Origin of the sequence: Pseudomonas sp. B21-009 (genome assembly GCF_024749345.1) — a bacterium.
Lineage (GTDB): Bacteria > Pseudomonadota > Gammaproteobacteria > Pseudomonadales > Pseudomonadaceae > Aquipseudomonas.
In genome coordinates this window covers 5,427,632-5,484,524 of the sequence record NZ_CP087199.1, presented here as the reverse complement: position 1 = coordinate 5,484,524, position 56,893 = coordinate 5,427,632, and the positions used below count along the sequence as shown (strand labels likewise).

Genomic DNA, 56,893 nt, shown 5'->3' with positions numbered 1-56,893 from the left:
CCGCTGTTACCCCCGTGCCTGGCGCCTTGGGTGACAGTTGCCGATGTCGTTTCTGGGCATCCTTCACACAAGTGCTACCGAATTGCTCACGCGTCCTACAGACCGGCGCTAGGCCGCTGGTTTGCGTTTATAACCGCGCCCGGCAACAAGGGCCATATAGACGCCGCGCGACGTCGTTTTTGGGTTTTGTTGAATGGCCATTCAATTTCAGGCATGGCATTTGCGTTGTGATTGGCAAAGCCCCTGCATCCGAATCGGGGCCGTGACAAAAAAAGCCCGTGCCTGCCTGAGGCACAACCTGCATTGTGTGAGGAGATACCGCGATGACGTCGTACAACTCCGGGACCCCAACCCAGAACCGCACGCCCCAATCCATCGGCTTCCTGCTGCTGGACAATTTCACGCTGATTTCCCTGGCTTCCGCTGTTGAGCCGCTGCGCATGGCCAACCAGCTGTCCGGTCGCGAGCTGTATCGCTGGAGCACCCTGAGCGTGGATGGCGGCCAGGTGTGGGCCAGCGACGGCTTGCAGATCACTCCCGATGCGGCAATGCACAAGGCACCGGCTATGGACACCGTGATTGTCTGTGGCGGTATTGGTATCCAGCGCACCGTTACCCGCGAGCACGTCACCTGGCTGCAGAGCCAGGCGCGCCAGTCGCGACGCCTGGGTGCGGTGTGCACCGGCAGCTGGGCCCTGGCGTGTGCCGGCCTGCTCGATGGTTTTGACTGCAGCGTGCACTGGGAATGCCTGGCGGCGATGCAGGAAGCCTTCCCGCGGGTGAGCATGAGCACCCGTTTATTCACCCTCGACCGCAACCGCTTCACCAGCTCCGGCGGCACGGCGCCGCTGGACATGATGCTGCACCTGATCAGCCGTGATCATGGTCGCGAGCTGTCGGCGGCGATCTCGGAGATGTTTGTCTACGAGCGCATCCGCAACGAACAGGACCACCAGCGCGTGCCGCTCAAGCACATGCTCGGCACCAACCAGCCGAAACTGCAGGAAATCGTCGCGTTGATGGAAGCCAACCTCGAAGAGCCGATCGACCTGGATGAACTGGCCGTTTATGTGTCGGTGTCGCGGCGCCAGCTTGAGCGCCTGTTCCAGAAGTACCTGCACTGCTCGCCGTCACGCTACTACCTGAAGCTGCGCCTGATCCGCGCCCGGCAACTGCTCAAGCAGACGCCGATGTCGATCATCGAAGTGGCTTCGGTGTGCGGCTTTGTCTCGACCCCGCATTTCTCCAAGTGCTATCGCGAGTACTTTGGCATTCCGCCGCGTGACGAGCGCGTGGGCTCTAATACTGCCCAGCAGGTGGCGATGATGCCGATTCCGCAGGCGCTGGTGCTGTCGCCGCTGGCCGGGCCGATGTCGGCGTTGAGCCAGGCGCGCAATGAGTCGACTTTTGCCAGTGTGAGGCTCTGATTCCGAGCTGAATTCATCGCGGGTCGAGCCCGCTCCCACAGGAGTTAGGTGATCTCTGTGGGAGCGGGCTTGACCCGCGATGCTTTTAGCGATTCTGGAATTGTGCCAATGCCGGCAACAGCTGTTTGTCGATGGCTTTACGAACGTCCGGCAGAATAGTCGCACTACTGGTGTACATCTGCTCGACCATGACCTTCAAGGCTTTGGCCCGCGGCTCACTCAAACCGCGTACCGCACACTCGCAGGCCTGTTCGGCACTGGCCCCGGCCGGCGTCTCGAAACCCAGCGCGCGCAGCTGGCCCAGCAGGTCGTCCTGATCAATCAAATCCGCATGCATCATGGTTGTTGTCCTTGTTTGCAGGTGTGATCGTCAGTCGATTCTGTGGGCCCGGGCGCACTGCGGCAAGGGCAGATTGTCGCAATGGCCGCTTTACCTAAGCACAGGTCGTTTTCGGGTAAATCGGCGGGGGAGGGAGGCTGCACACTGGGGCCATGCACAGAAAAGGAAGGTTTGGTCACCATCCGCTTGAAGCATGTTCATGCTCGCTCTTGGCCCCGGTTGCTTCACGGCTTGTCGGGGTTATTTTTTTGCTTTTGAATCATTGGCAACCCGATCACCCGGCCAACAAACTCGGCCGCCGGCAGATCAACCTGCTCATTCACGACCCCCTGCAAGCGCTCAAGCACCGCTGGTGCAAACGGTGTTGACCTCGGTCCGGCAAGGTCGACATGCAACAGCATCTGTTCACTGGCCGCCAGCGCTTCATCAAACCCCTCGCGATGCAGGCTGTGGTACAGGTGCAGGCGCTTGTGGTCAAAACCGATAACCTGGCTCTGCACCCACACCTGGGTGCCGAGCTTTACCTCATGCAAGTAGTTCAGGTGGCACTCCAGGGTGAACAGCGAGTGGCCGCTGGCGCTGCGGTTGTCGCTGTCCTGGCCGATGCGGTCCATAAACGCATCGGTGGCATAGCTGAAGATCAGCAGGTAGAAGGCATCGCGCAGATGCCCGTTGTAGTCGACCCAGTCTGCCTGGACCTGGGTCTGGTAGGTGATCAATGCGGGCATCGCTGCACTCCGGTCAGTCGCTGAAGGCCATGCCGTGCTTGGCCTTGGTGGTTTTTACCGCAGCCAGCACGGCCAGCAGGCAATCATCACGATAGCGCTCCAGCGCGCTGATGCTGCGCTCGCCCAGTTGTTCGCCGGTGCCTTCGACCACGGCGTCGATCAGGCCGTCGGTCAGTTCGGGCGCGGGCAGGTAGGTCCAGGGCAGTTGCAACGCCGGGCCGAACTGGGCCATGAAGTGGCGCATGCCGGCGTCGCCTCCGGCCAGGGTATAGGTGAGGAAGGTGCCCATGAACGACCAGCGCAAACCGGCGCCAAAGCGAATTGCGTCGTCGATCTCACCGGTGGTCGCCACGCCATCGTTGACCAGGTGCAGAGCCTCGCGCCACAGCGCTTCGAGCAGGCGGTCGGCGATAAAACCGGGCACTTCCTTGCGCACATGCAGCGGGCGCATGCCGAGGCGGGTGTAGACGGTTTTTGCCGCTTCGATGGCCTCGGGCGCGGTTTTGTTGCTGCCGACGATTTCTACCAGCGGCAGCAGGTACACCGGGTTGAACGGATGGCCGACCACGCAGCGCTCGGGGTGGGTCGAAGACTCGTAGAACTCGCTGGGCAATAGCCCTGAAGTACTGGAGCCGATCAGCGCATTGGGCTTGGCTGCGGCGCTGATCTTGCTGTGCAGGTCGAGCTTGAGGTCGAGGCGCTCGGGGGCGCTTTCCTGGATGAAATCGGCATCGCGCACGCATTCCTCGATAGTCGCCACAAAGCGCAGGCGCTGCTGCGAGGCGCCGGGCGTCAGGCCTTGTTGCTCCAGGGCCGGCCAGGCATTGGCGATGCGCTTGCGCAAGGCCGCCTCTGCTCCCGGCGCCGGGTCCCAGGCGACTACATCCAGGCCGTGGGCCAGGGCGCGGGCCACCCAGCCGCTGCCGATTACGCCGCTGCCCAGGGCTGCAAAAGTCTTGATCTCGGTGATAAAGCTCATCGGTTTCTCCAGCAGTCAGCGACGGGTCAGGTTCATTTTGGCGCGGCCTTCGGCAGGGCTCAGTACCCGTGCGCCAAGGCGGCTGAGAATCTCGCTGGCGCGTTCCACCAGTTGGCCGTTGCTGGCCAGCACGCCCTTGTCCAGGTACAGGTTGTCTTCCAGGCCGACCCGCACGTTGCCGCCCAGCAGCACTGCTTGCGCGGCCATCGGCATCTGCATGCGGCCAATGCCGAAGCCGGCCCAGGTCACGCCTGGCGGCAGGTTGTCGACCATGGCTTTCATGGTGGCGGTGTCGGCCGGCGCGCCCCAGGGGATGCCCAGGCACAGCTGGAACAACGGGTCGTCGAGCAGGCCTTCCTTGATCATCTGCTTGGCGAACCACAGGTGGCCGGTGTCGAAAATCTCAAGCTCTGCTTTGACGCCCAGTTCAGTGATGCGCCTGGCCCCAGCGCGCAGTTGCGCCGGGGTCGAGACGTAGATGCTGTTGCCGTCGCCAAAGTTGAGGGTGCCGCAGTCCAGGGTGCAGATTTCCGGCAGCAGCGCCTCGACGTGGGCCAGGCGCTCCAGCGGGCCGATCAGGTCGGTGCCGGCGCCGAACTCCAGCGGAGTTTCGCCCGGGCCGATCTCCAGGTCGCCACCCATGCCGGCGGTGAGGTTGACGATGATGTCGACGTCGGATTCGCGGATGCGCTCCATCACCTCGCGGTACAAGTTGACGTCGCGGCTGAAACGGCCGGTTTGCGGATCGCGAACGTGGCAGTGGACCACCGTGGCACCGGCTTTGGCGGCTTCTACGGCGGCTGCGGCGATCTGTTTCGGGGTGACCGGGACCAGGTGGCTTTTGCTGGCGGTGTCGCCGGCGCCGGTCAGGGCGCAGGTGATGATGACGTCGTGGTTCATGTGCGGTTTCCTTCGGGCGAGTTGGGGCCATCGCGGGTCAAGCCCGCTCCCACAGGGTCTGTCAGTTAGCGGTCAGTTGCAGGTTTTCGGCGGCCGGTTTGCCGTCAAACGTGGTCACCCCTTCAAGCCAGCGCTTCTGGTCTTGCGGGTGATCCTTGAGCCACTGGCGGGCGGACTCCAGCGCATCCTTGTGCTCGAGCAGCGGCTGCATCATGCGGCTCTCGTCTTCGGCGGTGAATTTCAGGTTGCTCAGCAGGCGATGGGCGTTCGGGCAGCGCTGGGCGTAGTCGGGGGCGGTAACGGTCCACACCGTGGCGCGGCCTTCGTCCGGGCCCAGGGCGTCTTCGCTGCCGCTGAGGTAGGCCATGTCGATGTTGACGTTCATCGGGTGCGGTGCCCAGCCGAAGAACACCACCGCCTCCTTGCGCCGTACCGCGCGGTCGACGGCGGCGAGCATGCCGGCCTCGCTGGACTCGACCAGCTGGAACTTGCCGAGGCCGAACTGGTTCTTGCTGATCATCGCCTTGATCTGGGTGTTGGCGCCGGAGCCTGGCTCGATGCCGTAGATCTTGCCGCCCAGCTCCTTCTCGAACCTGGCAATGTCGGCGAAGGTTTTCAGGCCCTTGTCGGCCAGGTAGCTTGGCACCGCGAGGGTGGCGCGGGCGTCATCCAGGCTCGGCTGGTCGAGGACCTTGACCTGCTTGGCGTCGATGAACGGGGTGATGGTCTGGGTCATGATCGGGTTCCAGTAGCCAAGGAACATGTCCAGGCGCTGGTCGCGAATGCCGGCGAAAATGATCTGTTGCGAGGCGCTGGTCTGCTTGGTCTTGTAGCCCAGGCCATCGAGCAGCACCTGGGTCATGGCGCTGGTGGCCATCACGTCGGTCCAGTTCACCACGCCAAGGCGCACGTTCTTGCAGGCGGCCGGTTCTGCGGCCATCACGTTGGTGCTGAGGATTGCGGTACCGACGAGCATCAGCAGGCTACGGCTGATCATTCTGTTCATGGTGGCTCCTCCAACGGCAGTTCTAATTGTTATAGGGGCGGCCTCTGCGTGCCGTGTGATCAAACTACGCGGCTGCCGTGGGTAAAAATCGCACTGTGGCGACCGGCACTTGCACAGTGGCGACCAGCGCGCTATTAACCCTGGATCCGTGGCCGTCGAGTCGTCGCTATGCCCCAGGATTTCCATTTCTTGCTGTTGCCGGGTTTCTCCGCGATCGGCTTCATTTCTGCGGTAGAGCCGCTGCGGGTGGCCAACCGCTTTCGCGGCGAGCTGTACCGCTGGCAGGTGCTGAGCATAGATGGCGGCGCGGTGCAGGCCAGCAACGGCATGTCGGTGAATGCCGACGCCGCGCTGCAGCCGTTGGGTAAGGGCGCTACCCTGCTGGTGGTGGCCGGTTTCGAGCCGCTGCGCAGCTTCGGCCCGGCCCTGCAGCACTGGTTGCGCAAGCTTGATCACGAAGGCGTGGTATTGGGCGGCATCGATACCGGCAGCGTGGTGCTGGCCGAGGCCGGTTTGCTTGAGGGTTACCGGGTGACCCTGCACTGGGAAGCGCTGGAGGCCTTCAAGGAAAGTTACCCGCAGTTGCAGGCGACCCAGGAGCTGTTCGAAGTCGATCGCCGGCGCATTACCTCTGCGGGAGGCACCGCTTCGATCGACCTGATGCTCGACCTGATCGCCCAGGCTCATGGCCCGGAGCTGGCGATCCAGGTGTCGGAGCAGTTCGTGCTCGGCCGGATTCGCCCGCGCCAGGATCACCAGCGCATGCAGATCGCCTCACGCTACGGGATCAGCAACAAGAAGCTGGTGCAGGTGATCGGTGAGATGGAGCGCAACACCGAGCAACCGCTCAACACCTTGGTGCTCGCCGAGTCGGTGCAGGTTACCCGGCGCCAGCTGGAGCGCCTGTTCAAGCTCTACCTGCACGACACCCCCAGCGGCTTCTACCTGCGCCTGCGCCTGGACAAGGCCCGGCAGTTGCTGCGCCAGACCGACCTCAGCGTGCTGGAGGTGGGCATCGCTTGCGGGTTCGAGTCGGCGTCGTATTTCACCCGTTGTTACCGCGGGCGCTTCCAGCGTTGCCCGCGCGAAGACCGCAAGGCCGCGGCGGTCAGCCTCAGCGGCGCTTGAGCAACAGCGCGCAGGCGCTCTTGTAGGCTTCGTGCTGGTACTTGTTCAGCGACGCCGGCAGTTCAAGGTCGTGTTTCTTCGCTTGGGCGCTGACGGTCTGCGGTGACACCAGCTCCACCTCGCAATTGTCCAGCAACTGCAGCACGCCCTCGATCTTGAAGGTGGTCGGGCCGCCGGCGAAATCGCCTTTCTTGCTGCGCTTTTTGATCGCCAGGTGGCTGATGCCCTGCTCGGCGATAAAGGCCCGGGCCTGGCGGGCAAAGGCTTTGACGCTATCTGCCAGTTCGTCGTCTTCCAGGGCGATTTTTTTCGTCGCCACGGCAAGGTGCACAGGGCTGGCGCCGTCCAGGGTGGCAACGGCAAGCAGCGCTTCGCTGCCTTTGATTTCAATTCCGCAGATTTTCATGCTGGTCTCAATCGGAGTTTGGCAGACCCAGGGACTGCAGGTATTCAGAGCGATCGTCGCTACGTTGGGCCAGGCAGGTATTCAGGGCCGCGTCGAAGGTCTTGCCCGGTTTTTCGTCGAAGGTTTCCACCTTGCAATCGGTATCGCGCAGTTGTTTCCACAAGGTTTCGGCGGCGTGCAAACGCTTGCTGACCTCACTGATCTTCGCGTCCTGCCCGGCATACTGTTCCTTGATGCGATCCAGCAGGTCGCTAAACGCGGCGTTGAGCTCACGTTCGGCGGTGGTGCGGCTGAACAGCGCGCAGTCGTAGTTCTGCTGGTCGGTCTCGACGTTGTCGCACGGCGTACTGTCTTCCTCACTGGCGTGGGCACCAACGGCTAGGGCCGCCAGGACCAGCCATACCATCGTTCTCATGCAGTCATCCTCTCCAGGGAACATGGGTGCCGATTCTCGCTCAGCGCCATAACCTTGAACAGCGTTACTCGACATTTGTCATGAAGCCTCACGGGTGCCACGCCCGCTTGCGTCAGTCTCTGTCCGGCAACAGCAGGTTGTCAGGTTCCTCCGGTGCAGCAAGCACTGGAACTGTCATTTTTTCCGGCCAATGTCCCAGCGTGTTCTGCACCTTTGTTCTGACTTTGGCGTAATCGGTTTTGAGCTGGAATCCGTTGGTCTGGACAAGATAGTTTTCAGCCATTCCAGGGCTGTTCAGCTTGTGGTTCAACCAGTCCTCACCTGACGGACATTCGATGTTCTCAAGTGTCAGATTGCGGGCAAACAGGTTGGTGGCACTTCGCACCACGACGAGCTCAATCCACACGCCTTTTCGCTGTGCAGCATCGGTGGTTTTGCCGACGGCAGCCTGCAGTGCCAACCTGGCGCTTTCGTTCAGCGACTTGGTGAGCCGGTTGAAGGCGGCAAGCACCTCATTCTTGTATGGCGGCACTGCCAAGGTGTTGCGCAGCAATTCGAGCAGTGTAAACGTCTTGTTTGGCAAGGGGAGGTCCTCAGTGGACGTCGCAGTGCGCAGCCACTGCATATGTGAAAGTCCGATGCCGTATTCGTGTCGCCATTCACCCACCGTGGCGTGTGGGGCTTTGTTTGAGATCAACTGAGCCAACAGTCCGGACTGCAGGATGTCCTGCTTCTCGCCCGTTGGAAGGCGTGTGTCGATCAGTACGAGTTGCGCCCCATTGATGTAAATGTCGTAGGAACTGTGCATTCTGTTCTATCCTCAACAATCAATACGTCGGCCGCCACGCGGCCGGCGCTGGTCCTCTTCAGAGCTCAATGCCGGCGAAGTAATCGTCTGCGCCTTTACCCAGGATTTCTTCAATCCGATTGCGTTGTTGGGCGTAATGAGCCACGTTCAGCTCAAACTTCGCCGCCGCGCGATAGATATCTACCTGGGATTTTTTAAACGTCCAGAACAGCACTTTTCTGGTCCTTACGGCTTTCTTGAAATCGATGCTCATCAAGATCATCGAAGGCTTGCCGCCGCCCGTTTCGGTGCAGGGCAGCGTCTGGAAAGTTGCATAACTTTCGGAAGCGCTGTTGTTTTCCAGAAGACTAAGAGCTTCGCCATTTTCGTTTGTGGCGATCAGTGCTTTTTCTGCGATTGTGACGAACTCCTGGGCACCGCCGGCGGCTGCGCGAATGATGTCCAGTGCGACTTTTTCCATGGAAAACGAGGTGGCGGAAGGCGAATACTGTTGCCGGGCATAGTTGATCGTGTTCCAGCCCATCATCTTCAGTGCTTTGTAGTATTCGTCGGTCCAGCCGCGCAAATTGGTCTCTTTCTGGAATCGTTTATCCGCAATCTGTTGGGCCAATGAAACACAGTTCATGACGTCAGTTGCATTTTGGGGGGACAGGCGGTCGGTCATGCCTACAACCGCCTCACCGACGACTGCACCGTTTTCCTTGCCGGGTTCGATGATGTCACCAGGCAACGAGGCGAACGAGCTGATCGCGGAGCGCGTGCGGCTCTGCGGTCGCAGGATGACTTCGGAAAAGTATTGATTTGCTTCAGATTGGTACATGGTAATTCCCTGGGTTATCCGTTCGTTGTGGGAGGGTCAACGATGGCAGGCAGCTGACAGCCAATCGAGCAGGAGTGAGTTCCTCCAAGGGAAGCGTTTGAAAGCGACTGCTAGTGAAGCCTTTGACGCTTTCGGTAAACCCCCTGTCGTTTTTGCATCTGGTTCACCTGTCGAGCAGGCATATGCTGGCCCCAAAGCGCCGGCAGACGATTCGGCGCAGGTAATGCCAATAAAGGGGACAGCCTGATGAGCCCAGCCGAATTACACGCCGACAGCATCGTTATCGACGGGCTGATCATTGCCAAATGGAACCGCGAGCTGTTCGAGGACATGCGCAAGGGCGGCCTGACCGCAGCCAACTGCACAGTGTCGGTCTGGGAAGGCTTCCAGGCCACGGTCAACAACATCGCCGCCAGCCAGAAGCTGATTCGTGACAACAGCGACCTGGTGATGCCGGTGCGCACCACCGCCGACATCCGCAAGGCCAAGGAACTGGGCAAGACCGGCATCCTCTTCGGCTTCCAGAACGCCCATGCCTTCGAAGACCAGATCGGCTACGTGGAGGTGTTCAAGCAGTTGGGCGTGGGTATCGTGCAGATGTGCTACAACACCCAGAACCTGGTCGGTACCGGTTGCTATGAGCGTGACGGCGGGCTATCGGGCTTTGGCCGCGAGATTGTCGCCGAGATGAACCGCGTCGGGGTCATGTGCGACCTCTCCCATGTCGGTTCCAAGACCTCCGAAGAAGTCATCCTCGAATCGAAAAAGCCGGTGTGCTACTCCCACTGCCTGCCTTCCGGGCTCAAGGAGCACCCGCGCAACAAGTCCGATGAAGAGCTCAAGTTCATTGCCGATCACGGCGGTTTCGTCGGCGTTACCATGTTCGCGCCGTTCTTGGCCAAGGGTATCGATTCGACCATCGACGACTACGCCGAAGCCATCGAATACACCATGAACATTGTTGGTGAAGACTCCATCGGCATCGGTACCGACTTCACCCAAGGCCACGGCCAGGATTTTTTCGAGTACCTGACCCACGACAAGGGCTACGCCCGGCGCCTGACCAACTTCGGCAAGATCATCAACCCGCTGGGCATCCGCACCGTGGGCGAGTTCCCCAACCTCACCGAGACCCTGCTCAAACGCGGCCACTCCGAGCGCGTGGTGCGCAAGATCATGGGCGAGAACTGGGTCAACGTGCTCAAAGACGTTTGGGGCGAATAAGCCGCCAGTAGCCGTCTTCCGACCCCTGCCACCGGCGCAGGGGCAGCCAACCAAATTTTCTGGAGTTCAGTTTCCATGGCCAAGATCGCCCCGCAATTGCCTATCGAAGTCGACAGCGAAACCGGTGTCTGGACCAGCGACGCCCTGCCGATGCTGTACGTGCCGCGGCATTTCTTCGTCAACAACCATATGGGCATCGAGGACGTACTGGGCGCCGAGGCCTATGCCGAGATCCTCTACAAGGCCGGCTACAAGTCTGCCTGGCACTGGTGCGAGAAAGAGGCCGAATGCCACGGCCTGCAAGGCGTGGCGGTGTTCGAGCACTACATGAAGCGCCTGTCCCAGCGCGGCTGGGGCCTGTTCAAGATCCAGGACATCGACCTCGACAAGGGCACCGCCAGCGTCAAGCTCGAGCATTCGGCGTTCGTGTATGTGTACGGCAAGGTCGGGCGCAAGGTCGACTACATGTTCACCGGCTGGTTCGCCGGGGCCATGGACCAGATCCTGGCCGCGCGCGGCAGCAACATTCGCACGGTCGCCGAGCAGGTCTACGGCGGTTCGCAAGAAGGCCACGACGACGGCCTGTTCATCGTCAAGCCGTTGTAAGTCGAGGATCCCGCCATGGCTTTCGAAGCAATGTTCCAGCCGATCCAGATCGGCAAACTGACCATCCGCAACCGGGTACTGAGCACTGCGCACGCCGAGGTCTACGCCACCGATGGCGGCATGACCACCGAGCGCTACGTGAAGTACTACGAAGAGAAAGCCAAGGGCGGCATCGGCCTGGCGATTTGCGGCGGCTCCTCGGTGGTGGCCATCGACAGCCCGCAGGAATGGTGGGCGTCGGTGAACCTCTCGACCGACCGCATCATTCCGCACTTCCAGAACCTGGCCGACGCCATGCACAAGCATGGCGCCAAGATCATGATCCAGATTACCCACATGGGCCGTCGCTCGCGCTGGGACGGCTTCAACTGGCCGACCCTGATGTCGCCATCGGGGGTGCGCGAGCCGGTGCACCGGGCCACCTGCAAGACCATCGAGCCAGAAGAAATCTGGCGGGTGATCGGCAACTACGCGCAGGCCGCGCGCCGGGCCAAGGAAGGTGGCCTGGACGGCGTCGAGCTGTCGGCGGTGCACCAGCACATGATCGACCAGTTCTGGAGCCCGCGGGTCAACAAGCGCACCGACGAATGGGGCGGCACCTTTGAAGGGCGGATGAAGTTCGGCCTGGAAGTGCTCAAGGCCGTGCGTGCCGAAGTGGGCCCGGACTTTTGCGTGGGCATGCGCATCTGCGGTGACGAGTTCCACCCCGATGGCCTCAGTCATGAGGACATGAAGGAAATCGCCAAGTACTACGACGCCACCGGCATGCTGGATTTTTTCGGCGTGATCGGTTCGGGCTGCGACACCCACAACACCCTGGCCAACGTCATTCCCAACATGAGCTTCCCGCCCGAGCCGTTCCTGCACCTGGCAGCCGGCATCAAGGAAGTGGTCAAGGTGCCGGTGCTTCACGCGCAGAACATCAAGGACCCGAACCAGGCTACGCGCATCCTCGAAGGCGGTTATGTCGACATGGTCGGCATGACCCGTGCGCACATCGCCGACCCGCACCTGATCGCCAAGATCAAGATGGGCCAGATCGACCAGATCAAGCAGTGCGTGGGTGCCAACTACTGCATCGACCGCCAGTACCAGGGCCTGGACGTGCTGTGCATCCAGAACGCCGCGACCTCCCGTGAATACATGGGCGTGCCGCACATCATCGAGAAAAGCACCGGACCCAAGCGCAAGGTGGTGGTGGTTGGCGCCGGGCCTGCGGGCATGGAAGCCGCGCGCGTGGCAGCAGAGCGTGGCCATGACGTCACCCTGTTCGAGAAGAAGGACGCCATCGGCGGGCAGATCAGCATTGCCGCCAAGGCGCCGCAGCGCGACCAGATCGCCGGTATCACCCGCTGGTACCAGCTGGAGCTGGCGCGCCTGAAGGTCGACTTGCGCCTGGGTACTGCCGCCGATATCGACACCATTCAAGACCTGCGCCCGGAGATCATCGTGCTGGCGGTGGGCGGCCATCCATTCATCGAGCAGAACGAACACTGGGGCGCCGCCGAAGGGCTGGTGGTCAGCAGCTGGGACGTGCTCGACGGCAAGGTGGCGCCGGGCAAGAACGTGCTGGTGTACGACACCATCTGCGAATTCACCGGCATGTCGGTGGCCGACTACATTGCCGACAAAGGCAGCCAGGTCGAGATTGTCACCGACGACATCAAGCCGGGCGTGGCCATTGGTGGCACGTCGTTCCCGACCTACTACCGCAGCATGTACCCCAAAGAAGTGATCATGACTGGCGACCTGATGCTGGAAAAGGTCTACCGCGAGGGTGACAAACTGGTGGCGGTGCTGGAGAACGAATACACCGGCGCCAAAGAGGAGCGGGTGGTCGACCAGGTGGTGATCGAGAACGGCGTACGGCCGGACGAGGCGCTGTACTACGGCCTCAAGGAAGGCTCGCGCAACAAGGGCCAGATCGACATCGAAGCGTTGTTCGCGATCAAGCCGCAGCCGATTCTCAGCCAGCCGGGCGAAGGCTACTTGCTGTATCGCATCGGCGACTGCGTGGCGCAGCGCAATACCCATGCCGCTATCTACGATGCACTCCGGCTTTGTAAGGATTTCTAAGGCAGCTGCAAGCGGCAAGCTTCAAGCGGTAAGCAAGAGCAGCGCGGTGTTGCCCTGGCTTGCGGCTTGAGGCTTGAGGCTTGCACCTGAAAGGTGCCTCTAAATGTTGAACACCCTAATCCCCATCCTCCTGTTCGCCGCCCTGGGCCTTGCTGTCCTGGGCGCGCTGCGGCGCGTGCGGATGTGGCGCCAGGGTCGGCCTTCGAAGGTCGATCTGCTCGGCGGCCTGCTGGCCATGCCCCGGCGCTATATGGTTGACCTGCACCACGTGGTCGCCCGCGACAAGTACATGGCCAACACCCACGTGGCCACCGCTGGCGGCTTTGTCCTGGCGGCGGTGCTGGCGATCCTGGTGCATGGCTTCGGTCTGCATAACAAGATTCTCGGCTACGCCTTGCTGTTCGCTACTGTGCTGATGTTTGCCGGTGCGCTGTTCGTTTACAAACGCCGGCTCAATCCGCCGTCGCGGCTGTCAAAAGGCCCATGGATGCGCTTGCCGAAAAGCCTGCTGGTGTTCGCCGCAAGCTTCTTCATCGCCACCTTGCCGGTCGCCGGGATCCTCCCCGAAGGCTTCGGCGGCTGGCTGCTGGTGGCGCTGCTGGGGCTTGGCGTGCTGTGGGGCGTGTCCGAGCTGTTCTTCGGCATGACCTGGGGCGGGCCGATGAAGCATGCCTTCGCCGGTGCCCTGCACCTGGCCTGGCACCGGCGTGCCGAGCGCTTTGGCGGTGGCCGTTCGACCGGGCTCAAGCCCATCGACCTGGAAGACCCGCAAGCGTTGCTGGGGGTAGAAAAGCCCAAGGATTTCACCTGGAACCAATTGCTCGGTTTTGACGCCTGCGTGCAGTGCGGCAAGTGCGAGGCCGTGTGCCCGGCGTTTGCCGCCGGCCAGCCGCTGAACCCGAAAAAACTCATCCAGGACATGGTCGTTGGCCTGGCCGGTGGTACCGATGCCAAGTTTGCCGGCAGCCCCTATCCTGGCAAAGCCATTGGCGAGCATGGCGGCAACCCGCACCAGCCGATCGTCAACGGCCTGGTCGATGCCCAGACCCTGTGGTCGTGCACCACCTGCCGCGCCTGCGTCGAGGAATGCCCGATGATGATCGAGCACGTCGATGCCATCGTCGACATGCGCCGCCACCTGACCCTGGAAAAAGGCGCGACACCGAACAAGGGCGCCGAGGTGCTGGACAACCTGATCGCCACCGACAACCCCGGCGGCTTCGCCCCGGGCGGGCGGATGAACTGGGCGGCGGACCTCAACCTCAACCTGCTCGGCGACATCAAGACCGCCGAGGTGCTGTTCTGGGTCGGCGATGGTGCCTTCGACATGCGCAACCAGCGCACCCTGCGCGCTTTCGTCAAAGTGCTCAAAGCCGCGCAAGTGGACTTCGCCGTGCTCGGCCTGGAAGAGCGTGACAGCGGTGACGTGGCCCGGCGCCTGGGCGATGAAGCGACCTTCCAGCAACTGGCCCGGCGCAATATCCAGACCCTGGCCAAGTACAGCTTCAAGCGCATCGTCACCTGCGATCCACACAGCTTCCACGTGCTCAAGAACGAATACGGGGCCTTCGGCGGCAACTACCTGGTGCAGCACCACAGCACTTACATCGCCGAGCTGATTGGCGCAGGCGCGCTCAACCTGGGCCAGCACAAGGGCGGCAGCGTGACCTACCACGACCCGTGCTACCTGGGCCGCTACAACGGTGAGTACGAGGCGCCGCGCGAGGTATTGCGCGCTCTGGGCATCGAGGTCAGGGAGATGCAGCGGTCGGGCTTGCGTTCGCGCTGCTGCGGCGGTGGCGGCGGAGCGCCGATTACCGATATTCCGGGCAAACAACGGATCCCCGACATGCGTATGGATGACATCCGCGAAACCGCCGCCGAGCTGGTGGCCGTGGGTTGTCCACAGTGCACGGCGATGCTTGAGGGCGTAGTCGAGCCCCGTCCGCTGATCAAGGACCTGGCGGAACTGGTTGCCGACGCCATTCTCGAAGAACCGGCGGCGGCGAGCAAACCCGCTCCGGCACAGCGTGAACCTGCGGAGGTGCACTGATGAGCGACATTATTCGCCGTGATCCGCGCGCCGAGTGGATCGCCCGCAACCGCCTGCACCCGCTGCACGCGGCCATGCAGCAGGGCCAGCAACACAGCTGGATGGGGCCTAACGGCATCATTCGCAAGAACCCGCACGGGGTCGGCTTCATCGGTCCCAATGGCCTCAAGCGCATCGACCGCAGCGGCGCCCAGCAGGGTGGCAGCAGCAAGCGCACGGCTGCGGCCGTGGTGCAATTGCCGCTGCACCAGGTGGCACAGCCGGCGTTCTACATCGCCGTGGTTCCAGACATGGTCGGCGGTCGCCTGGGCAGCCACGACCGCGACCTGCTGGGCCTGGCCCACAGCCTGGCCGGTAGCGACGGCGCGGTGCTGGCAGTGGTGTTTGGCGAACACAAGGAAAGCAACTTTTCCACAGCCGGCGTTGATCGCCTGCTGGTCATCGAAGGTGACGAGTTCGCAGGTTACGCACCGGAGCAGTTGGTGCAGGGCCTGCGCGCTGTGGATAACCAGTACAGCCCACGCCATTGGCTGCTGCCAGACAGCCGTACGGGTGGCGGCGAGCTGGGCCGGCGCTTTGCTGCGGCCATTGGCGAACGCCCGGCGACTCGGGTCTGGCAGGTCAAGGACGGGCAGTGCAGCGGCCGCGCCGGCGCTGGCCAGCAAGACCTGGTCCGCGGCTTACCGCGCTTGATCCTGGCAGCCGCCGAATGTGCGGAACCGGTCAGTGAAACCCGTCATGAAGCCTTGCCGGTGCAGTTATCCACAAGCACGGCGCGCAGCCTGTCGCGCATCGAGGACCTGGGCCCGGTCGCCGTTGACCCGGCAGCCATCGCCATGGCCGAGGCCGAGTTCATTGTCTCAGGTGGCAATGGCGTCAAGGACTGGGAGTTGTTCCACCGCGCCACCGTGGCCCTCGGCGCGACCGAAGGGGCCTCGCGGGTGGCTGTGGACGACGGCTTTATGCCACGCAACCGCCAGGTCGGTGCCACCGGTACCTGGGTGACCGCGCGGGTTTACCTGGCTGTGGGTATCTCCGGGGCGATCCAGCACCTGCAGGGCATCGGCGCCTGCGACAAGGTGGTGGCGATCAACATGGACCCCGGCTGCGACATGATCAAGCGTGCCGACCTGTCGGTGATCGGCGACAGCGCGGCGATTCTCCAGGCGCTGATCGAGGCTGTGGAAAACTACCGCAACGACGTCAAGCGCGATGCGGCCTGAGGGCAGGGGATAACTATGCACACCAAGGTCATCAGTCTGGTTTCAATCGGTGCCCACCCAAGCTCTGGCCGTACTCGGCGTGCCGAGCAGGATGCCCGGGCGGTAGAGCTGGGCCTGCAGCTGGCTGGGGATAACTTGCAGGTGCTGCACGCCGGCGACCCGCAGGAGCCGGCCTTGCGCGCTTACCTGGGTATGGGCCTGGAGCACATCGACGTGCTCGAACAGCCACATGGCGCCGATGCCCTGGGCGTACTCGGCGATTACCTGCGCGACGCTGGTGCTCAATTGGTGCTGACCGGCAGCCAGGCGGAAACCGGCGAAGGTTCGGGGATGCTGCCGTTCCTGCTGGCCGAGCGTCTGGGCTGGCCGCTGGTGGTGGGCCTGGCCGAAGTTGAATCTATCCACAATGGCGTCGCCCAAGTGCTGCAGGCTTTGCCACGCGGTCAGCGGCGGCGTCTGAAGGTACGCCTGCCGCTGCTGGCGACTGTGGATAACGCCGCGCCCACGCCGCGCCAGAGCGCCTTTGGCCCGGCCCGGCGCGGGGTGTTGGCAGCGCGCCAGGTGGATGTCGTCGAAGACGAGTTATTCACAAGCGCCGAGCTGCAGCCGGCCAAGCCACGGCCCAAGCGCCTGAAAGTGATCAAGGCCAAGAGCGGCGCCGACCGCATGAAAGCTGCTACCGCCAAGGCCAGTGGCGGTGGTGGGCAAGTACTCAAGGACCTCTGCCCCGCAGACGGCGCGCAAGCCATCCTCAAGCTGCTGGTGGAAGAGGGCGTATTACGCTGACAGTTGCTCACAAAGTCTGTTGGCCGATCTGTGGATAAAGTGTTCGTGTATGGCTGCAGGGCACGCATTGCGTGCCCTTCGGCGTTATGGTCAAAAAATGATCAAGCTAAGTTGTGGATTTTTCGAGGTTTTCTCCCTCTGGCTCGGCTGAGTTTGCCCACAATCGCTGTTGGCGGGTCTGTGGATAATATGTTCGCCCATGGCTGAGAGGCCCGTGTGGCAAGGGCTGCGAACGGTTGATCAAAAACTAGCCAATTGCCGTGTTTATGCCTGCCCACGCCCGTTTTTTCAGTTGTTCAGGGCGTTATCCACAACGCTTTTTCACCGCTGCGACTTTTGCACACAAAGTCTGTTGGCGTCTCTGTGGATAAGGTGTTCGCCTTCCGCTGTGAGCCTTTTATTTAAAGGCGTGCAGAGATTTGATCAAATATTGATCAATAAAATTTAGTGGGAAAAACAACGACTTGCCCACATTAGCTGTGGGCTGTCCTGTGGATAAAGTGTTTGTTCTATCGAGGGCCCCAGTAAGGCCGGGGTGTTGCGGGGTATGGTCAAAATTTGATCAGCTCCCACAGGATTCACAGGTACCTACAAATCCGGTGGGAGCGGCGGTGCGACGCCTCGACTTGCCCCGCGATAAGGTTACTGCGCAGCCACACCCTTCAGATAAGGCGCCGGCGCCGCCCCCAGGTTGCTCAGCATCCGCTCGCTGTACCAATCAACGAAATTAACCACGCCAAACTCATAGGTCTTCGAATAAGGCCCGGGCTGATACGCCGTGGAGTTGATCCCACGCTGGTTCTCTTCAGCCAGGCGCCGGTCTTGGTCGTTGGTGGCGTCCCACACCTGGCGCATGCGCGCCGGGTCGTAGTCCACACCTTCAACCGCATCCTTGTGCACCAGCCACTTGGTGGTGACCATGGTCTCCTGGGCGCTGATCGGCCACACAGTGAAGACGATGATGTGATCGCCCATGCAGTGGTTCCACGAGTGCGGCAGGTGCAGGATGCGCATCGAGCCGAGATCCGGGTTCTTGATCCGGCCCATGAGCTTCTGGCAGCCCTGCTTGCCATCCAGGGTCATCGACACCGTGCCCTTGAGCAGCGGCATGCGCACGATACGGTTACGCAGGCCGAAGCTTGCGTGGGCGTAGGGGATCTTCTCGGCATCCCAGGCGGCAGCCGAGGCGGCGACGTGGTCCTTGAACGCCTGGTCGGCGCGTGGGTCGGTGACGTCGTCCCATTCCAGCAGGGTTTTCAGCAGTTCAGGGTGCGAGCCGCTGCAGTGGTAGCACTCGCGGTTGTTTTCCAGCACCAGCTTCCAGTTGGCCTTCTCCATCAAGGTGGTTTGCACCGCCACCTTGGTGTTCTCCATGTCGTAGGGTTCCATGTAGTGGGTCAGGGTGGCGAGGAAGTCGTCAATCGCCGGCGGGTTCTCGGCCAGGCTGATGAAGATGTAGCCACCGGCGGTCTTGACGTTCACAGGCTTGAGGCCGTACTGCTTCATGTCGAAATCGGCGCCCATTTCGGTGCCGGCAAACAGCAGGCGGCCGTCCAGCTCGTAGGTCCACTGGTGGTAATGGCAGACCAGCTTGGCGACCTTGCCCTTGTCGCTGGTGCACAGGCGCGAACCGCGATGGCGGCAGACGTTGTGGAAGGCGTGCACCTGGCCTTCGGCACCGCGCACCACCAGGATCGGGTTCTTGCCGATCTGCAGGGTGATGAAGTTGCCCTTGGTCGGGATTTCACAGGTCATCCCGGCGATCAGCCATTCCTTCTGGAAGATTTCTTCCATGTCGATCTGGAACAGGCGCTCGTCGCAGTAGAACGGCTGTGGCAGCGAGAAGGTCCGCTCGCGGCTCTGCAGCATCTCGGCGGTGGCCTTGCGTGCAGGTTCCAGTGGATCGCCCAGACTCAAAGTTGCGGTGACGTCCATCGTGTAGGTCCTCATGGCCAGTGCTTGTGGCCGGTGAAAGTGGCTAATCGTTGTTATGGCGACGCAAGGCTCAAGTACAGCAGGATCATGTGCGTTGGAGTGTGCGTTCGAAGGGCGCAGGAACCATATCCATGGACGACATGATCAGATCCGTTTCCGACGCGTGAGCCCCCGTGGCTGGGGGCTGGTCGCGATAAGCACGCCAATGTCGCGGATAGGTAAGTGTCGCCTGCGCGGCTTAAGCAGAATCGCAGCCATCAGGCCGCAGTCGGCCGTGGAGACGAGCATGTCCAACAGCTTCCTCAATCCGGTCAGCACCCAGACCTGGGCCAACGGCCGCCACATCGTCCGTTGCGTCAAGGTGATCCAGGAAACCTGGGACGTGCGCACCTTCTGTTTCATGGCCGACCAGCCGATCATGTTCTTCTTCAAGCCCGGGCAGTTCGTCACCCTGGAGCTTGAGATCGATGGCGAGCCGATCATGCGCTCGTACACCATCTCAAGCTCGCCGTCGGTGCCCTACAGTTTCTCGGTGACCATCAAGCGCGTGCCCGGCGGCAAGGTCTCCAACTGGCTGCACGACACATTGCACGAAGGCCAGGAGCTGGCGGTGCACGGCCCGGTCGGGCTGTTCAATGCCATGGATTTCCCCAGCCCCAAGGTGCTGTACCTCAGCGGCGGCGTCGGTATCACCCCGGTGATGTCCATGGCCCGCTGGTTCTATGACACCAACGGCAATGTCGACATGGTTTTCGTTCATAGCGCGCGCTCACCGAAAGACATCATCTATCACCGCGAGCTGGAGCACATGGCCTCGCGGATCGACAACTTCAGCCTTCATATCATTTGCGAGAAGCACGGCTTGGGCGAGCCCTGGGCGGGCTATCGCGGCTACCTGAACCAGAAGCTGATGGAGTTGATCGCCCCGGACTACCTGGAACGGGAGATTTTCTGCTGCGGCCCGACGCCCTACATGAACGCGGTCAAGCGCCTGCTGGAAAGTAGCGGCTACGACATGAGCCGCTACCATGAAGAGTCGTTCGGCGCGACCCCGGCCGAGGTAAAGGCCGATGCCGTGGAACACGCCGAACAAGCCGCCGAAGCTGCTGAGGTGGACGCCGGCGACCTGCACCAGGTCGAATTCACCGCCACCGGCAAGAGCATCCGCGTGGCCCCGGGCGAGACCGTGCACGCGGCGGCGGCCAAGCTCGGGCTGATGATCCCCAAGGCCTGCGGCATGGGCATCTGCGGCACCTGCAAGGTGCTCAAGCTGGGCGGCGAAGTGGAGATGGAACACAACGGCGGGATCACTGATGACGATGTGGCGGAGGGTTATATTTTGTCCTGCTGCAGTGTGCCGAAGGGTGACGTGCGGATTGAGTACTAGTGTTGCAGACACCGCCGTAAAGCTGCGGCTGGCGATCTTCATGGACATGGTTGTGGTCGCTGATCCACTTGTAGTCGGCGTCGCTCAGCTCCAGGTCGGCCAGCAGCAGTTGCGCTTCGGGCAGGCTGCTGGCGCCAGCCAGGGGAAAGCCGTCGGCATCGACAATGGTTGAACCGCCCACCCAGTCGACCCCGCGTTCGCTGCCATGGCGATCACAAACCGCGATGAACATGCGATTCACTGCTGCCCCCGCCTGAACCCGGACGATTTCTGCCGGGCGCTCCTCGGGAGGGCGGGGGAATTCTGGCCAGTTGGCGGGCGCACACAACAGCTGTGCACCACCCAGCGCAGCCAGGCGTACCCACTCCGGGAGCTCCAGGTCATAACAGATCATCAGTGCTATTCGCCCTTTGGCCGTTCGCACAACCGGTGGCGGTTGTTCGCCCGGTGTGAAGATGAGTTTTTTCCCGGTCCCACAGGTGCACCTTGCGATAGCAGGTGATCCAGCCCTGAGGCTCGATCAGCACTACGCTGTTGGCGACTTCGGTTGCCGACAGGCGTTCGCACAGGCCGGCCACCACCATGATCTCGTGTTGCCGGGCGAGGGCGAACCAACCCTTGACCGTGGCGTCGTATAAACCCTCGGCAACGCTCAAGGCTTCGTCGCGGTCTTCAAACACGTAGCCGCTCTGCATAAGCTCCGGCAGCACGACCAGTTCCGCGCCTTCCCGGGCGGCCTCGATGATCGCTGCATTGGAAACTTCGCGGTTATGGATTACATCGGCAACTTTCGGTGCAACTTGGGCGCAAGCAATGCGCAGCGGCAGTGATGATGTGTTCATGTGTGCTCTCCTGAAAATAATGATCAGGCGATATAAAATAGTTAGCGTCAACTGGCATTTTTGCTAGTTCAAGTGCCGTGTTTTTGATTGCCAATCAATATAACTATTGAACACCCCCGGCTCTATGCTGTGAGTTCTTCATCACTGCCTTCGGACGGAGCCTGATATGTCCTCGATCCCTTCACGAATTCTTTCCGCCAAGCGTGTTCTGGATAATCAGGTTCGGGCGCTGATTCCAGACTTTCCTTTCGACTATGGGCAGTACCTGGCTGACAAGGGGCCGGCGCCGCTTGGCCGAATCCAGCCACAGCATCATGGCCAGCAAGTGCTGGTGGTGGGGGCCGGCGTGGCCGGGCTGGTTGCCGCATATGAAGCAATGCGCATGGGCCTGCATCCGGTTTTGGTGGAGGCCAGCGGGCGCATAGGCGGGCGCCTGTATTCGACTGCGGTCAACGATAGCGTGCCGTTTGAGCGCGGTGCCATGCGCTTTCCGTTGTCGGGCCAGGCGCTGATGCACTACTTCAGCAAAGTGCGCATGCTGGATAACACTGAAGACTTCCCCAATCCCGGAAGTGCCGCCGCCGTTAGTACCGTCGTTGATTATGCCGACGAAAAATATTACTACGAAGTCGGCAATGACAACTTTCCCCGGCCGCCGGCGTTCGAGAATATTGAAATCAAGTTTTTCGATGAGTTTCTCGAGCAGGCGCCTATCCATTTCAAGGAAATGGAACACGCCATGTCTGCCGGGACAATAGACCAGGCGAAAATCAAACTGTTGTGGAATGCAATTTTGCGCGAAGGCTGGGACAACCTCAGCTTTCATGCCGCGATGGTCGAGCAGGCGCGTTGGCCTGCCGACGAGATTAACCTGTTCGGCCAGATCGGTTTTGGTACGGGTGGCTGGAACACCGACTTTCCCAATTGCTTTCTGGAAGTACTGCGGGTGCTGTATACCGGGCTGGACATCAACCACCTGTTGATGCGCGACGGTGCCGACCAGTTGCCCCTACGGCTTTGGCAGCAACCTGCAGCGGCCTTTGGTGATGACAGCGTGTTCTGGCCGCAGAACATGACCCTGGAAGAACTGGCGAGCGCGTTTCCGGGCGACCCGCTGCGCCAGGAAGTTCGGCAGATCAAGCGCCTGACAGCGGGCGAAGGTGGCGGTTTCGAAGTGCTCTGCCATGACCTGCAGAGCGGACGCGACCAACGCCTGCGCTACGCCAGTGTGGTCTACACCCCGCATGTGCGGATACTCGACAAGTTCCGCTACATGAACGGCGCCGAAGGCCTTGAGGCCAGCCGTTCGCTGCTGACGCAGCAGCAATGGGAAGCAGTGATGTATACCCACTACATGCAGTCGGCCAAGGTATTTGCCGCTACTCGCGAGCCGTTCTGGACCCAGCGCGGGCCGGACGGCAAGCAACTGATGAGTATTACCCTGTCTGACCGCCTGACCCGTGGCACCTACCTGGTGGACTACAGCCGAAACCCGGGAGCCTACAAAGGTAGTGGGGTTTTCTTGTCATATACCTGGAACGACGACAGCCTGAAGTTTCTCGGTGACCGTCAGGGCGACCTGCCGCAGCATGGTGAGTTGTGCACCGCCTTGCTCGATCAGGTTTATCCCGGCCTGGACCTGGCTTCGCATTTCCCTGCGGCAGACCCCTTTGTCGAGATCAACTGGGAGAACGAGCCTTTCTATCTTGGGGCTTTCAAGATGAACCTGCCGGGCCAGTACGAGTACCAGCGGCTGTTGTTCAGCCAGTTCAAGGAGGGCAGTGACGGTAGCGCGGTGGATGGCTTCATCCTGGCCGGCGACGATGTGTCCTGGACCGGCGGTTGGGCTGAAGGGGCGGTGACCACGGCACTTAATGCCGTGGACAAACTGGCCACGCGCTACAACAACGGCTTCAGCCCCGAGGGCGGTCCCATTGCGCAGTGGGACCCCCTCAAGCCGGCTGCGCTGGCCGATCTGCAGGTCAAACGCTAAAGCGCGACACCAGCCCGCTCAGGTCCACCGCCAGGCGCGACAGCTCGGCACTGGCGGCGCTGGTCTGGTGGGCGCCGGTGGCCGACTGCACCGAAAGATCGTTGATGTTGACCAGGTTGCGGTCGACTTCGCGGGCAACCTGGGCCTGCTCTTCGGCGGCGCTGGCGATCACCAGGTTGCGTTCGTTGATCTCGGCCACCGCGCCGGTGATGGTTTCCAGCGCCAGGCCGGCGCCACGGGCGATGTTCAGGGTCGACTCGGCGCGTTCGGTGCTGTTGCGCATGGAGTTGACCGCCTGCTCGGTGCCGCCCTGGATACTGCCGATCATCCGTTCGATTTCGCTGGTCGACTGCTGGGTGCGGTGGGCCAGGGCGCGCACTTCATCAGCCACTACGGCAAAGCCGCGGCCGGCTTCCCCGGCACGCGCCGCTTCGATGGCGGCGTTGAGTGCCAGCAGGTTGGTCTGGTCGGCCAGGCCGCGAATCACATCGAGCACCTTGCCAATATCACGCGACTCTTCCGCCAGGTTGCCGATCAGTTCGGCAGTGCCTTGCACGTCGGTGCTCATGCGCTCGATGGCGCTGACGGTTTCCATGACCAGGTCACGGCCGTCACCGGCCGAACGGGTGGCTTCCTTGGAGGCTTCCGAGGTGCTCACGGCATTGCGCGCGACTTCTTCGACGGCGCTGGTCATCTCGGTGACGGCGGTGGCGGCCTGTTCGATTTCGTTGTTCTGTTGCTGCAGGCCACGGGCGCTTTCGTCGGTGACGCTGTTGAGCTCTTCGGCCGCCGATGCCAGCTGGGTGGCCGAGCCGGAAATCTGCTGCAGGGTGTCGCGCAGCTTGTTCTGCATCTTGGCCATGGCCTTGAGCAGACGCGCTGCTTCGTCCTGGCCTTCGGCGTGGATGCTGCGGGTCAGGTCGCCTTCGGCAATCCGCTCGGCGGCCTGCAGGGCTTCGTCGATCGGCTTGACGATGCTGCGGGTCAGCAGCAGGGCGCAGATCAGGGTCAGGGCGGTGGCGGCCAGCAGCAGGCCGATCACCAGAGTCACGGCATTGGAATATTGTTCGGCGGCGGTGCGGTTGATCTCGCTGGTTTGTTCGGTGTTGATGCTGACCAGTTGATCCATGACGCTGTTGATCTGCTCGGAGCTGTCGAGCATGTCGCGGTTGATCAGGTTGCGCAGGGTGTCCAGGTCATTGTTCTGCGAGGCCAGGCGCATGCGGTTTTCCAGTTGGCGGTACTGGCCCAGCAACTGCACGTACTGGTTGTAGGCCGAGCGTTCCTGGTTGCCGAAGATCAACGGCTCGTAGTTGCGGCGCGCGTCGTCGATCTGCTGGTTGCGCTGGTCGATCAGCTTGAGGGTGGCCTGCAGGGTGTCGGCTTCGCGGTTGAGCAGCAGGCGGTACGACAGGGTGCGCAGGCGCAGGGTCAGCTGGGTCAGTTGGTCGAGGTTGGTCAGGCTTGGCACCGTCGAGGTCTCGATGGTTTCGCCGGCCTGGCGAATCTTGCTCATCTGGTTCAGGGCGAACAGACCCAGGGCCAGCATCAGCGCACCGATCAGAGCAAAGCCCAGAAGCGCGCGCGGGGCGATATTCATGTTGCGTAGGGACATGGTGGTATCCAGGAGGGAAAAGGGCACGCGAACCGTGCGCAGGAGTCAGGACTGCCATGCCTATCGGTCGGCGGGGTAAAGACTTGAGCGGGCGAAGATGAAATTGTGAGGCAGCTATCTTTTTTCCTGACCGGTGGTAGGCAAAACGGGGAACCGGACCCGGATCGGCGGGTCAATCTGCACCAGGCCGAAGCGTCTAAACCCGATATCCCTGGCTAGCACGCGGACTTTTCTTTATCGTGTGCGCCCCCTGAAACACCCCGAGAAGGCAATCATGTTGGAAACTTCCCTTAGTCAACTGGAGCAACTGGTCAGCGACCTGGTGCAGAAGAATCAGGAACTGACCGAGCGCAACGCGCAAATCAGTGCCGAACTGGCCCAGGCCAAAGATGAAAACGACAGCCTGCAACTGAGCCTGCTGGAGCAGGAAGAAAAGCAGGGCGCTACCGCCGCACGCATCCAGGCCCTGGTTGAGCGTGCCAGCGTTGGTGCCGTGAACGCATGAAAACCTCAGCGCAGCCGATCAATGTCGTGTCGATCCTCGGCAGCGATTATTCGATCAAGGCCCCCGAAGGCCAGGAGCAGGCGCTGGCGCAAGCGGTGCAGATGCTCAATGCCTCATTGGCCGATACCAAGCGTAAATACCCGACTCTGATCGGTGACAAGCTGCTGGTACTGGCAGCCCTCAACCTGTGCTCGCAGCAGATCGAACTGCAACAGCAGCACCAGCAGGCCCTCGACCGTTACCAAGAGCAAGTCAACGCCACGGTCGATGTGATTGCGCGGACCATCAGCAACAGCTGATCGCCTCCAAAGCCCCAAGCTAAACCTTTTTGCCAGCTCACCGCCTTCGGGAGGGTGGGCCGGCATTGCTGTGGATCACTGTCATTATTGTATTTCCTGTTGTATACAATTGGCCTATCTCTTGCACTACAGGGCTTATTTACCCAGGGGAAATACATGCAGTTCTGGCGGCGCAGTATCCAGTGGCAATTGATCGCAAGCATGGGCGCAGCGCTGTTGCTGAGCATTCTGGTGGTGGTCGGCATCTACAGCGTTGCGGTCAATCGGCTGACCGAGCGTTACCTGGTCGACACTGCCTTGCCGGCGAGCATTGAGGCGATTCGTAACGACATCGAGCGCATGCTTGGCCGGCCGCTGACGGCGGCGGCCGACATCGCCAACAACACCCTGCTGCGCGACTGGCTGGCGGCGGGTGAAGACAGTGCCCAGGCGCCGCAATTCATCGAGTACCTCGAAGCCCTGCGCAAGCACAACCAGGCCTTTACCGCGCTGTTTGCCGCGACCGCGAGCAACCACTACTACAACGAGAAAGGCCTGGACCGCACCCTGAGCCGCAGCAACCCGGCGGACAAATGGTTCTTCGGCTTCATCGACAGCGGCAACCCGCGCCTGCTGAACATCGATACCGATGGCAGCACCGGCGAACTGGCGCTGTTCATCGATTATCGGGTGGAAAAAGCCGGGCAACTGGTGGGCATCGCCGGGCTTGGCCTGCGCATGACCGAACTGTCCGAGCTGATTCACAACTTCAGTTTTGGCGAGCACGGGCGAGTCATGCTGGTGCGCGGCGACGGTTTGATCCAGGTGCATCCGCAGGCGCAGTTCAGCGGCAAGCGGCAGTTGGCCGAACAGATTGGTGGCGAGGCTGCCAAAGTTGTTTTGAGCCGTGAGCAGGGCCTGCACAGCAGCCGCTTCGAGCGCGATGGCGAGGGCTACCTGGCCCTCAGCCTGCCGCTGCGTGACCTCAACTGGACGCTGGTCGCCGAAGTGCCAGAAGCGCAGATCTACGCCCAGGTACGCGAGACCGTCTGGCTGACCAGCCTGATTGGCGGCGCAGTGGCGTTGGTGTCGCTGTTGCTGGTGGTGCTGCTGGCGCGCGGTATCGTCCGGCCGATCCGCCGCGTGACCGGGGCCCTGATGGCTATCGGCAATGGTGGCGGCGACCTGACCCAGCGCCTGGACGAGAACCGTGCAGACGAACTCGGCGACCTGGCCCGTGGCTTCAACCGCTTTCTGGACAGCCAGCGTGACCTGATCGGCGAGGTGCTGAGCACCAGCGAGCGCCTGCGGACGTCGGTGGCGCAAGTGACGCAAGTGGTGGACAACACCGCCGAGCGTTCCGGCCGCCAACAGGAAATGACCGAGATGGTCGCCACCGCCGTCCATGAGATGGGCCTGACCGTGCAGGACATTGCCCAGAATGCCGGCAATGCCGCGCACGCCTCGCAAACCGCGCGCAGCGAAGCGCTACAGGCCCGCGACGTAGTGCGCCGCTCGATTGCCCATATCGAGGGCATGTCCGAGGAGATTGGCCAGGCGGCCAGTGCAGTGGGGGAGCTGGCTACGGAGGTGGCGTCGATCGACGAAGTGCTGGCGGTGATCCGCAGCATCTCCGAGCAGACCAACCTGCTGGCGCTCAACGCTGCCATCGAAGCGGCGCGGGCCGGTGAGATGGGCCGCGGCTTTGCCGTGGTCGCCGATGAGGTGCGAACCCTAGCGCGGCGCACTCAGGTGTCCACCGATGAAGTGCAGCAAATGATTCTGCGCCTCAAGCAGGGTGCCGGCAGTGCGGTGGCGTCGATGCAGGCCGGGCAGGCGGCAACCGGCACGGGCGTGGAGTCGAGCCAGCAGACCGGTGCTTCGCTGGGGACCATCACCGAGCAGGTCGAGCACATCAGTGACATGAACCATCAGGTGGCGACAGCGACTGAAGAGCAGTCGGCGGTGACCGAGGAGATCAACCGCACGGTGCAGGGGATTTCCGACCTGGCGCGGGAAACGGCGGTGGATGTGCAGGGTTGCCGGGAGGAGTGCCAGGCGCTGCGCGGGCTGGCCGATGACCTGGCGCGGCAGATGGGTGGGTTTCGCCTTTGAAATTATCGCGGGGCAAGCCCGCTCCCACCGGATTTCATTGATCTTCGGTGGGAGCGGGCTTGCCCCGCGATAAGGCCCTCAAGCCCCCATCACCGCCCGGATATCCGCCGCCAGCTCACGTACCCGCGCCTCTTCGGTATCCCACGAGCACATGAAGCGTGCGCCGCCGCTGCCGATGAAGGTGTAAAAGCGCCAGCCCTTGTTGCGCAAGGCTTCCAGCGCCGGCTCCGACATTTGCAGGAACACCCCGTTGGCTTCCACCGGGAACATCAGCTCAACGCCCGGCACATCGCGAACCAGTTCGCTGAGTAACTGCGCGCAGTGGTTGGCATGCACAGCGTGGCGCTGCCAGGCGCCGTCTTCCAGCAAACCGACCCAGGGTGCCGACAAAAAGCGCATCTTCGACGCCAGTTGCCCGGCCTGTTTGCAGCGGTAATCGAAGTCTTCGGCCAGCTCGCGGTTGAAGAACAGGATCGCTTCACCCACCGCCATGCCGTTCTTGGTGCCGCCAAAGCACAGCACATCGACACCGGCCTTCCAGGTTAGCTCCGCCGGGCTGCAGCCAAGGAACGCGCAGGCGTTGCTGAAGCGGGCGCCGTCCATGTGCAGGTTCAGGCCCAGCTCCTTGCAGGTGGCGCTGATGGCCTTGAGCTCGTCCGGGCGGTAAACGCTGCCGACCTCGGTGGCCTGGGTGATGGTCACCACCCGTGGCTTGGGGTAGTGGATGTCCTGGCGCTTGAGCGCCACTTCGCGGATCGACTCGGGGGTCAGCTTGCCGGCTTCGCTGCGCGCGGTGAGCAGCTTGGAGCCGTTGGAGAAGAACTCCGGGGCGCCGCATTCGTCGGTCTCGACGTGGGCGGTCTCCGAGCAGATCACGCTGTGATAGCTCTGGCACAGCGACGACAGCGCCAGCGAGTTGGCGGCGGTGCCGTTGAAGGCGAAGAACACTTCGCAGTCGGTTTCGAACAATTTGCGGAAGTATTCCGAGGCACGTGCCGTCCATTGGTCGTCGCCGTAGGCGCGCTCGTGGCCCTGGTTGGCCTTTTCCATGGCGGCCCAGGCTTCCGGGCAGATACCTGAGTAGTTGTCGCTGGCGAATTGCTGGCTTTTATCTGGCATGACACTGTCCTGTGAACGACGCAGACGAGCACTCTAAACCAAGAATTGCGGCGTCGCCTATACAAAGCATTGCCCCCGTGGAAGCGGGCTTGCCCCGCGATGAGGCTACATGTCGTAAACGCACCTTTGCGTGGCGTCCGTAGGCATCTGGGCTGTCTGCGTCGGTCATACCATCGCTGCAAAAGGGCAATTGCCCGACAAGAACCATGCCGCTGCCGGGAGAGACTGCGATGTTCAGCAAGCAAGACCAGATCCAGGGTTATGACGATGCACTGCTGGCGGCGATCAATGCCGAAGAACAACGCCAGGAAGATCACATCGAGCTGATCGCCTCGGAAAACTACACCAGCAAGCGTGTCATGCAGGCCCAGGGCAGCGGCCTGACCAACAAATACGCCGAAGGCTACCCGGGCAAGCGCTATTACGGCGGTTGCGAGCATGTGGATAAAGTCGAGCAACTGGCCATCGACCGCGCCAAGCAGCTGTTCGGCGCCGATTACGCCAACGTCCAGCCGCACTCCGGCTCCTCGGCCAACAGCGCCGTATACCTGGCCCTGCTGCAGGCCGGCGATACCATCCTGGGCATGAGCCTGGCCCACGGCGGTCACCTGACCCACGGTGCCAAGGTGTCGTCCTCGGGCAAGCTGTACAACGCCGTGCAGTACGGCATCGACACCAACACCGGGCTGATCGACTACGACGAAGTCGAACGCCTGGCGCTGGAGAACAAGCCGAAGATGATCGTCGCCGGGTTCTCGGCCTACTCAAAAACCCTCGATTTCCCACGCTTTCGTCAGATCGCCGACAAGGTCGGTGCTTATCTGTTTGTCGACATGGCCCACGTTGCCGGCCTGGTTGCCGCTGGCCTGTACCCGAACCCGCTGCCTTACGCTGACGTGGTCACCACCACCACCCACAAGACCCTGCGCGGCCCGCGTGGCGGCCTGATTTTGGCGCGCAGCAACGAAGAGATTGAGAAGAAGCTCAACGCCGCGGTGTTCCCCGGTGCCCAGGGCGGCCCGCTGATGCACGTGATCGCCGCCAAGGCGGTGTGCTTCAAGGAGGCGCTGGAGCCTGGCTTCAAGACCTATCAACAGCAGGTGATCGACAACGCCCAGGCCATGGCCGAAGTGTTCATCAAGCGCGGTTATGACGTGGTTTCCGGCGGCACCGACAACCACCTGTTCCTGGTCAGCCTGATCCGCCAGGGCCTGACCGGCAAAGAGGCCGACGCCGCCCTGGGCCGCGCGCACATCACCGTCAACAAGAACGCCGTGCCCAACGACCCGCAGTCGCCGTTCGTCACCTCCGGCCTGCGCATCGGCACCCCGGCGGTCACCAGCCGCGGCTTCAAGGTCAGCCAGTGCGTGGAGCTGGCCGGCTGGATCTGCGACATCCTCGATAACCTCGGCGATGCCGACGTCGAGGCCGATGTTGCGAAGAACGTGTCGGCACTCTGTGCAGATTTTCCGGTTTATCGCTGAGTGGTCCAGGAGTAAAGACTATGCAACGTTACTCAGGCTTCGGCCTCTTCAAGCACTCGCTCAGCCACCACGAAAACTGGCAGCGCATGTGGCGCACGCCCACCCCGAAAAAAGTCTACGACGTGGTCATCGTCGGTGGTGGCGGGCATGGCCTGGCCACCGCCTACTACCTGGCCAAGGAACACGGCATCACCAACGTGGCAGTGGTCGAGAAAGGCTGGCTGGGTGGCGGCAACACCGCGCGCAACACCACCATCGTCCGCTCCAACTACCTGTGGGACGAGTCGGCGCACCTGTATGAACACGCGATGAAGCTCTGGGAAGGGCTGTCGCAAGACATCAACTACAACGTGATGTTCTCCCAGCGCGGTGTTTACAACCTCTGCCATACCTTGCAGGACATGCGTGACTCCGAGCGTCGGGTCAGTGCCAACCGCCTCAATGGCGTCGACGGCGAGCTGCTCAACGCCCAACAAGTTGCTGAAGAAATCCCCTACCTGGACTGCTCGAAGAACACCCGCTACCCGATTATCGGCGCCACCGTGCAGCGCCGCGGTGGTGTTGCCCGTCACGACGCCGTGGCCTGGGGCTTTGCCCGCGCCGCCGACGCCCTGGGCGTCGACCTGATCCAGCAAACCGAAGTGATCGGCTTTCGCAAGGAAAACGGCGTGGTCATCGGCGTCGAGACCAACAAAGGCTTTATCGGCGCCAAGCGCGTCGGCGTGGTCACCGCCGGTAACTCCGGGCACATGGCCAAGCTCGCAGGTTTCCGCCTGCCGATCGAATCGCATCCGCTGCAAGCACTGGTGTCCGAGCCGCTCAAGCCGATCATCGACAGCGTGATCATGTCCAACGCCGTGCACGGCTACATCAGCCAGTCGGACAAGGGCGACCTGGTCATCGGCGCCGGCATCGACGGCTGGGTCGGTTACGGCCAGCGCGGTTCGTACCCGGTGATCGAGCACACCCTGCAGGCCATCGTCGAAATGTTCCCGATCCTCTCGCGGGTGCGCATGAACCGCCAGTGGGGCGGCATCGTCGATACCACCCCGGACGCCTGCCCGATCATCTCCAAGACCCCGGTGAAGAACATGTTCTTCAACTGCGGCTGGGGCACCGGCGGCTTCAAGGCCACCCCGGGCTCGGGCAACGTCTTTGCCGCAAGCCTGGCCAAGGGCGAAATGCACCCGCTGGCCAAACCCTTTTCCATCGACCGTTTCCACAACGGTGCACTGATCGACGAACACGGCGCCGCCGCTGTCGCCCACTAACAGGAGAAATCCCCATGTTGCATATCTTCTGTCCCCACTGCGGCGAGCTGCGCTCCGAAGAGGAGTTCCACGCCGCAGGCCAGGCGCACATTCCCCGGCCGCTGGACCCCAACGCCTGCTCCGACGAGGAGTGGGGCGACTACATGTTCTTTCGCGACAACCCCCGTGGCCTGCACCACGAGCTGTGGATTCACGCCGCTGGTTGCCGCCAGTACTTCAACGCCACGCGTGACACGCTGACCTACGAAATTCTCGAAACCTATCCGATCGGCGCCAAGCCGCAGGTCACCGGCAAGAACACTAGCCCGCAGTTGGCAGTCAGTGGTCAGGGAGAAAAGGTATGAGCCAGGTCTATCGCCTGTCCAACGGCGGTCGTATCGACCGCAGCAAAGTCTTGAACTTCACCTTCAACGGCCAGACCTACCAGGGCTTTGCTGGTGACACCCTGGCCGCTGCACTGCTGGCCAACGGCGTCGACATTGTCGGGCGCAGCTTCAAGTACTCGCGCCCGCGCGGGATCATCGCCGCAGGCAGCGAAGAGCCCAACGCCATCCTGCAGATCGGCGCCACCGAAGCCACCCAGGTGCCCAACGTGCGCGCCACCCAGCAGGCGCTGTACGCCGGCCTTGTGGCCACCAGCACCAACGGCTGGCCGAATGTGAACAACGACGTCATGGGTATTCTTGGCAAGGTCGGCGGCAAGCTGATGCCGCCGGGTTTCTACTACAAGACGTTCATGTACCCGCAGTCGTTCTGGATGACCTACGAGAAGTACATCCGCAAAGCCGCCGGCCTTGGCCGTGCGCCGCTGCAGAACGACCCGGACAGCTACGACTACATGAACCACCACTGCGACGTGCTGGTGGTCGGCGCCGGCCCCGCCGGCCTGGCCGCAGCCCTGGCGGCTGGCCGCAGCGGCGCGCGGGTGATCCTCGCCGATGAACAGGAAGAGTTCGGCGGCAGCCTGCTCGACAGCCGTGAAACCCTCGATGGCAAACCGGCCGCCGACTGGGTCGCGGCGGTGGTCGCTGAACTCAAGCAACTGCCGGAAGTCACCCTGTTGCCACGGGCGACGGTCAACGGCTACCACGACCACAACTTCCTCACCATTCACGAGCGCCTGACTGACCATCTGGGCGATCGCGCGCCGATCGGCCAGGTGCGCCAGCGCATGCACCGGGTACGCGCCAAGCGTGTGGTGCTGGCGACCGGCGCCCACGAGCGGCCTTTGGTGTACGGCAACAACGATGTGCCGGGCAACATGCTCGCCGGTGCGGTCTCGACCTACGTGCGCCGCTATGGCGTGGCGCCGGGGCGCAAGCTGGTGCTGTCGACCAACAATGACCACGCCTACCGTGTAGCCCTGGACTGGCACGACGCCGGCCTGAACGTGGTCGCCGTCGCCGATGCCCGCCACAACCCGCGCGGTTCGCTGGTGGAAGAGGCGCGGGCTAAAGGCATCCGCATCCTCACCTCTAGCGCGGTGATCGAGACGCGCGGCAGCAAGCACGTGACTGCAGCCCGGGTCGCCGCCATCGATGTCAAGGCGCATAAGGTCAGCAGCCCCGGCGAGTGGCTGGATTGCGACCTGGTAGCCACCTCCGGCGGCTACAGCCCGGTGGTGCACCTGGCTTCGCACCTGGGCGGCAAACCGGTCTGGCGTGAAGACATTCTCGGTTTCGTACCCGGTGAAGCACCGCAAAAACGCGTGTGCGTGGGTGGCATCAACGGTGTGTTCGCCCTTGCCGACACCCTCGCCGATGGTTTTGAAGGCGGCGTGCGCGCCGCCACCGAAGCCGGTTTCAAGGCGGTGCTGGGGGTGATCCCGAAAGTCCTGGCACGCCAGGAAGAACCAACCGTGGCGCTGTTCCAGGTGCCCCACGACAAGAACACTGCACGGGCGCCGAAGCAGTTCATCGACCAGCAGAACGACGTCACCGCCGCCGCCATCGAACTGGCTACCCGCGAAGGCTTCGAGTCGGTCGAGCACGTCAAGCGCTACACCGCGCTGGGCTTTGGTACCGATCAGGGCAAGCTGGGCAACATCAACGGCCTGGCGATTGCCGCCCGTTCGATGGGCATCACCATCCCGGAAATGGGCACCACCATGTTCCGCCCCAACTACACGCCGATCACCTTTGGCGCGGTGGCGGGCCGGCACTGCGGCCACCTGTTCGAGCCGGTACGCTTTACCGCCCTGCATGCCTGGCATGTGAAGAACGGCGCCGAGTTCGAAGACGTTGGCCAGTGGAAGCGCCCCTGGTACTTCCCGCGCAACGGCGAGGACATTCATGCCGCCGTGGCTCGCGAGTGCAAGGCGGTGCGTGACAGTGTCGGCCTGCTCGACGCCTCTACCCTGGGCAAGATCGACATCCAGGGCCCGGACGCACGCGAATTCCTCAACCGCATCTACACCAACGCCTGGACCAAGCTCGATGTTGGCAAGGCCCGCTACGGCCTCATGTGCAAAGAAGATGGCATGGTCTTCGACGACGGCGTCACCGCCTGTGTCGGCGACAACCACTTCATCATGACCACCACCACCGGTGGCGCGGCGCGGGTGCTGCAGTGGCTGGAGATCTACCAGCAGACCGAATGGCCGGACCTGAAAGTGTACTTCACCTCGGTCACCGACCACTGGGCGACCCTGACCCTGTCGGGCCCCAACAGCCGCAAGCTGCTCAGCGAAGTCAGCGATATCGACCTGGACAAGGACGCCTTCCCGTTCATGACCTGGAAGGAGGGCCTGGTCGGCGGTGTGCCGGCGCGGGTGTTCCGTATCTCGTTCACCGGCGAGCTGTCGTATGAAGTCAACGTCCAGGCCAACTACGCCATGGGCGTGCTGGAGAAGATCGTCGCTGCCGGCAAGCAATACAACCTGACCCCGTACGGCACCGAAACCATGCACGTACTGCGCGCCGAGAAGGGCTTCATCATTGTCGGCCAGGACACCGACGGCTCGATGACCCCGGACGACCTCAACATGGGCTGGTGTGTTGGCCGCACCAAGCCGTTTTCGTGGATCGGCTGGCGCGGGATGAACCGCGAAGACTGCGTGCGCGAGAACCGCAAGCAGCTGGTCGGGCTCAAGCCGGTCGACCCCAACAAGTGGCTGCCAGAAGGCGCGCAACTGGTGTTCGACCCGAAACAAGCGATCCCGATGGACATGGTCGGTCACGTCACCTCCAGCTACGCCAGCAACTCCCTGGGCTATTCGTTTGCCATGGGTGTGGTCAAGGGCGGGCTCAAACGCATCGGCGAACGGGTCTACTCGCCCCAGGCCGATGGCAGCGTGATCGAGGCCGAGATCTGTTCTTCGGTGTTCTTCGATCCGAAGGGTGAGCGGCAGAACATTTAACGCCGGCGTGATGTAGCTCCCACAGGGATCGCGTTACCAGTCCACAGAATTCAAGGCAGGTGTGTAATGAGCACGATCAACGTCTACCAGCAACGCCCCGGCAACGACGCCAAGGCTGAAACGCCGCTGCACCACGCCGACCTGCCGAGCCTGATCGGCAAGGGTCGAAAAAACGCCGGGGTAACCCTGCGCGAGAAAAAGCTCCTCGGCCACCTGACCCTGCGAGGCGATGGCAAGGACCCGGCCTTTGCCGGCGGTGTGTTCAAGGCACTGGGCCTGGAGCTGCCGGTGGCCCTGACCGTGGTTGCCAACGGCGAGATGTCGCTGCAGTGGCTGGGCCCGGATGAATGGCTGCTGATCGTCCCCGGCGGTGAGGAATTTGCCGTCGAGCAAAAGCTGCGCGACGCCCTCGATGGCCTGCACGTTCAGATCGTCAACGTCAGTGGCGGGCAAACCGTGCTGGAACTGAGCGGCCCCAACGTGCGCGACGTGCTGATGAAATCCACCAGCTACGATGTACATCCAAACAACTTTCCGGTGGGCAAGGCCGTCGGCACGGTGTTCGCCAAGTCGCAACTGGTGATCCGCCGCACCGGTGAAGAAACCTGGGAGCTGCTGATCCGCCGCAGTTTCTCCGACTACTGGTGGCTGTGGCTGCAGGACGCTTCCGCCGAATACGGTCTGAGCATTCAGGCTTAAGGAGCAATGCCATGAGTCGTGCACCGGACACCTGGATTCTCACCGCCGACTGCCCGAGCCTGCTCGGCACGGTCGACGCGGTGACGCGTTACCTGTTCGAGCAGCACTGCTACGTTACCGAGCACCACTCGTTCGATGACCGGCTGTCCGGGCGCTTTTTCATTCGCGTGGAATTCCGCCAGCCGGATGATTTCGACGAGGCCAGCTTTCGCGCAGGCCTGGCCGAGCGCGGCGCGGCGTTTGGCATGCTGTTCGAGCTGACCGCGCCCAAGCACCGACCGAAAGTGGTGATCATGGTCTCCAAGGCCGATCACTGTCTCAACGATCTGCTCTATCGCCAGCGCATCGGCCAGTTGAGCATGGACGTGGTGGCAGTGGTTTCCAACCATCCGGACCTAGAGCCCCTGGCCCACTGGCACCGCATTCCCTATTACCACTTCGCCCTCGACCCCCATGACAAACCGGCGCAGGAGCGCAAGGTGCTGCAGGTGATCGAAGAGTCCGGCGCCGAGCTGGTAATCCTTGCCCGCTACATGCAGGTGCTGTCGCCCGAGTTGTGCCGCAAGCTCGACGGCTGGGCGATCAACATCCATCACTCGCTGCTGCCCGGCTTCAAGGGCGCCAAGCCCTACCACCAGGCCTACAACAAGGGCGTGAAACTGGTCGGAGCCACCGCGCACTACATCAACAACGACCTCGACGAAGGGCCGATCATCGCCCAGGGCGTCGAGGCGGTCGACCACAGCCATTACCCCGAAGACCTGATCGCCAAGGGCCGCGATATCGAGTGCCTGACCCTGGCGCGGGCGGTGGGCTATCACATCGAGCGGCGGGTGTTCCTCAACGCCAACAGAACGGTAGTGCTCTGACGGCCGCCATCGCGGGGCAAGCCCGCTCCCACACCGGTAGGAGCGGGCTTGCCCCGCGATGAGGCCTTCAAGGCAATAACAGATTCCAGTAACACAGCGCCGCCTACGGGCAGCGCACTTTGCACCGCTACATAACAACAAACTTTAGCGAGGTGAAAGCATGTCTGGTAATCGTGGTGTGGTGTATCTCGGCGCTGGCAAGGTCGAGGTGCAGAAGATTGACTACCCGAAAATGCAGGACCCGCGCGGTCGCAAGATCGAGCACGGGGTGATCCTGCGGGTGGTCTCTACCAATATCTGTGGCTCCGATCAGCACATGGTCCGCGGTCGTACCACGGCCCAGGTCGGCCTGGTGCTGGGCCATGAAATCACCGGCGAAGTCATCGAGAAGGGCAGGGACGTCGAGAACCTGCAGATCGGTGACCTGGTTTCGGTACCCTTCAACGTCGCCTGCGGCCGCTGCCGCTCATGCAAAGAGCAGCACACCGGCGTCTGCCTCACCGTCAACCCGGCCCGCGCCGGCGGTGCCTATGGCTATGTCGACATGGGCGACTGGACCGGAGGCCAGGCCGAATACGTGCTGGTGCCTTACGCCGACTTCAACCTGCTGAAACTGCCGAACCGCGACAAGGCCATGGAGAAGATCCGCGACCTGACCTGCCTGTCGGACATCCTCCCTACCGGCTATCACGGCGCGGTGACGGCCGGGGTTGGCCCGGGCAGCTCGGTGTACATCGCCGGTGCCGGCCCGGTGGGCCTGGCTGCAGCGGCGTCGGCGCGCCTGCTGGGCGCTGCGGTGGTGATCGTCGGCGACGTCAACCCGGTGCGCCTGGCCCACGCCAAGGCCCAGGGTTTCGAAATTGCCGACCTGTCCCAGGACACCCCGCTGCACGAGCAGATCGCCAACCTGCTGGGCGAGCCGGAAGTCGACTGCGCGGTCGATGCCGTGGGCTTCGAAGCCCGTGGCCACGGCCATGCCGGTGCCAAGCACGAAGCGCCGGCCACCGTGCTCAACTCGCTGATGGGCGTGGTGCGGGTTGCCGGCAAGATCGGTATCCCTGGCCTGTACGTCACCGAAGACCCGGGGGCGGTGGATGCCGCGGCGAAGATCGGCAGCCTGAGCATCCGTTTTGGTCTTGGCTGGGCCAAGTCGCACAGCTTCCACACCGGGCAGACCCCGGTGATGAAATACAACCGCCAACTGATGCAGGCGATCATGTGGGACCGCATCAACATTGCCGAAGTGGTGGGTGTGCAGGTGATCAGCCTCGACCAGGCACCTGAAGGCTATGGCGAGTTCGATGCCGGCGTGCCGAAGAAATTCGTCATCGACCCGCACAAGCTGTTCAGCGCTGCCTAAAAACATCGCGGGGCAAACCCGCTCCCACTGTGCCTGTGGGAGCGGGCTTGCCCCGCGATAGAGGTCTGTCGGTCACATCGCATCGCGGGGCCAGCCCGCTCCCACCGGGAACAAGGGAACAATCCCCCGCGCACAAGGTCGAAACCTCGTTTTCCCTGCCTTAACGGCTGACGAGGTATTTCGATGAAACGTTTCGCACTGGTCACCCTGGTGGCCCTGGCTGCCACTCCGGTATTCGCAGGCTTCAGCCTCAATGACGCGGCCAATGTCTACAACGCCGCCAAGGGCAACAGCGGCGATGCCGCGGTACAGGCCCCCGCTGCTTCGGCGAACCTGCTCAATACCCTCGGCAGCGAACTGAAAGTCACCCCCGAACAAGCCATCGGCGGCACCGGCGCATTGCTGGGCCTGGCCAAGAACCAGCTCAACAGCGGCGATTACGAGCAACTGAGCAAAGCCGTGCCCGGCCTTGACCTGCTTTCCGGCGAGAAGGCCCTGGGCGGTTTGAACGGTCTGGGCACGCTGCTGGGCAAGAGCGACAAGTCCTCCGCCCTGAGCAATGCCCTGGGTAATGTCAAAGACACCAATGACCTCAACAACGCCTTCAGCGCGCTGGGCATGGACACCGGCATGATCGGCCAGTTCGCGCCGTTGATCCTGCAGTACTTGGGCCAGCAAGGCGTCGGCGGCTCGCTGTTGCAGAGCCTGGGCAGCCTGTGGGGCACAGGGGCGGGCGTGCCTTCCGTGTAAGCCAGCTATTTGCGCGGGCGGGGCGGTGTGCTATATGTCCCGCCCCGTTTTACAAGGAAGTGTGATTCGCCATGTTCATGGACGCCCTGAAGATGTCTTTGCCTGCCGACGCCGTGCTCGGCTTTGTGGTCTACATGCTCGGCGCCGCCGTGCTGTTCGGCCTCTACGCATTCATCTACACCCGCCTGACCCCCTACAACGAATTGCGCTTGATCCGCGAAGGCAACAATGCCGCCGCCATTGCCCTGGCCGGTGCCTTGATCGGTTTTGCGATTCCGGTGGCCAGTGCCATTTCCCATTCGATTTCGCTGCTCGACTTCCTGCTCTGGGCGCTGATTGCCGCAGTGGTGCAGTTGCTGGCGTTCGTGGTGGTCAACCGCTGCGTCAAAGGCATGGCTGAACGGGTTGCCCGCCAGGAAACCGCCTCGGCCATTTTGCTGGCCGCCGTGTCCATTGGTATTGGCCTGCTCAACGCCGCCTGCATGACCCCCGCCGCCTGATCAGGGACGATCGACAATGAAACGCAGCAAAACCATTCGCCTGGTCGCCCTCGGCAGCCTGCCGCTGGTGCTGTCCGCCTGTGGCGACCGGCCGACCAAAATCATCAGCGAAACCAAGCGCTACCAGGACGTCGACTATTGCGTCATGGACGGCAAGCCGCGCCAGGTGTGCCAGCAAGCCTGGGTCGCCGCGCAGAACCACCATGCCGCCAACGTCCCGCGCTTTTTGACCGCCGAGGCCTGTGAGGCGGTCTATTTCAAGTGCGATTTTCGCCGTTACGCCAACAACTACGTGCCGCCGATGGAAGGCTTTGCCCTGACCACCGAACGCCAGGTGTACGCCGACGATGAGGACAACAGCAGCAGTTCGTCGACCAACAGCTCATCGTCGAGCGGCGGCTCCGGCGGCGGTCGTCGCTATTACGAGTACACCGACACCGATGCGCGCTATTCGACCGAGGCGATCTATCACGAGCGCGACGGGCGCAATGCGTTCAAGGTCAGCACCCTGACCGAGCAAGTGGCAAACCACAATTACTACGCCGGCCTGGACACCTCGCACCCGGCCTCGCAGCCGTTCAGCGAAGCCGCGCAGCATGCGGCGGCGAGTGGCGGCGGTAGCGCCGTTGCCGGCAGCGACCCGGCGCACGTGGGCAGCGCCCATCCGGCGATTATCCCCGTGGCCCAGTCAAACAAGCTGATCAGCTCGGCCCGGCCGTTCGCGGTGGGTACCCACAACGGTTTTGTCTCGCGTGCTTCGGGGCGTGGCGGCTTCGCTTCCTGAACGAGGTCAGCCGATGAAACGCAGCAAATCCCTGCGCCTGCTGGCCTTGGGTAGCCTGCCGCTGGTACTCAGTGCCTGCGACAACCAGGTGGCAACAATCAAGCCGTATAGCGAGGTGCGTCACCATCAAGGGGTGCAGCAGTGCATTGGCAGTGGCACCCGCGCTGAAGCGTGCAATGAGGCACGGGATGTCGCGCAGCAGCTGCACTATGCCCACGCGCCGCGCTTTGATGACCTCAACGCCTGCCAGCTGCGCTTTGAGCGCTGCCAGCAGGTCGAGGGCAACGGCTTTTTCCTGCCGGCCATGGACGGTTTCAACCTGACCACCGAGCGCCAGGTCTATGACGACGGGGTGCCGATCGACCAGGCGCACTGGACCAGCCTGCGCTACGTCGATGCCGCACCGCGTTACCTGGCGGAGCCTGTGTACCGGGCGCGCAAGGGCCGCGAGGCGTTTGTCAGCAGTGCATTGAGCGAGCAGGGCAGGGCCGACGTGGCGCCTGCCCAATTGCGTGTTTTCGGCGGTAACAGCTATGGCTCGACGCGTTGGTTGACCCTGGATAGCAACGGGTTCAACAGCCGCTCGTCGCTACGCGGCTACAGCACCTGAGGATTGCAGATGAAGCGAATTTCCATCGCCCCGCGCCCGGACTGGCGCGCCACCGCCGAGCAGTTCGGCTTCAATTTCCACACCTTCGGCGACGAGCCCTACTGGGACGAGTCGGCCTATTACCAGTTCAGCCTGCGGCAGATCGAAGACGACCTCGAGGAGCCCACCCGCGAACTGCATGAGTTGTGCATGGCGCTGGTGGCCGAGGTGGTCGACAGTGAAGAGCTGCTCGAGCGCCTGGCGATCCCGCCACCGTACTTCGATTTGATCCGCCGCTCGTGGCGCGACGGCCACCCGCATTTCTACGGGCGCATGGACCTGTGTTACGACGGCAAGGGCCCGGCCAAGCTGCTGGAGGCCAACTACGACACGCCGACGTCACTCTACGAAGCCAGTTTCTTCCAGTACCTGTGGCTGGAGCAGCAGATGCAGCGCGGCATGCTGCCGGCCGACGCCGACCAGTTCAACAGCCTGGAAGACAAACTCACCCAGGTGATGGGTGCTAATACCTTTGCCACGCCGTTCTACTTTTCTTCGGTGAAAGACTCGATCGAAGACCGCGGCACCGTCGAATACCTGCGCGATATCGCCCTCGGCGCCGGGCTCGATGCGCGCCTGGTAGACATGGAAGACATCGGCCTGAGCCGCGGCGGGCGTTTTGTCGATGATGTTGGCGCACCGATCCCGAGCCTGTTCAAACTCTACCCCTGGGAAGACATCTTCCATGACCCCTACGGCCCGGCGATCGCCACCAGCGGTACCTTGTTCGTCGAGCCGCCGTGGAAGGCGATCCTTTCCAACAAGGGCATGCTGGCGCTGCTGTGGGAGCGCCACCAGGGCCACCCGAACCTGCTGCCGGCGTTCATCGAGCAAACCCCGGGCGCGCCCCTCGACAAGGGCTGGGTGCGCAAGCCGTTCTTCTCGCGCGAAGGCGCCAACATCGAGATCCACACCGCCAGCGGCAAGCGGGTGGTCGAAGATGGCCCGTATGGCGGCGGGCCGAGCATCATCCAGCAGTTCCAGGCGCTGCCGCGCTTTGGCGACAGCTACACGGTGATCGGCAGCTGGGTGGTCGGCGACCTGCCGGCGGGCATCGGCATTCGCGAAGACAACTCGCTGATCACCAAGGACAGCAGCCGCTTTTTGCCCCACGCGATCATCGACTGATCAGCGCAGCTCGGCGCGCAAGGCCTCGATGCGGGCGTCCTTGGCGTGCCAGAGCTGGTTGACCCAGTCCTGCACGGTCTGGCGAAACACCGGGTCGTTCTCGTAGTCGCCGCTCCACAGTGCCGGGTCCAGCTCATGCACCTGGATGTCGATGATCACCTTGGGCAAATTGCCGCTGAGCAGGTCCCAGAACCCTGGGGCCTTGTCGCCGGGGTAGACGATGGTGACATCCAGCAGGGCGTCGAGCTGTTCGCCCAGCGCCGCCAGCACGAAGGCCACGCCGCCGGCCTTGGGCTTGAGCAGATGCTTGAAGGGTGACTGTTGGGCGGCGCGCTTGGCCTCGGTGAACCGCGTGCCTTCGAGGTAGTTGACCACGGTCACCGGCTGGCGCTTGAACAGCTCGCAGGCGGCCTTGGTGATTTCCAGGTCCTGGCCCTTGAGCTCGGGGTGCTTGTCGAGGAAGGCCTTGCTGTAGCGCTTCATGAACGGGTAGTCCAGCGCCCACCAGGCCAGACCCAGCAAGGGTACCCAGATCAGCTCCTTTTTCAGGAAAAACTTGAAGAACGGTATGCGCCGGTTGAGCACCTGGATCAGCGCCGGGATATCCACCCAGCTCTGGTGATTGCTGACCGCCAGGTACGAGGTGTCGAGGCGCAGGTCGGCGGCGCCGCGCACGTCCCAGATGGTCGGGATGCACAGGCGGAAGATCAGTTTGTCGATTTCGGCCCAGGTTTCGGCGATCCACATCACCGCCCACGAGGCATAGTCGCGGTAACGGCCGGGCAGGACCAGTTTGAGCAGGGCAAAGACCATCAGCGGGCCGATCAGGACCAGGGTGTTGAGCAGCAACAGCAAGGTCACAAGAATGCCCGTCAGCAAGCGGCGCATAAGAAAGCTCTTATATTCAAGTAAGCGGTCGGCAATGATAAGCACCCGGTCGGCGTACGCCAAATGCTCCGGTCTGCTCCCGCCGGACAAATGTTTCACATTGTGTTGAATAAGCTATTGGCGCGAACCTATCCTGCCTTCGCAGTCTAAACACTGTCTTATCTCAAGGAAGCGGATCCTGTGAAATCGGTACTTGCACTGCTGTCCCTGTTAGCCCTGCCGGTCCTGGCCGCCGAGCCGACCCTGTATGGCCGCTACGAATACATCAAACTGCCGGAAGTCGGTGGCCAGACCTTCAAGGCCAAGATGGACACCGGCGCGCTGACCGCTTCGCTGTCGGCCAAGGACATCGAAACCTTCACCCGTGACGGCGAAGAGTGGGTGCGCTTTCGGGTCGCCACCAAGGACGCCGACGGCAAGGTCTATGAACACAAGCTGGCGCGCATCAGCAAGATCAAGAACCGCGCCGATGAAGACGAAGACGGCGAGGGCGCCGAGATCAGCAAGCGCCCGGTGGTCGACCTGGAGCTGTGCCTGGGCGACGTGAAACGCACCGTCGAGGTCAACCTGACCGACCGCAGCAGTTTCAACTACCCGTTGCTGATCGGTGCCAAGGCGCTGCGCGAGTTCAAGGCGGCGGTAAACCCGGCGCGGCGCTTTACCGCAGACAAGCCGAGCTGCTGAGCAGCTCACTAGCTGCAAGCTTTAAGCGACAAGCTGCAAGAAAAAGCGGTTCAGTGTAACTTCACGCGATCCGCTTCTTCTTGAAGCTTGTCGCTTGAGGCTTGCCGCTCCAGATGCCCCACATTTTAATTGTCGAAGACGAAGCGGCCATCGCCGATACGCTGATTTTCGCCCTGCAAGGCGACGGTCACAGCACCGAGTGGGTGACCCTGGGCAGCGCCGCGCTGGAGCAGCAACGCCAGCGCCCGGCCGACCTGATCATCCTCGACATTGGCCTGCCGGACATCAGCGGCTTCGAGACCTGCCGGCAACTGCGCCGTTTCAGCGAGGTGCCGGTGATGTTCCTCAGCGCTCGCGATGGCGAAATCGATCGGGTGGTGGGCCTGGAAATCGGCGCTGACGATTACGTGGTCAAACCCTTCAGCCCCCGCGAAGTGGCGGCCCGGGTGCGGGCGATCCTCAAGCGCATGGCGCCGCGCGCGGAACCTGTGGTGAGCGCCGCCGAGCTGTTCCAGGTCGATACCCTGCGCATGCAGATCCACTACCGTGGCCAGGCCCTGAGCCTGACCCGCCACGAGTTTCGCCTGCTGCAAAGCCTGCTGGAGCAACCGGAGCGGGTGTTCAGCCGCGAGCAACTGCTCGATGCCGTCGGGGTCGCCGCCGATGCCGGCTACGAGCGCAGCATCGACAGCCATATCAAGAGCCTGCGCGCCAAGCTGCGTGCGGTGGCTGCCGACGCCGAGCCGATCCAGACCCACCGCGGCCTGGGCTACAGCTACAGCCCGAGCCATAGCTGATGCGCCTGGGGATCCGGATTTTCCTGGTGTACTTCCTGTTCGTCGGGCTGACCGGCTACTTCATCCTCAGCACTGTGCGCGAGCAGATCCGCCCCGGTGTGCGTCAGTCCACCGAAGAAACCCTGGTCGACACCGCCAACCTGCTGGCGGAAATCCTCCACGACGACGTCAAGGCCGGCACCCTTGGCCAGAGCCGCCTGCCGGTGCTGCTGCGCGCCTACGGCCAGCGCCAGCCCAAGGCCGATATCTGGGGCTTGTCGAAGAACCAGGTCAACCACCGCATTTATGTCACCGATGCCCAGGGCAAAGTGCTGCTCGACTCGGCCGGCGTGGCGGTAGGCGAGGACTATTCGCGCTGGAACGACGTCTACCTGACCCTGCGCGGCCAATACGGTGCACGCTCGACTCGCAGCAACCCGGACGATCCGGATTCGTCGGTGATGCACGTGGCGGCGCCGATCCTCGATGACGGCAAGATCATCGGCGTGATCACCGTGGCCAAGCCGAACAAATCGCTGCAACCCTATATCGACCGCTCCGAGCGGCGCCTGCTGTACCTCGGCCTGGGCCTGATCGGCCTTGGCCTGCTGGTGGGCGCGGCATTGTCGTGGTGGCTGGCGCGCTCGCTGCGCCGCCTGACGCGCTACGCCCAGGCGGTCAGTGAAGGCGAGCGCACGGCGCTGCCGCATTATCGCGGGGGTGAGTTGTGGCAGCTGGCGGCGGCGGTGGAGCGCATGCGCACCCAGCTTGAAGGCAAGGATTACGTCGAGCGCTATGTGCACACCCTGACCCACGAGCTGAAAAGCCCGTTGGCGGCGATTCGCGGCGCCAGCGAGCTGCTCCAGGGGCCGATGAGCGACGAACAGCGCCAGCGTTTTGCCGGCAATATCGAAAGCGAAAGCGCGCGCATGCAGCAGTTGATCGAACGCCTGCTCAACCTGGCTCAGGTCGAGCAGATGCAAGCACTGGAAGAACAGCAACAGGTGCCGCTGGCAGCATTGGTCGACGAGCTGCTGCTGGCCCAGGGCGCGCGGATCGAAAGCGCCGAGCTGCAGGTGCGTCAGCGTCTGCCGGCGGCCGCTCGCCTGCTGTGTGACCCGTTCCTGATGCGCCAGGCCATCGCCAATCTGCTCGACAACGCCCTGGATTTCACCCCGCCGGGTGGATTGCTGGTGTTCGAGCTGGAACATGGCGATGGCCGCGTGGCCTTGAGCCTGTTCAACCAGGGCGAGTCGATTCCAGACTACGCCCTGGGCCGGCTCAGCGAGCGCTTCTATTCGCTGCCACGACCGTTCAGTGGGCGCAAGAGCACCGGCCTGGGGCTGAATTTCGTCGAAGAGGTGATGCAGTTGCATGGTGGCGCGCTGGAAGTGGCCAACGTCGAGGACGGCGTGCGCGTACGGTTGTGGCTGCCGGCCAAGCGCCTGGGCTGAAAACTTCACAGAGTCTGCACACAGACTCCACATAAGTCCCCAAGGGCTCCATTTCGTTTGCGCAGACTCTGCCCATCGAAACCGGAGTCCTGTCCATGCACCGCAAACTGAGTTACAAACTGGCCGTGATCGGCTTTCTGATCGTATTGCTGCTGATCCCGTTGTTCATGATCGGCGGCTTGATCCAGGACCGTCAGTACCAACGCGATCGCGTGGTGCGCGACATTGCCGAAAGCTCAAGCTTCGCCCAGCAGATTACCGGGCCGATGCTGGTGGTGCCGTACCGCAAGATCGAACGGCGCTGGAAGACCGAAGAGGGCAAGAGCTTCCAGGAAATCAGCCAGGTCAACGGTCATTTGTATTTCCTCCCGGAAACCTTCGACCTCAACGCCAGCATCGACACCGAGCTGCGTTCGCGCGGTATCTACGAAGCGCGCCTGTTTCACGCCAATAGCCACATCAACGGCCATTTCGAGATCCCGGCCAACTGGGGCATTACCGAGGACTTCGAGGATTACCGCTTCGAACCTGCGTTCCTGGTCGTCGGTATCAGTGACATCCGCGGCATCGAAAAAGGCCTGCAACTGCAGCTCAACGACCAGCGCCTGGACTTTGCCGCCGGCACCAAGCTGGGCTGGATGAGTGGTGGTGTGCACGCGCTGTTGCCCGGTGTCGATGGCAAGGTCGCCAGCGTGCTCAACTATGCCTTCGACCTCAGCCTGCAAGGCACCGAACAGCTGCAGGTGGTGCCGGTAGGGCGTAGCACCAGCGTGGCCATGGCCGCCAACTGGCCGCATCCGAGCTTTGACGGCAACTACCTGCCGGTCAGCCGCAAGATCGATGCCGGTGGTTTCTCGGCGCGCTGGCAGACCTCGTTCTTTTCCACCAACCTCGAAGACGCCCTGACCCAGTGCGTGGTCAACGACAAGTGCAATGCCTTCAATGGTCGCGCTTTCGGGGTCAGCTTCATCGACCCGGTGGACCAGTACCTCAAGAGCGAGCGGGCGATCAAGTATGCGCTGCTGTTCATTGCCCTGACCTTTGCCGGCTTCTTCCTCTTCGAAGTGCTCAAGGGCCTGAGCGTGCACCCGATCCAGTACGGCCTGGTGGGCGTGGCCCTGGCATTCTTCTACCTGCTGTTGCTGTCGTTGTCCGAACACCTGGGCTTTGCCATGGCCTATGCCTTGTCGGCGAGCGGTTGTGTGTTGCTGATCGGCTTCTACCTGTGCCACGTGCTGCACAGCGTGTTGCGCGGCATGGGCTTTGCCCTGGGCCTGGCGATGCTCTACGGCATGCTCTACGGTCTGCTGACGGCCGAGGATTACGCCTTGCTGATGGGTTCGCTGCTGCTGTTCGCGCTGCTGGGTGTGTTCATGGTCCTGACCCGTCGCCTGGACTGGTACGGGGTTGGCCAGGTGAAACTGTCGTGAGCGGCTTGCGGGAGGAGAGGTATCTGGGGGCTGTGCTGGCGATGAAAATCGCCAGGCTGTTCGTGCGCTGGGAGGCAGAAGTCAGCATCGCGGGGCAAGCCCGCTCCTACCACGCACGTAGGAGCGGGCTTGCCCCGCGATAAGGCCGGCTCAGACAATCGAAGGGTCAGTCGCGCGCATCGATTCACGCAGGCAAACCTGCGCATACCACCCCGCCAGCTGCGGCTGTTGCTCACGCCAGCCGAAGCCGGGGAAGCGCAGGTCGAGGTAACCCAGGGCGCAGGCCACACCGATGGCGGCGATGTCGAAGCCTGAGGCAAGGTCGGCGAAATGCTGCTGCTCAAGGTTGCTCAGGCCACGACGGATCTTGTCCTGCTGCGCCTCGATCCAGCTGTCCCATTGCTTGTCCTTGGGCCGCAGGAAGGTTTCGTAACGGGTCAGCACCACGGCATCCATGATCGCATCGGCCAGCGACGCCAGGGTCAGGCGATGCCAGCGCGGCCAGCCGTCACGGGGGATCAGCGGGTTGCCGACATGCTGCAGGTCGAGGTATTCGCAGATCACCCGGCTGTCGTGCAGCACGCTGCCGTCAGCCAGGCGCAGGGCCGGGATCTTGCCGGCCGGGTTGCCCTGGTTGAGCTCGGCCACCGGATCGACCGGGGTGAGGTTGACGGTCTGCAGTGCCACCCGGTCGGTTTGCCCGGTTTCGTGCAGCACCACCAGGACCTTGCGCACGAACGGCGAGGCCGGCGAATGGAACAGGGTCATGCTTGGTGCGGACATGTCGATCCCTCAGTTGCCTTGCAGGCTCGGTGGCAGGCAGACACCGGTACCGCCGATGCCGCAGTAGCCGTCGGGGTTCTTGGCCAGGTACTGCTGGTGGTAGGCCTCGGCAAAGTACACGGTCGGCGCCTGCTCGATCTCTGTGGTGATCTCGCCGAAACCGGCTTTGCTCAGTTCGGCCTGGTAGGCCTGCTTGCTGGCCAGTGCCTCGTCCAGTTGCTGGGGGCTGGTGCAGTAAATTACCGAGCGGTACTGGGTGCCGATGTCGTTGCCCTGGCGCATGCCCTGGGTCGGGTTGTGCAGTTCCCAGAACATCGCCAGCAGCTCTTGGTAGCTGACCTTGTCCTTGTCGAACACCACCAGCACCACTTCGGTGTGGCCGGTCAGGCCCGAGCAGACTTCTTCGTAGGTCGGGTTGGGGGTGAAACCGCCGGCATAGCCGACCACGGTGCTGACCACGCCTTCACGCTGCCAGAAGCGCCGCTCGGCCCCCCAGAAGCAGCCCAGGCCAAAGATTGCGAAGTCGATGGCGCCTTCGAAGAACGGGCCGAGCAGCGGGGTGTCCTTGAAGACAAAATGCTTCTCGGGCAGGCTCATCGGGGTTTCGCGGCCAGGCAAGGCCTGTTCGGCAGTGGGCAGGACGTTTTTGTTCACCAGAATCTCCGAGCGCAGGACCATGATCGTTCCTCTGCTGATTGGGGTAGGCAAGGCTGGTCCCATCGCGGGTCAAGCCCGCTCCCACTGTGGGAGCGGGCTTGACCCGCGATGGGACCCGAATGAACCTATATTGCCCGAGACAAACGCCGCTGTCAGGCGATAGGGCCACGCGGATAGCGTTTGAGTTTGGTGATCAGCTCGCTGCCCGGAATCGGCCGGTCGAACAGGTAGCCCTGGCCGACATCGCAGCGGTGGCGACGCAGGAAGGCCAGCTGCTCGGCGGTCTCGATGCCTTCGGCCACCACCTTGAGCTTGAGGTTGTGGGCCATGGCCACCACCGCCGAGGTAATCTCCATGTCGTCCTGGTTGTCGGGGATTTCGTGGATGAAGCTGCGATCGATCTTGATGATGTCGATCGGGAATTTCTTCAGGTAGCTCAACGACGAATAGCCGGTGCCAAAGTCGTCCATGGCCAGGGTCAGGCCCAGTTGCTTGAGCTGGTCCAGCTGGCGGTGAGTGTCTTCGGTGGCTTCCAGCAGCAGGCCCTCGGTCAGCTCCAGCTCCAGCAGGTGCGGGGGCAGGGCTTCTTCCTTGAGGATATTGGCGATCGAGGCGACCAGGTCCGGGTCGGAAAACTGCTTGGGCGAGAGGTTGATCGCCACCTGCAGGTTGCCCAGGCCCTCCAGGCGCAGCGTCTGGCTCATCCGGCAGGCCTGGCGGGCGATCCACTTGCCGATGGGGATGATCAGCCCGGTCTCTTCGGCGACGCTGATGAACTGGTCGGGGCGAATCATGCCCTTTTCCGGGTGGTTCCAGCGCAGCAGCGCTTCCAGGCCCAGCAGGCGGCCGCTGCGCAGGCACAGCTTGGGCTGGTAGAACACGTCCAGCTCGTTCTGGGTCAGGGCGCGGCGCAGGTTGTTCTCGACGAACAGCTTGTAGCTGGCCTCGGCATTGAGCGCTTCGGTGAACACCTGGACCTGGTGCTTGCCGTTGGCTTTGGCCTTGTGCAGGGCAAGGCCTGCGTTCTTCATCAGCGTCTGCGGGTCGCGCCCGTGCAGCGGCGCGCAGGCCAGGCCCACGGAGCCGGTGACGTTGATCAGCTGGTTGTCGACGAACATCGGTTTGTCGAGGGTGCGCAGCAGTTGCTGGGCCACCTGCTGGCCGCTTTCAAGGTCGGTGTCTTCGAGCAGCACGGCGAATTCGTTACTGGCAAAGCGCGCCAGACTGCCGCCGGGGCTCAGGCTGTTGCGCAGGCGCCGGGCCAGGCTGATCAGCAGCTTGTCGCCGGTCTGGTGGCCGAGGCTGTCGTTGATCCGCTTGAAGTTGTCGATGTCCACCAGCAGCAGGCTGATCGGGCTGTCGCTGTCACGGGCGAAGCGCTCGTCGAGGTTGCGGATGAACGCCGGGCGGTTGCCCAGGCTGGTCAGGTTGTCGGTGTAGGCCAGGCGCTCGATGCGCTGCTGGGCCAGCTTGCTCTGGGTGATGTCTTCGTAGATGCCGATATAGTGGGTCAGTTCGCGATTGTCGCCGAACACCTTGGAAATCGACAGCTGGCCCCAGTAAGGCTCGAGGTTCTTGCGCCGGCTCTTGAACTCGCCTTGCCAGCTGTTGCCCATGGCCAGGCTCGACGGCGCGTCGAACAGCAGCTCGCTGAGGTTTTCCAGCGCCGGCAGCTCCGACAGGCGGTGGCCGTGGACTTCATCGGTGCTGTACTGGGTGATGGCGGTAAAGCTTGGGTTGACGTACTCGACCACACCGTCGCGGTTGACCAGCAAGAAGGCGTTGGCGCTTTGCTCGACGGCGCGCTGGAACAGGTGCAGGGCATTGGTCGCGGTGCGCCGGTTGTGGTTGTTGATGACCTGGGCGAACTGGTCGGCCAGCTCGCCAGCAAAGGCGATCTCATCGGTTTGCCAGGCCCGCGCCGAGCCGGTCTGCTCCAGGCACAGCACCCCGACCACCTGGCCATCGATGCGGATACTGGCATCGAGCATGGCGTTGATATCGCGTGGGCGCAGGCTCTCGGCCATGTCGCGGGTGCGCGGGTCGTGGGTGGCGTTGTGGGCGTCGATGGCGCGGCTGGTGTGCAGCGCTTCAAGGTAGTCGGGAAAACGGCTGGCGTCGATGGGCTCGGGCAGGCGGTATTCCTGGGTCGAACGGTAGAACGCCGAAATCGGCTGCAGTTGCTGCTCTTCCAGGTACCAGATGCTTGCGCAGTCGATCTTGTAGATCTCGCAGGCACTGCGGGTGATAAGCTCGGCGGCTTCGAGCAGCGAGTTGCTGGCGCTGTAGCGATGGCGCGCCAGGTGCAGGATCAAGTCCTGCTGGGCGCGCACTCGCTCCAGGTGCTCGAGCTGTTCCTGCTGGGCCCGCTGGTTGAGCTGCAGGGCGATCTGCAGGCGACTGTTGCGGGTTTCGAGGTCGGCGGCCGACAGGTCCGGGGTATCTCCCGGCTGGCTGTCGAGGACCATCAGGTAACCGCGCAGCAGCTGGCGGTTTGTGCTGCTTGTAGGCTTCGCCCAGCTCCAGCAGGTGCAGCGGGCCCTGGCCGGTGTGCAGGGTGTAGCGCACCAGGTAATGCGGGCGCTGGGCCAGTTGCAGCTGGATGGCGTCGTGCAGTTTGTAGCGCGCTTCGGGCTCCATCAGGCTGGCGTAGGGCGAGCCGACCAGGGCGCAGAGTTCGACGGCGGCCAGGCCAAATTGCCGTTTCGCAACCAGGGTCCAGATAGAGCAGCGCCCAGCTCGCCTCGTTCAGCCGCTCGAAACGCAGCATCCCGAGCCGCGAGGGCACGGGCAACTGCGTCACGACCTCGGCCACCATACGGCTGGCGGCATCAGGTTGGCTTTTCATCGAGAGCTCGCTTCAAGAAGGCTGTTCGCGCAAATAGAGCAATCTGCTACTACGCGTGTCGGCAAGGTTGCATCATGCGCTTGAGGCTGACAAGCGATACAGAGACCTCCGTACTAACTGTGTCGGCATTGGCGTAGGAATCTTAAGTCGGACACAGCGCATCGCGGGCTCAGCCCACTTCCACAGGACCTTTCCAGCAGATAAAAAAAAGCCCCGCCAAAATGACGGGGTTGAGGTACGAGCGTGGCAGCTCGAAAAGGGAGCCTGTCTCCCCGGCAGGGGAGACAGGAAACAGCAATTACAACAGCATGGTGCGGATGTCGGTCAGCAGGTCGCCCAGGCGCTTGGTGAAGCGCGCGCAGCAGCAGCACCGTTGATCACGCGGTGATCGTAGGACAGCGACAGCGGCAGCATCAGCTTCGGCTGGAAGGCTTTACCGTCCCAGACTGGCTGGATGGTTGCCTTGGAGACACCGAGGATCGCCACTTCCGGCGCGTTGACGATCGGCGTAAAGCCGGTGCCGCCAATGTGGCCGAGGCTGGAAATGGTGAAGCAGGCGCCTTGCATGTCGTCGGCCGAAAGCTTCTTGGTCCGGGCTTTTTTCTGCCAGGGCCGCCGCTTCGCCAGCCAGTTGCAGCAGGCTCTTCTGGTCGACGTTCTTGATCACAGGGACCAGCAGGCCGTCCGGGGTATCCACCGCGAAGCCGACGTTGACGTACTTCTTGCGGATGATCGCCTTGCCGCTAGGGGCCAGCGAGCTGTTGAAGTCCGGCAGTTCCTTGAGCAGGTGCGCGCACGCCTTGAGCAGCAGTGGTAGCACGGTCAGCTTGACGCCAGCCTTCTCGGCCACGGCCTTCTGGGCTACGCGGAAAAGCTTCCAGCTCGGTGATGTCGGCGCTGTCGAACTGGGTCACGTGCGGCACGTTCAGCCAGCTGCGGTGCAGGTTGGTGGCGCCAACTTGCATCAGGCGGGTCATCGGCACTTCTTCGATTTCGCCGAAGCGGCTGAAATCGACTTCCGGGATCGGCGGGATGCCAGCACCACCGGTGGCACCGGCGGCTGGAGCTTCCTTGGCCTTCTGCATCATGGCCTTGACGTAAACCTGCACGTCTTCCTTGAGCACACGACCGTGCGGGCCGCTGGCGGCAACCGCGCTCAGTTCGACGCCGAACTCACGGGCCAACTGACGCACGGCAGGGCCGGCGTGAACCTTGGCACCGCTTGGTGCAGGGGCAGCGGCAGGCGCCGCTGCGGCCTCGGCTTTGGCAGCCGGAGCAGGTGCAGCAGCAGGTGCGGCTTCAGCCTTGGCGGCCGGGGCAGCAGCGGCAGGCGCTGGCGCCGGGGCAGCAGCGCCCTGGACCTTGAGCTTGAGGATGAAGTCGCCAGTGCCGACTTCGTCTTCAAGCTTGACGCCGATGCTTTCCACTACGCCGGCAGCCGGCGACGGGATTTCCATCGAGGCTTTGTCCGATTCCAGGGTGATCAGCGACTGGTCGGCTTCGACGCTGTCGCCGACCTTGACCAGCAGCTCGATGATCTTGGCCTTGCCCGAGGAGCCGATGTCCGGAACATGAATGTCCTGAACGGTTGCGGCAGCCGGTGCCGCGGCCGGGGCCGCCGGGGCCGGGGCAGCAGCAGGTTTTTCTTCGCCAGCAGGCGCTGCGGCAGGGGCGGCAGCCGCTGGGGCCGCAGCAGCGGCGCCCTCGACTTCCAGCTCCAGCAGTTCGTCGCCTTCTTTCAGACGGTCGCCCAGCTTGACTTTCAGGCTCTTGACCACGCCGGCCTTGGGAGCAGGGATTTCCATGCTCGCCTTGTCCGATTCCAGGGTCAGGATGCTCTGGTCGGCTTCGATACGGTCGCCAACTTTGACGAACAGCTCGATGACTTCACCTTCACCGCTGCCGATGTCAGGTACGCGAATGAGTTCGCTCACTTAAAAATACTCCTCAGCAGTCCAGTGGGTTGCGTTTGTCCGGGTCGATGCCGAACTTGGTGATGGCTTCAGCCACGACCTTCGGTTCGATATCGCCACGGTCAGCCAAGGCTTCCAGGGCAGCCAGCACCACGAAGTGGCGGTCGACTTCGAAGAAGTGACGCAGCTTCTTGCGGCTGTCGCTGCGACCGAAGCCATCGGTACCCAGGACTTTGAACTCTTTGCTCGGAACCCACTGGCGAATCTGCTCGGCGAACAGCTTCATGTAGTCGGTGGAGGCAATGACCGGGCCCTTACGGCCAGCCAGGCACTCTTCGACGTAGGTAACCTGAGGTTTCTGACCAGGCTTGAGGCGGTTGCTGCGCTCTACGGCCAGGCCGTCGCGACGCAGTTCGTTGAAGCTGGTAACGCTCCAGACGTCGGCGCCAACGTTGAACTCTTCACGCAGGATCTTCGCCGCTTCGCGAACTTCACGCAGGATGGTGCCGGAGCCCAGCAACTGAACGTGGTGCGCCGCTTCGCGGGTGTCTTCCTCGAGCAGGTACATGCCCTTGATGATGCCTTCCTCGACACCGGCCGGGATGGCTGGCTGCTGGTAGGACTCGTTCATCACGGTGATGTAGTAGAAGACGTCCTGTTGCTCTTCGGTCATCTTCTTCATGCCGTCCTGGATGATCACCGCCAGCTCGTAGCCGTAGGTCGGATCATAGGTGCGGCAGTTCGGGATGGTCGCGGCCAGCATGTGGCTGTGACCGTCTTCGTGCTGCAGGCCTTCACCGTTGAGGGTGGTACGGCCGGCGGTACCGCCGATCAGGAAGCCACGGGTGCGGCTGTCGCCAGCGGCCCAGGCCAGGTCGCCGATACGCTGGAAGCCGAACATCGAGTAGAAGATGTAGAACGGCAGCATCGGCTGGTTGTGGTTCGAGTACGAAGTACCGGCAGCGATGAAGGAGGACATGGCGCCTGCTTCGTTGATGCCTTCTTCGAGGATCTGGCCCTTCTTGTCTTCGCGGTAGAACATCACCTGGTCTTTATCGACTGGCTCGTAGAGCTGGCCGACGGAGGAGTAGATGCCCAACTGGCGGAACATGCCTTCCATACCGAAGGTACGGGCTTCGTCCGGGATGATCGGGACGATGCGCTGGCCGATTTCCTTGTCCTTGACCAGTTGCGCGAGGATCCGCACGAAGGCCATGGTGGTGGAGATTTCACGGTCGCCCGAGCCGTCGAGGATCGCCTTCAGGGTTTCCAGTGGCGGGGTCGGGATGCTGAAGCTCTTGGCGCGGCGCTGCGGCACGAAGCCACCCAGGGCGCTGCGGCGCTCGGCCAGGTAACGGGCTTCGGCGCTGCCTTCTTCAGGCTTGAAGAACGGCAGGTTTTCCAGCTCTTCGTCCTTGACCGGGATGTCGAAACGATCGCGGAAGTGACGCAGGCTGTCGACGTCGACCTTCTTGGTGTTGTGCGCGGTGTTCTTGGCTTCGCCAGCACCGGTGCCGTAACCCTTGATGGTCTTGGCCAGGATGACGGTCGGTTGCTCTTTGTGGTTGACCGCCTGGTGGTAGGCCGCATAGACCTTGTACGGGTCGTGGCCGCCACGGTTGAGCTTCCAGATCTCGTCGTCGGACAGGTCGGCGACCATGGCCTTGAGTTCTGGGGTGTTGAAGAAGTGCTCACGGACGAACGCGCCGTCCTTGGCCTTGTAGTTCTGGTACTCGCCGTCGATGACTTCGTCCATGCGACGCTGCAGGATACCGTCGACGTCCTTGGCCAGCAGTGGGTCCCAGAAACGGCCCCAGACCACTTTGTTGACGTTCCAGCCACCACCACGGAACACGCCTTCGAGTTCCTGGATGATCTTGCCGTTGCCGCGAACCGGGCCGTCGAGGCGCTGCAGGTTGCAGTTGATGACGAAGATCAGGTTGTCGAGCTTCTCGCGGCCAGCCAGCGAGATTGCGCCCAGGGATTCCGGCTCGTCGCACTCGCCGTCGCCCATGAAGCACCAGACTTTCTGCTTGCCTGCAGGGATGTAGCCGCGGCTTTCCAGGTACTTCATGAAGCGTGCCTGGTAGATCGCCTGGATCGGGCCCAGACCCATGGAAACGGTCGGGAACTGCCAGAAGTCAGGCATCAGCCATGGGTGCGGGTACGAAGACAGGCCCTTGCCATCGACTTCCTGGCGGAAGTTGTTCATCTGGTCTTCGCTGATGCGGCCTTCCATGAAGGCGCGGGCGTAGACGCCAGGCGAGGCGTGGCCCTGGAAGAAGATCAGGTCGCCGCCGTGTTCTTCGGTCGGAGCCTGGAAGAAGTAGTTGAAGCCGATGTCGTACAGGGTGGCACTGGAGGCGAAGCTCGAAATGTGGCCGCCCAGGTCCGAGTCTTTCAGGTTGGTGCGCATCACCATGGCCAGCGCGTTCCAACGGACCAACGAGCGAATGCGGCGTTCCATGAACAGGTCGCCAGGCATGCGTGCTTCGTGGGTAACGGGGATGGTGTTGCGGTATGGCGTGGTGATGGCATATGGCAGCTGAGAGCCACTACGGGTGGCCAGCTCGCCCATACGGGTCATCAGGTAGTGAGCGCGGTCTTCGCCTTCTTTGTCGAGAACCGACTCCAGGGCGTCCAGCCATTCCTGGGTTTCGACGGGATCGAGGTCTTGCATGGCTTGCTCCAGGGCGGAAAGGCTTCCAGAATCGGTTGCCTGAGTTTGCGACTGGCCTTTTGGGCAGACGACATAAAATTCTTGGATTACCGGAGAGTGTACCGGCGTTGTGTAGTTTTACTACAAATGAATCACCATTTCATGCTTTTGAAGTGATCGGGCAGTAGTAAAACTACACAAAAATGGCTCGTGGCCGCAGTTCGGGTTGTGGGAAAAATCGATACCGGTGGTTAAAAACAAGTTAAGAAAAGGTTTGCTGCGATGGTTTCTGCCAGAAAATCAGTTTTTACAGCTATTTCTAACTTTTGTACGACAGTCCAGCAGTGGTCGGTAGGAGCGGGCTTGCCCCGCGAAGCGATTTTCCTGAAAAAGCCCAATCGCGGGGCAAGCCCGCTCCCACTCGCCAATCTTTTCTCGCCGATCAAGGATAGACCATGAGCCTGCCTTTGCTGGCCGAACTGCCGGCCACCCTCACTGCCTTGGTCAGCCGTAACGAGCAATCGTTTCGTGCGGCTGTCGCCCTGCAGCCAGAACTGTCTGTTGCTGACTGGAGCGCCGAACGCTGGGCGCAGTTCGCCCGGGTGACTGCGGCCAGTGATTTTGCCCTTGAACAGGTGCTGCGCGACCCGGCGATGCTGGTCGATCTGGCCGCCAGTGGCGAACTCGACCGGGCCTTTGCCGCGGGCCAGTTGTGCGCGCAGATCGCTGCCGCCAGCCAGGCCGCCGAGAGCGAGGACGAACTGGCGCGCAACCTGCGCCGCCAGCGCAGCCGCCAGCAGGTGCGGATCATCTGGCGCGACCTGACTCGCCAGGCCGACCTGGTGCAGACCTGCCGCGACCTGTCCGACCTTGCCGACGCCTGTATAGACCAGGCCTACAACTGGCTGTACCCGCGCCATTGCCAGCAGTTCGGCACGCCGATCGGCCATCGCAGCGGTGAGCCGCAGCACATGGTGGTGCTGGGCATGGGCAAGCTCGGCGCGGTGGAGCTGAACCTGTCGTCGGACATCGACCTGATCTTCGCCTTCCCCGAAGGCGGCGAAACCGAAGGGGTCAAGCGCTCGCTGGACAACCAGGAGTTCTTCACCCGCCTGGGCCAGAGGCTGATCAAGGCCCTCGACCCGATCACCGTCGACGGCTTTGTATTTCGGGTCGATATGCGCCTGCGCCCGTATGGCTCGGCCGGCGCCCTGGTGCTCAGCTTCAATGCCCTG

The 56,893-nt window shown here is 62.6% G+C and carries 46 protein-coding genes and 5 pseudogenes (1 of these 51 only partly in view); 31 read left to right on the top strand and 20 right to left on the bottom strand.

Features of this window, described 5'->3' with window-relative positions; genetic code table 11:
* The first annotated feature begins 323 nt into the window (after positions 1-323).
* Positions 324-1,427 carry a GlxA family transcriptional regulator gene (locus tag LOY34_RS25375; RefSeq protein ID WP_093378649.1) on the top strand — a complete coding sequence of 368 codons (1,104 nt, stop codon included), beginning with the start codon at positions 324-326 and terminating at the stop codon, positions 1,425-1,427.
* 85 nt (positions 1,428-1,512) lie between these two features.
* Here LOY34_RS25375 and LOY34_RS25370 read toward each other — a convergent pair whose 3' ends face one another.
* The 5 genes from LOY34_RS25370 to LOY34_RS25350 all read right to left on the bottom strand — a co-directional run bounded on the left by LOY34_RS25370 (position 1,513) and on the right by LOY34_RS25350 (position 5,380).
* The gene (locus LOY34_RS25370; RefSeq protein ID WP_093378659.1) at positions 1,513-1,767 is read right to left on the bottom strand and encodes a hypothetical protein; all 255 of its coding nucleotides are present in this window, start codon (positions 1,765-1,767) and stop codon (positions 1,513-1,515) included.
* 224 nt (positions 1,768-1,991) lie between these two features.
* A complete protein-coding gene (locus tag LOY34_RS25365; RefSeq protein WP_258664077.1) occupies positions 1,992-2,495 on the bottom strand; it encodes a thioesterase family protein in 504 nt (167 codons plus the stop codon).
* A gap of 13 nt (positions 2,496-2,508) precedes the next feature.
* On the bottom strand, positions 2,509-3,474 hold the full coding sequence (locus LOY34_RS25360; protein WP_195885209.1) for an L-carnitine dehydrogenase: 966 nt from the start codon (positions 3,472-3,474) through the stop codon (positions 2,509-2,511).
* A 15-nt stretch (positions 3,475-3,489) separates the two neighbouring features.
* A complete protein-coding gene (locus LOY34_RS25355; RefSeq protein ID WP_195885208.1) occupies positions 3,490-4,374 on the bottom strand; it encodes a 3-keto-5-aminohexanoate cleavage protein in 885 nt (294 codons plus the stop codon).
* A 61-nt stretch (positions 4,375-4,435) separates the two neighbouring features.
* Positions 4,436-5,380 (bottom strand): choline ABC transporter substrate-binding protein, encoded by a 945-nt coding sequence (locus LOY34_RS25350; protein ID WP_093378675.1) that lies wholly within the window; start codon positions 5,378-5,380, stop codon positions 4,436-4,438.
* A gap of 168 nt (positions 5,381-5,548) precedes the next feature.
* Between LOY34_RS25350 and LOY34_RS25345 the strand changes: the two genes are divergently transcribed.
* Complete coding sequence (locus LOY34_RS25345) at positions 5,549-6,508, top strand: GlxA family transcriptional regulator (RefSeq protein ID WP_195885207.1); 960 nt, start codon at positions 5,549-5,551, stop codon at positions 6,506-6,508.
* Here the strand turns inward: LOY34_RS25345 and LOY34_RS25340 are convergent.
* The 4 genes from LOY34_RS25340 to LOY34_RS25325 form a co-directional block, all read right to left on the bottom strand.
* Positions 6,495-6,914: a DUF3010 family protein gene (locus LOY34_RS25340; protein WP_195885206.1), complete on the bottom strand. Its 420-nt coding sequence runs from the start codon at positions 6,912-6,914 to the stop codon at positions 6,495-6,497. The genes LOY34_RS25345 and LOY34_RS25340 overlap by 14 nt on opposite strands.
* A 7-nt stretch (positions 6,915-6,921) precedes the next feature.
* On the bottom strand, positions 6,922-7,329 hold the full coding sequence (locus tag LOY34_RS25335; protein WP_195885205.1) for a lysozyme inhibitor LprI family protein: 408 nt from the start codon (positions 7,327-7,329) through the stop codon (positions 6,922-6,924).
* 112 nt (positions 7,330-7,441) lie between these two features.
* Positions 7,442-8,137: a hypothetical protein gene (locus LOY34_RS25330; RefSeq protein ID WP_195885204.1), complete on the bottom strand. Its 696-nt coding sequence runs from the start codon at positions 8,135-8,137 to the stop codon at positions 7,442-7,444.
* Positions 8,138-8,195: 58 nt separating this feature from the next.
* Positions 8,196-8,957 carry a hypothetical protein gene (locus LOY34_RS25325; RefSeq protein ID WP_195885203.1) on the bottom strand — a complete coding sequence of 254 codons (762 nt, stop codon included), beginning with the start codon at positions 8,955-8,957 and terminating at the stop codon, positions 8,196-8,198.
* A 246-nt stretch (positions 8,958-9,203) separates the two neighbouring features.
* Between LOY34_RS25325 and LOY34_RS25320 the strand changes: the two genes are divergently transcribed.
* The 6 genes from LOY34_RS25320 to LOY34_RS25295 all read left to right on the top strand — a co-directional run bounded on the left by LOY34_RS25320 (position 9,204) and on the right by LOY34_RS25295 (position 16,925).
* Positions 9,204-10,181: a dipeptidase gene (locus LOY34_RS25320; protein ID WP_123565301.1), complete on the top strand. Its 978-nt coding sequence runs from the start codon at positions 9,204-9,206 to the stop codon at positions 10,179-10,181.
* A 75-nt stretch (positions 10,182-10,256) separates the two neighbouring features.
* Positions 10,257-10,787: a 4-vinyl reductase gene (locus tag LOY34_RS25315; RefSeq protein ID WP_195885202.1), complete on the top strand. Its 531-nt coding sequence runs from the start codon at positions 10,257-10,259 to the stop codon at positions 10,785-10,787.
* Between the two features lie 15 nt (positions 10,788-10,802).
* Entirely contained in the window at positions 10,803-12,863 is a 2,061-nt protein-coding gene (gene dgcA / locus LOY34_RS25310; protein WP_195885201.1) for a dimethylglycine demethylation protein DgcA, read from the top strand.
* Positions 12,864-12,966: 103 nt separating this feature from the next.
* Entirely contained in the window at positions 12,967-14,916 is a 1,950-nt protein-coding gene (gene dgcB / locus LOY34_RS25305; RefSeq protein WP_195885200.1) for a dimethylglycine demethylation protein DgcB, read from the top strand.
* Positions 14,916-16,139, top strand: a complete 1,224-nt coding sequence (locus tag LOY34_RS25300; protein ID WP_258664076.1) for an electron transfer flavoprotein subunit alpha/FixB family protein — start codon at positions 14,916-14,918, stop codon at positions 16,137-16,139. The genes dgcB and LOY34_RS25300 overlap by 1 nt, the downstream gene beginning before the upstream one ends.
* A 15-nt stretch (positions 16,140-16,154) precedes the next feature.
* Positions 16,155-16,925, top strand: a complete 771-nt coding sequence (locus LOY34_RS25295; RefSeq protein WP_195885198.1) for an electron transfer flavoprotein subunit beta — start codon at positions 16,155-16,157, stop codon at positions 16,923-16,925.
* 642 nt (positions 16,926-17,567) lie between these two features.
* Here LOY34_RS25295 and gbcA read toward each other — a convergent pair.
* Positions 17,568-18,860, bottom strand: a complete 1,293-nt coding sequence (gbcA, locus tag LOY34_RS25290) for a glycine-betaine demethylase subunit GbcA (RefSeq protein WP_115084934.1) — start codon at positions 18,858-18,860, stop codon at positions 17,568-17,570.
* Between the two features lie 286 nt (positions 18,861-19,146).
* Here gbcA and gbcB point away from each other — a divergent pair, with 286 nt between their 5' ends.
* Positions 19,147-20,247 (top strand): glycine-betaine demethylase subunit GbcB, encoded by a 1,101-nt coding sequence (gene gbcB / locus LOY34_RS25285; protein WP_093378723.1) that lies wholly within the window; start codon positions 19,147-19,149, stop codon positions 20,245-20,247.
* 16 nt (positions 20,248-20,263) lie between these two features.
* On the opposite strand, the pseudogene LOY34_RS25280 reads toward gbcB, so the two are convergent.
* A pseudogene (locus tag LOY34_RS25280) lies at positions 20,264-21,089 on the bottom strand (nitrilase-related carbon-nitrogen hydrolase); the annotation flags it as partial.
* Between the two features lie 166 nt (positions 21,090-21,255).
* Here LOY34_RS25280 and LOY34_RS25275 point away from each other — a divergent pair.
* Positions 21,256-23,082, top strand: a complete 1,827-nt coding sequence (locus LOY34_RS25275; RefSeq protein ID WP_195885196.1) for an NAD(P)/FAD-dependent oxidoreductase — start codon at positions 21,256-21,258, stop codon at positions 23,080-23,082.
* Here LOY34_RS25275 and LOY34_RS27645 read toward each other — a convergent pair.
* The gene (locus LOY34_RS27645; RefSeq protein ID WP_408980920.1) at positions 23,072-23,935 is read right to left on the bottom strand and encodes a methyl-accepting chemotaxis protein; all 864 of its coding nucleotides are present in this window, start codon (positions 23,933-23,935) and stop codon (positions 23,072-23,074) included. The two genes, LOY34_RS25275 and LOY34_RS27645, sit on opposite strands and share 11 nt — an antisense overlap.
* Positions 23,927-24,682, bottom strand: a pseudogene (locus tag LOY34_RS27640) (MCP four helix bundle domain-containing protein); the annotation flags it as partial. The pseudogene LOY34_RS27640 and the gene LOY34_RS27645, both read right to left, overlap by 9 nt.
* Before the next feature lie 289 nt (positions 24,683-24,971).
* On the opposite strand from LOY34_RS27640, the gene LOY34_RS25265 reads away from it, so the two are divergent.
* From LOY34_RS25265 to LOY34_RS27630, 4 genes and pseudogenes are all read left to right on the top strand, one after another.
* The gene (locus LOY34_RS25265) at positions 24,972-25,202 is read left to right on the top strand and encodes a hypothetical protein (RefSeq protein ID WP_045202365.1); all 231 of its coding nucleotides are present in this window, start codon (positions 24,972-24,974) and stop codon (positions 25,200-25,202) included.
* A complete protein-coding gene (locus LOY34_RS25260) occupies positions 25,199-25,501 on the top strand; it encodes a cell division protein ZapA (RefSeq protein ID WP_038998322.1) in 303 nt (100 codons plus the stop codon). The genes LOY34_RS25265 and LOY34_RS25260 overlap by 4 nt, the downstream gene beginning before the upstream one ends.
* A gap of 156 nt (positions 25,502-25,657) precedes the next feature.
* Positions 25,658-26,734 (top strand): annotated as a pseudogene (locus tag LOY34_RS27635) (cache domain-containing protein); the annotation flags it as partial.
* 123 nt (positions 26,735-26,857) lie between these two features.
* Complete coding sequence (locus tag LOY34_RS27630; RefSeq protein WP_408980610.1) at positions 26,858-27,595, top strand: methyl-accepting chemotaxis protein; 738 nt, start codon at positions 26,858-26,860, stop codon at positions 27,593-27,595.
* 78 nt (positions 27,596-27,673) lie between these two features.
* Here LOY34_RS27630 and LOY34_RS25250 read toward each other — a convergent pair whose 3' ends face one another.
* A complete protein-coding gene (locus LOY34_RS25250; protein ID WP_093378747.1) occupies positions 27,674-28,714 on the bottom strand; it encodes a low specificity L-threonine aldolase in 1,041 nt (346 codons plus the stop codon).
* 230 nt (positions 28,715-28,944) lie between these two features.
* Between LOY34_RS25250 and glyA the strand changes: the two genes are divergently transcribed.
* The 12 genes from glyA (at position 28,945) to LOY34_RS25190 (ending at position 41,566) form a co-directional block, all read left to right on the top strand.
* Positions 28,945-30,198 (top strand): serine hydroxymethyltransferase, encoded by a 1,254-nt coding sequence (gene glyA, locus LOY34_RS25245; protein WP_195885194.1) that lies wholly within the window; start codon positions 28,945-28,947, stop codon positions 30,196-30,198.
* A gap of 20 nt (positions 30,199-30,218) precedes the next feature.
* Positions 30,219-31,469: a sarcosine oxidase subunit beta family protein gene (locus LOY34_RS25240; protein WP_038998326.1), complete on the top strand. Its 1,251-nt coding sequence runs from the start codon at positions 30,219-30,221 to the stop codon at positions 31,467-31,469.
* A 14-nt stretch (positions 31,470-31,483) separates the two neighbouring features.
* Positions 31,484-31,813 carry a sarcosine oxidase subunit delta gene (locus LOY34_RS25235; RefSeq protein WP_045199126.1) on the top strand — a complete coding sequence of 110 codons (330 nt, stop codon included), beginning with the start codon at positions 31,484-31,486 and terminating at the stop codon, positions 31,811-31,813.
* The gene (locus tag LOY34_RS25230) at positions 31,810-34,827 is read left to right on the top strand and encodes a sarcosine oxidase subunit alpha (protein WP_195885192.1); all 3,018 of its coding nucleotides are present in this window, start codon (positions 31,810-31,812) and stop codon (positions 34,825-34,827) included. The genes LOY34_RS25235 and LOY34_RS25230 overlap by 4 nt, the downstream gene beginning before the upstream one ends.
* 66 nt (positions 34,828-34,893) lie before the next feature.
* Positions 34,894-35,526, top strand: a complete 633-nt coding sequence (locus LOY34_RS25225) for a sarcosine oxidase subunit gamma (RefSeq protein WP_093378763.1) — start codon at positions 34,894-34,896, stop codon at positions 35,524-35,526.
* A gap of 11 nt (positions 35,527-35,537) precedes the next feature.
* On the top strand, positions 35,538-36,395 hold the full coding sequence (gene purU / locus LOY34_RS25220; RefSeq protein WP_093378767.1) for a formyltetrahydrofolate deformylase: 858 nt from the start codon (positions 35,538-35,540) through the stop codon (positions 36,393-36,395).
* Between the two features lie 160 nt (positions 36,396-36,555).
* Positions 36,556-37,755 (top strand): formaldehyde dehydrogenase, glutathione-independent, encoded by a 1,200-nt coding sequence (fdhA, locus tag LOY34_RS25215; protein WP_045199135.1) that lies wholly within the window; start codon positions 36,556-36,558, stop codon positions 37,753-37,755.
* A gap of 183 nt (positions 37,756-37,938) precedes the next feature.
* The gene (locus tag LOY34_RS25210) at positions 37,939-38,505 is read left to right on the top strand and encodes a DUF2780 domain-containing protein (protein WP_045199137.1); all 567 of its coding nucleotides are present in this window, start codon (positions 37,939-37,941) and stop codon (positions 38,503-38,505) included.
* Positions 38,506-38,576: 71 nt separating this feature from the next.
* Complete coding sequence (locus tag LOY34_RS25205; RefSeq protein WP_093378770.1) at positions 38,577-39,005, top strand: DUF350 domain-containing protein; 429 nt, start codon at positions 38,577-38,579, stop codon at positions 39,003-39,005.
* Between the two features lie 16 nt (positions 39,006-39,021).
* Positions 39,022-39,789, top strand: coding sequence for a DUF1190 domain-containing protein (locus LOY34_RS25200; protein WP_195885191.1), 768 nt, complete (start codon positions 39,022-39,024; stop codon positions 39,787-39,789).
* 13 nt (positions 39,790-39,802) lie between these two features.
* The gene (locus LOY34_RS25195) at positions 39,803-40,399 is read left to right on the top strand and encodes a DUF1190 domain-containing protein (RefSeq protein WP_195885190.1); all 597 of its coding nucleotides are present in this window, start codon (positions 39,803-39,805) and stop codon (positions 40,397-40,399) included.
* Positions 40,400-40,408: 9 nt separating this feature from the next.
* Positions 40,409-41,566, top strand: coding sequence for a glutathionylspermidine synthase family protein (locus LOY34_RS25190; RefSeq protein WP_195885189.1), 1,158 nt, complete (start codon positions 40,409-40,411; stop codon positions 41,564-41,566).
* Here LOY34_RS25190 and LOY34_RS25185 read toward each other — a convergent pair whose 3' ends face one another.
* Positions 41,567-42,454: an acyltransferase gene (locus LOY34_RS25185; RefSeq protein WP_045199146.1), complete on the bottom strand. Its 888-nt coding sequence runs from the start codon at positions 42,452-42,454 to the stop codon at positions 41,567-41,569.
* Between the two features lie 180 nt (positions 42,455-42,634).
* Here LOY34_RS25185 and LOY34_RS25180 point away from each other — a divergent pair, with 180 nt between their 5' ends.
* From LOY34_RS25180 to creD, 4 genes are all read left to right on the top strand, one after another.
* A complete protein-coding gene (locus LOY34_RS25180; protein ID WP_195885188.1) occupies positions 42,635-43,138 on the top strand; it encodes an ATP-dependent zinc protease in 504 nt (167 codons plus the stop codon).
* 113 nt (positions 43,139-43,251) lie between these two features.
* Entirely contained in the window at positions 43,252-43,935 is a 684-nt protein-coding gene (gene creB / locus LOY34_RS25175) for a two-component system response regulator CreB (protein ID WP_045199148.1), read from the top strand.
* The gene (gene creC / locus LOY34_RS25170; RefSeq protein WP_093378787.1) at positions 43,935-45,368 is read left to right on the top strand and encodes a two-component system sensor histidine kinase CreC; all 1,434 of its coding nucleotides are present in this window, start codon (positions 43,935-43,937) and stop codon (positions 45,366-45,368) included. Before creB ends, creC begins: the two co-directional genes overlap by 1 nt.
* Before the next feature lie 95 nt (positions 45,369-45,463).
* A complete protein-coding gene (gene creD, locus LOY34_RS25165; RefSeq protein WP_045199151.1) occupies positions 45,464-46,798 on the top strand; it encodes a cell envelope integrity protein CreD in 1,335 nt (444 codons plus the stop codon).
* A gap of 150 nt (positions 46,799-46,948) precedes the next feature.
* On the opposite strand, the gene LOY34_RS25160 is transcribed toward creD, so the two are convergent.
* From LOY34_RS25160 to aceE, 5 genes and pseudogenes are all read right to left on the bottom strand, one after another.
* Positions 46,949-47,581: a glutathione S-transferase gene (locus LOY34_RS25160; protein ID WP_258664075.1), complete on the bottom strand. Its 633-nt coding sequence runs from the start codon at positions 47,579-47,581 to the stop codon at positions 46,949-46,951.
* A gap of 9 nt (positions 47,582-47,590) precedes the next feature.
* Entirely contained in the window at positions 47,591-48,259 is a 669-nt protein-coding gene (gene msrA, locus LOY34_RS25155; protein WP_195885186.1) for a peptide-methionine (S)-S-oxide reductase MsrA, read from the bottom strand.
* Positions 48,260-48,390: 131 nt separating this feature from the next.
* Positions 48,391-51,086 (bottom strand): annotated as a pseudogene (locus LOY34_RS25150) (putative bifunctional diguanylate cyclase/phosphodiesterase).
* A 298-nt stretch (positions 51,087-51,384) separates the two neighbouring features.
* Positions 51,385-53,020, bottom strand: a pseudogene (aceF, locus tag LOY34_RS25145) (dihydrolipoyllysine-residue acetyltransferase).
* Between the two features lie 13 nt (positions 53,021-53,033).
* Complete coding sequence (aceE, locus tag LOY34_RS25140) at positions 53,034-55,679, bottom strand: pyruvate dehydrogenase (acetyl-transferring), homodimeric type (RefSeq protein WP_045199161.1); 2,646 nt, start codon at positions 55,677-55,679, stop codon at positions 53,034-53,036.
* Positions 55,680-56,113: 434 nt separating this feature from the next.
* On the opposite strand from aceE, the gene glnE reads away from it, so the two are divergent.
* Positions 56,114-56,893, top strand: the 5' end (the start) of a protein-coding gene (gene glnE, locus LOY34_RS25135) for a bifunctional [glutamate--ammonia ligase]-adenylyl-L-tyrosine phosphorylase/[glutamate--ammonia-ligase] adenylyltransferase (RefSeq protein WP_195885185.1). The gene runs 2,157 nt beyond the window's last position; only the first 780 of its 2,937 coding nucleotides appear in the window; the start codon lies at positions 56,114-56,116; the stop codon falls past the right edge of the window.

Bases quoted from the DNA above. Each gene is read 5' to 3' on its own strand.
- glyA (WP_195885194.1), top strand. From the start codon at position 28,945: ATGTTCAGCAAGCAAGACCAGATCCAGGGTTATGACGATGCACTGCTG.
- LOY34_RS25340 (WP_195885206.1), bottom strand. From the start codon at position 6,914: ATGAAAATCTGCGGAATTGAAATCAAAGGCAGCGAAGCGCTGCTTGCC.
- LOY34_RS25320 (WP_123565301.1), top strand. From the start codon at position 9,204: ATGAGCCCAGCCGAATTACACGCCGACAGCATCGTTATCGACGGGCTG.
- LOY34_RS25295 (WP_195885198.1), top strand. From the start codon at position 16,155: ATGCACACCAAGGTCATCAGTCTGGTTTCAATCGGTGCCCACCCAAGC.
- purU (WP_093378767.1), top strand. From the start codon at position 35,538: ATGAGTCGTGCACCGGACACCTGGATTCTCACCGCCGACTGCCCGAGC.
- LOY34_RS25345 (WP_195885207.1), top strand. From the start codon at position 5,549: ATGCCCCAGGATTTCCATTTCTTGCTGTTGCCGGGTTTCTCCGCGATC.
- LOY34_RS25275 (WP_195885196.1), top strand. From the start codon at position 21,256: ATGTCCTCGATCCCTTCACGAATTCTTTCCGCCAAGCGTGTTCTGGAT.
- LOY34_RS25265 (WP_045202365.1), top strand. From the start codon at position 24,972: ATGTTGGAAACTTCCCTTAGTCAACTGGAGCAACTGGTCAGCGACCTG.
- LOY34_RS25205 (WP_093378770.1), top strand. From the start codon at position 38,577: ATGTTCATGGACGCCCTGAAGATGTCTTTGCCTGCCGACGCCGTGCTC.
- LOY34_RS25230 (WP_195885192.1), top strand. From the start codon at position 31,810: ATGAGCCAGGTCTATCGCCTGTCCAACGGCGGTCGTATCGACCGCAGC.
- LOY34_RS25185 (WP_045199146.1), bottom strand. From the start codon at position 42,454: ATGCGCCGCTTGCTGACGGGCATTCTTGTGACCTTGCTGTTGCTGCTC.
- LOY34_RS25160 (WP_258664075.1), bottom strand. From the start codon at position 47,581: ATGTCCGCACCAAGCATGACCCTGTTCCATTCGCCGGCCTCGCCGTTC.
- LOY34_RS25210 (WP_045199137.1), top strand. From the start codon at position 37,939: ATGAAACGTTTCGCACTGGTCACCCTGGTGGCCCTGGCTGCCACTCCG.
- fdhA (WP_045199135.1), top strand. From the start codon at position 36,556: ATGTCTGGTAATCGTGGTGTGGTGTATCTCGGCGCTGGCAAGGTCGAG.
- LOY34_RS25350 (WP_093378675.1), bottom strand. From the start codon at position 5,380: ATGAACAGAATGATCAGCCGTAGCCTGCTGATGCTCGTCGGTACCGCA.
- LOY34_RS25355 (WP_195885208.1), bottom strand. From the start codon at position 4,374: ATGAACCACGACGTCATCATCACCTGCGCCCTGACCGGCGCCGGCGAC.
- LOY34_RS27630 (WP_408980610.1), top strand. From the start codon at position 26,858: ATGACCGAGATGGTCGCCACCGCCGTCCATGAGATGGGCCTGACCGTG.
- LOY34_RS25200 (WP_195885191.1), top strand. From the start codon at position 39,022: ATGAAACGCAGCAAAACCATTCGCCTGGTCGCCCTCGGCAGCCTGCCG.
- LOY34_RS25365 (WP_258664077.1), bottom strand. From the start codon at position 2,495: ATGCCCGCATTGATCACCTACCAGACCCAGGTCCAGGCAGACTGGGTC.
- creC (WP_093378787.1), top strand. From the start codon at position 43,935: ATGCGCCTGGGGATCCGGATTTTCCTGGTGTACTTCCTGTTCGTCGGG.
- LOY34_RS25240 (WP_038998326.1), top strand. From the start codon at position 30,219: ATGCAACGTTACTCAGGCTTCGGCCTCTTCAAGCACTCGCTCAGCCAC.
- LOY34_RS25235 (WP_045199126.1), top strand. From the start codon at position 31,484: ATGTTGCATATCTTCTGTCCCCACTGCGGCGAGCTGCGCTCCGAAGAG.
- LOY34_RS25250 (WP_093378747.1), bottom strand. From the start codon at position 28,714: ATGCCAGATAAAAGCCAGCAATTCGCCAGCGACAACTACTCAGGTATC.
- LOY34_RS25315 (WP_195885202.1), top strand. From the start codon at position 10,257: ATGGCCAAGATCGCCCCGCAATTGCCTATCGAAGTCGACAGCGAAACC.
- creD (WP_045199151.1), top strand. From the start codon at position 45,464: ATGCACCGCAAACTGAGTTACAAACTGGCCGTGATCGGCTTTCTGATC.
- LOY34_RS25195 (WP_195885190.1), top strand. From the start codon at position 39,803: ATGAAACGCAGCAAATCCCTGCGCCTGCTGGCCTTGGGTAGCCTGCCG.
- gbcB (WP_093378723.1), top strand. From the start codon at position 19,147: ATGTCCAACAGCTTCCTCAATCCGGTCAGCACCCAGACCTGGGCCAAC.
- LOY34_RS25335 (WP_195885205.1), bottom strand. From the start codon at position 7,329: ATGAGAACGATGGTATGGCTGGTCCTGGCGGCCCTAGCCGTTGGTGCC.
- LOY34_RS25330 (WP_195885204.1), bottom strand. From the start codon at position 8,137: ATGCACAGTTCCTACGACATTTACATCAATGGGGCGCAACTCGTACTG.
- LOY34_RS25260 (WP_038998322.1), top strand. From the start codon at position 25,199: ATGAAAACCTCAGCGCAGCCGATCAATGTCGTGTCGATCCTCGGCAGC.
- msrA (WP_195885186.1), bottom strand. From the start codon at position 48,259: ATGGTCCTGCGCTCGGAGATTCTGGTGAACAAAAACGTCCTGCCCACT.
- LOY34_RS25325 (WP_195885203.1), bottom strand. From the start codon at position 8,957: ATGTACCAATCTGAAGCAAATCAATACTTTTCCGAAGTCATCCTGCGA.
- LOY34_RS27645 (WP_408980920.1), bottom strand. From the start codon at position 23,935: ATGCAGAACAAGCTGCGCGACACCCTGCAGCAGATTTCCGGCTCGGCC.
- LOY34_RS25225 (WP_093378763.1), top strand. From the start codon at position 34,894: ATGAGCACGATCAACGTCTACCAGCAACGCCCCGGCAACGACGCCAAG.
- creB (WP_045199148.1), top strand. From the start codon at position 43,252: ATGCCCCACATTTTAATTGTCGAAGACGAAGCGGCCATCGCCGATACG.
- gbcA (WP_115084934.1), bottom strand. From the start codon at position 18,860: ATGGACGTCACCGCAACTTTGAGTCTGGGCGATCCACTGGAACCTGCA.
- LOY34_RS25190 (WP_195885189.1), top strand. From the start codon at position 40,409: ATGAAGCGAATTTCCATCGCCCCGCGCCCGGACTGGCGCGCCACCGCC.
- LOY34_RS25370 (WP_093378659.1), bottom strand. From the start codon at position 1,767: ATGATGCATGCGGATTTGATTGATCAGGACGACCTGCTGGGCCAGCTG.
- LOY34_RS25300 (WP_258664076.1), top strand. From the start codon at position 14,916: ATGAGCGACATTATTCGCCGTGATCCGCGCGCCGAGTGGATCGCCCGC.
- dgcA (WP_195885201.1), top strand. From the start codon at position 10,803: ATGGCTTTCGAAGCAATGTTCCAGCCGATCCAGATCGGCAAACTGACC.
- aceE (WP_045199161.1), bottom strand. From the start codon at position 55,679: ATGCAAGACCTCGATCCCGTCGAAACCCAGGAATGGCTGGACGCCCTG.
- LOY34_RS25375 (WP_093378649.1), top strand. From the start codon at position 324: ATGACGTCGTACAACTCCGGGACCCCAACCCAGAACCGCACGCCCCAA.
- LOY34_RS25360 (WP_195885209.1), bottom strand. From the start codon at position 3,474: ATGAGCTTTATCACCGAGATCAAGACTTTTGCAGCCCTGGGCAGCGGC.
- dgcB (WP_195885200.1), top strand. From the start codon at position 12,967: ATGTTGAACACCCTAATCCCCATCCTCCTGTTCGCCGCCCTGGGCCTT.